At 43.4% G+C, this 57,671-nt stretch carries 55 protein-coding genes, 1 pseudogene, 1 riboswitch and 1 other annotated feature (1 of these 58 running past the window's edge); of the genes and pseudogenes, 37 read left to right on the forward strand and 19 right to left on the reverse strand.

Annotated features, from left to right (window positions below; translation table 11 throughout):
* Positions 1-1,221 (reverse strand): IS1634 family transposase (locus BUA75_RS06820; protein WP_423219871.1); only part of this gene is annotated, 1,221 nt, incomplete at its 3' end.
* A 267-nt stretch (positions 1,222-1,488) separates the two neighbouring features.
* Between BUA75_RS06820 and BUA75_RS06825 the strand changes: the two genes are divergently transcribed.
* The 4 genes from BUA75_RS06825 to BUA75_RS06840 all read left to right on the forward strand — a co-directional run bounded on the left by BUA75_RS06825 (position 1,489) and on the right by BUA75_RS06840 (position 5,464).
* Positions 1,489-1,719, forward strand: a complete 231-nt coding sequence (locus tag BUA75_RS06825) for a hypothetical protein (protein ID WP_072873861.1) — start codon at positions 1,489-1,491, stop codon at positions 1,717-1,719.
* Positions 1,720-1,898: 179 nt separating this feature from the next.
* Positions 1,899-3,044, forward strand: coding sequence for a TasA family protein (locus BUA75_RS06830; RefSeq protein WP_165611966.1), 1,146 nt, complete (start codon positions 1,899-1,901; stop codon positions 3,042-3,044).
* 267 nt (positions 3,045-3,311) lie between these two features.
* The gene (locus BUA75_RS06835; protein WP_072873863.1) at positions 3,312-4,424 is read left to right on the forward strand and encodes a hypothetical protein; all 1,113 of its coding nucleotides are present in this window, start codon (positions 3,312-3,314) and stop codon (positions 4,422-4,424) included.
* A gap of 47 nt (positions 4,425-4,471) precedes the next feature.
* Positions 4,472-5,464, forward strand: coding sequence for a hypothetical protein (locus BUA75_RS06840; RefSeq protein ID WP_072873864.1), 993 nt, complete (start codon positions 4,472-4,474; stop codon positions 5,462-5,464).
* Between the two features lie 111 nt (positions 5,465-5,575).
* On the opposite strand, the gene BUA75_RS06845 is transcribed toward BUA75_RS06840, so the two are convergent.
* From BUA75_RS06845 to BUA75_RS06850, 3 genes are all read right to left on the reverse strand, one after another.
* Positions 5,576-5,980 (reverse strand): helix-turn-helix domain-containing protein, encoded by a 405-nt coding sequence (locus BUA75_RS06845; RefSeq protein ID WP_423219870.1) that lies wholly within the window; start codon positions 5,978-5,980, stop codon positions 5,576-5,578.
* Between the two features lie 23 nt (positions 5,981-6,003).
* A complete protein-coding gene (gene sinI, locus BUA75_RS15605) occupies positions 6,004-6,144 on the reverse strand; it encodes a DNA-binding anti-repressor SinI (RefSeq protein ID WP_207549721.1) in 141 nt (46 codons plus the stop codon).
* A 62-nt stretch (positions 6,145-6,206) separates the two neighbouring features.
* A riboswitch (cyclic di-GMP riboswitch) is annotated at positions 6,207-6,303 on the reverse strand.
* 996 nt (positions 6,304-7,299) lie between these two features.
* Positions 7,300-7,752: a helix-turn-helix domain-containing protein gene (locus BUA75_RS06850; protein WP_072873866.1), complete on the reverse strand. Its 453-nt coding sequence runs from the start codon at positions 7,750-7,752 to the stop codon at positions 7,300-7,302.
* Between the two features lie 231 nt (positions 7,753-7,983).
* Here BUA75_RS06850 and BUA75_RS06855 point away from each other — a divergent pair, with 231 nt between their 5' ends.
* From BUA75_RS06855 to BUA75_RS06890, 8 genes are all read left to right on the forward strand, one after another.
* A complete protein-coding gene (locus BUA75_RS06855; protein WP_072873867.1) occupies positions 7,984-8,718 on the forward strand; it encodes an MBL fold metallo-hydrolase in 735 nt (244 codons plus the stop codon).
* 34 nt (positions 8,719-8,752) lie between these two features.
* Complete coding sequence (locus BUA75_RS06860; RefSeq protein WP_072873944.1) at positions 8,753-9,325, forward strand: cysteine hydrolase family protein; 573 nt, start codon at positions 8,753-8,755, stop codon at positions 9,323-9,325.
* Between the two features lie 102 nt (positions 9,326-9,427).
* Complete coding sequence (locus tag BUA75_RS06865) at positions 9,428-10,216, forward strand: 3-hydroxybutyrate dehydrogenase (RefSeq protein ID WP_072873868.1); 789 nt, start codon at positions 9,428-9,430, stop codon at positions 10,214-10,216.
* A 117-nt stretch (positions 10,217-10,333) separates the two neighbouring features.
* Positions 10,334-11,065: a ThuA domain-containing protein gene (locus BUA75_RS06870; RefSeq protein WP_370541903.1), complete on the forward strand. Its 732-nt coding sequence runs from the start codon at positions 10,334-10,336 to the stop codon at positions 11,063-11,065.
* Between the two features lie 90 nt (positions 11,066-11,155).
* Positions 11,156-12,124, forward strand: a complete 969-nt coding sequence (locus BUA75_RS06875; RefSeq protein WP_072873870.1) for a sugar phosphate isomerase/epimerase family protein — start codon at positions 11,156-11,158, stop codon at positions 12,122-12,124.
* A 71-nt stretch (positions 12,125-12,195) separates the two neighbouring features.
* Positions 12,196-13,203: a Gfo/Idh/MocA family protein gene (locus tag BUA75_RS06880; RefSeq protein ID WP_165611967.1), complete on the forward strand. Its 1,008-nt coding sequence runs from the start codon at positions 12,196-12,198 to the stop codon at positions 13,201-13,203.
* Complete coding sequence (locus BUA75_RS06885; RefSeq protein WP_072873871.1) at positions 13,196-14,239, forward strand: Gfo/Idh/MocA family protein; 1,044 nt, start codon at positions 13,196-13,198, stop codon at positions 14,237-14,239. Before BUA75_RS06880 ends, BUA75_RS06885 begins: the two co-directional genes overlap by 8 nt.
* A 10-nt stretch (positions 14,240-14,249) precedes the next feature.
* The gene (locus BUA75_RS06890; RefSeq protein WP_072873872.1) at positions 14,250-15,422 is read left to right on the forward strand and encodes a Gfo/Idh/MocA family protein; all 1,173 of its coding nucleotides are present in this window, start codon (positions 14,250-14,252) and stop codon (positions 15,420-15,422) included.
* Between the two features lie 83 nt (positions 15,423-15,505).
* Here the strand turns inward: BUA75_RS06890 and BUA75_RS06895 are convergent, their stop codons facing one another.
* Together BUA75_RS06895 and aroF are read right to left on the reverse strand one after the other, a co-directional pair.
* The gene (locus tag BUA75_RS06895) at positions 15,506-15,787 is read right to left on the reverse strand and encodes a chorismate mutase (protein WP_072873873.1); all 282 of its coding nucleotides are present in this window, start codon (positions 15,785-15,787) and stop codon (positions 15,506-15,508) included.
* Positions 15,780-16,643: a 3-deoxy-7-phosphoheptulonate synthase gene (gene aroF, locus BUA75_RS06900; RefSeq protein WP_072873874.1), complete on the reverse strand. Its 864-nt coding sequence runs from the start codon at positions 16,641-16,643 to the stop codon at positions 15,780-15,782. Before aroF ends, BUA75_RS06895 begins: the two co-directional genes overlap by 8 nt.
* A 223-nt stretch (positions 16,644-16,866) precedes the next feature.
* Positions 16,867-17,099 (reverse strand) — a binding site (T-box leader).
* A gap of 203 nt (positions 17,100-17,302) precedes the next feature.
* On the opposite strand from aroF, the gene BUA75_RS06905 reads away from it, so the two are divergent.
* Complete coding sequence (locus tag BUA75_RS06905; RefSeq protein WP_072873875.1) at positions 17,303-18,076, forward strand: LamB/YcsF family protein; 774 nt, start codon at positions 17,303-17,305, stop codon at positions 18,074-18,076.
* 27 nt (positions 18,077-18,103) lie between these two features.
* Positions 18,104-18,406: pseudogene (locus tag BUA75_RS06910) on the forward strand (diguanylate cyclase); the annotation flags it as partial.
* Positions 18,407-18,455: 49 nt separating this feature from the next.
* Here the strand turns inward: BUA75_RS06910 and BUA75_RS06915 are convergent.
* Positions 18,456-18,758 (reverse strand): hypothetical protein, encoded by a 303-nt coding sequence (locus BUA75_RS06915; protein ID WP_165611968.1) that lies wholly within the window; start codon positions 18,756-18,758, stop codon positions 18,456-18,458.
* A gap of 108 nt (positions 18,759-18,866) precedes the next feature.
* A complete protein-coding gene (locus BUA75_RS06920; protein WP_072873878.1) occupies positions 18,867-20,168 on the reverse strand; it encodes an arsenic transporter in 1,302 nt (433 codons plus the stop codon).
* Positions 20,169-20,215: 47 nt separating this feature from the next.
* On the opposite strand from BUA75_RS06920, the gene BUA75_RS16075 reads away from it, so the two are divergent.
* The 9 genes from BUA75_RS16075 to BUA75_RS06960 are packed head-to-tail and all read left to right on the forward strand — an operon-like array spanning position 20,216 to position 28,656.
* Positions 20,216-20,353, forward strand: a complete 138-nt coding sequence (locus tag BUA75_RS16075; RefSeq protein ID WP_207549722.1) for a hypothetical protein — start codon at positions 20,216-20,218, stop codon at positions 20,351-20,353.
* A 59-nt stretch (positions 20,354-20,412) separates the two neighbouring features.
* Positions 20,413-20,748, forward strand: coding sequence for an SCP2 sterol-binding domain-containing protein (locus BUA75_RS06925; RefSeq protein WP_072873879.1), 336 nt, complete (start codon positions 20,413-20,415; stop codon positions 20,746-20,748).
* Positions 20,749-20,788: 40 nt separating this feature from the next.
* Positions 20,789-22,312 (forward strand): class I adenylate-forming enzyme family protein, encoded by a 1,524-nt coding sequence (locus tag BUA75_RS06930; RefSeq protein WP_072873880.1) that lies wholly within the window; start codon positions 20,789-20,791, stop codon positions 22,310-22,312.
* A gap of 37 nt (positions 22,313-22,349) precedes the next feature.
* Positions 22,350-23,504 (forward strand): acyl-CoA dehydrogenase family protein, encoded by a 1,155-nt coding sequence (locus tag BUA75_RS06935; protein WP_072873881.1) that lies wholly within the window; start codon positions 22,350-22,352, stop codon positions 23,502-23,504.
* Between the two features lie 15 nt (positions 23,505-23,519).
* Positions 23,520-24,752, forward strand: a complete 1,233-nt coding sequence (locus BUA75_RS06940) for an acyl-CoA dehydrogenase family protein (RefSeq protein WP_072873882.1) — start codon at positions 23,520-23,522, stop codon at positions 24,750-24,752.
* Between the two features lie 18 nt (positions 24,753-24,770).
* Complete coding sequence (locus tag BUA75_RS06945; protein WP_129583550.1) at positions 24,771-25,589, forward strand: enoyl-CoA hydratase/isomerase family protein; 819 nt, start codon at positions 24,771-24,773, stop codon at positions 25,587-25,589.
* A gap of 18 nt (positions 25,590-25,607) precedes the next feature.
* Positions 25,608-26,453 (forward strand): SDR family NAD(P)-dependent oxidoreductase, encoded by an 846-nt coding sequence (locus BUA75_RS06950; RefSeq protein WP_072873884.1) that lies wholly within the window; start codon positions 25,608-25,610, stop codon positions 26,451-26,453.
* A 55-nt stretch (positions 26,454-26,508) separates the two neighbouring features.
* Positions 26,509-28,206 (forward strand): ABC1 kinase family protein, encoded by a 1,698-nt coding sequence (locus BUA75_RS06955; protein ID WP_072873885.1) that lies wholly within the window; start codon positions 26,509-26,511, stop codon positions 28,204-28,206.
* Between the two features lie 33 nt (positions 28,207-28,239).
* Positions 28,240-28,656, forward strand: coding sequence for a hypothetical protein (locus BUA75_RS06960; RefSeq protein ID WP_072873886.1), 417 nt, complete (start codon positions 28,240-28,242; stop codon positions 28,654-28,656).
* On the opposite strand, the gene BUA75_RS06965 is transcribed toward BUA75_RS06960, so the two are convergent.
* Positions 28,630-29,868 (reverse strand): LuxR C-terminal-related transcriptional regulator, encoded by a 1,239-nt coding sequence (locus tag BUA75_RS06965; protein WP_072873887.1) that lies wholly within the window; start codon positions 29,866-29,868, stop codon positions 28,630-28,632. The two genes, BUA75_RS06960 and BUA75_RS06965, sit on opposite strands and share 27 nt — an antisense overlap.
* A gap of 70 nt (positions 29,869-29,938) precedes the next feature.
* Here BUA75_RS06965 and BUA75_RS06970 point away from each other — a divergent pair, with 70 nt between their 5' ends.
* Complete coding sequence (locus tag BUA75_RS06970; protein ID WP_072873888.1) at positions 29,939-30,856, forward strand: R2-like ligand-binding oxidase; 918 nt, start codon at positions 29,939-29,941, stop codon at positions 30,854-30,856.
* Between the two features lie 85 nt (positions 30,857-30,941).
* Positions 30,942-32,147, forward strand: coding sequence for an alpha/beta hydrolase domain-containing protein (locus tag BUA75_RS06975; protein WP_242650265.1), 1,206 nt, complete (start codon positions 30,942-30,944; stop codon positions 32,145-32,147).
* Positions 32,148-32,199: 52 nt separating this feature from the next.
* On the opposite strand, the gene BUA75_RS06980 is transcribed toward BUA75_RS06975, so the two are convergent.
* On the reverse strand, positions 32,200-33,261 hold the full coding sequence (locus BUA75_RS06980) for a tartrate dehydrogenase (protein ID WP_072873890.1): 1,062 nt from the start codon (positions 33,259-33,261) through the stop codon (positions 32,200-32,202).
* Between the two features lie 34 nt (positions 33,262-33,295).
* Positions 33,296-34,570: a sugar efflux transporter gene (locus BUA75_RS06985; protein ID WP_072873891.1), complete on the reverse strand. Its 1,275-nt coding sequence runs from the start codon at positions 34,568-34,570 to the stop codon at positions 33,296-33,298.
* 303 nt (positions 34,571-34,873) lie between these two features.
* Between BUA75_RS06985 and BUA75_RS06990 the strand changes: the two genes are divergently transcribed.
* The 8 genes from BUA75_RS06990 (at position 34,874) to BUA75_RS07025 (ending at position 45,585) form a co-directional block, all read left to right on the forward strand.
* On the forward strand, positions 34,874-35,890 hold the full coding sequence (locus tag BUA75_RS06990) for a LacI family DNA-binding transcriptional regulator (RefSeq protein ID WP_072873892.1): 1,017 nt from the start codon (positions 34,874-34,876) through the stop codon (positions 35,888-35,890).
* Positions 35,891-36,027: 137 nt separating this feature from the next.
* Positions 36,028-37,692, forward strand: coding sequence for an ABC transporter substrate-binding protein (locus BUA75_RS06995; protein WP_072873893.1), 1,665 nt, complete (start codon positions 36,028-36,030; stop codon positions 37,690-37,692).
* Positions 37,693-37,774: 82 nt separating this feature from the next.
* A complete protein-coding gene (locus tag BUA75_RS07000; RefSeq protein ID WP_072873894.1) occupies positions 37,775-38,764 on the forward strand; it encodes an ABC transporter permease in 990 nt (329 codons plus the stop codon).
* Entirely contained in the window at positions 38,761-39,705 is a 945-nt protein-coding gene (locus BUA75_RS07005) for an ABC transporter permease (protein ID WP_083574157.1), read from the forward strand. The genes BUA75_RS07000 and BUA75_RS07005 overlap by 4 nt, the downstream gene beginning before the upstream one ends.
* Positions 39,674-40,702 (forward strand): ABC transporter ATP-binding protein, encoded by a 1,029-nt coding sequence (locus tag BUA75_RS07010; protein ID WP_072873895.1) that lies wholly within the window; start codon positions 39,674-39,676, stop codon positions 40,700-40,702. Before BUA75_RS07005 ends, BUA75_RS07010 begins: the two co-directional genes overlap by 32 nt.
* Positions 40,663-41,637, forward strand: a complete 975-nt coding sequence (locus BUA75_RS07015; protein ID WP_072873896.1) for an oligopeptide/dipeptide ABC transporter ATP-binding protein — start codon at positions 40,663-40,665, stop codon at positions 41,635-41,637. The genes BUA75_RS07010 and BUA75_RS07015 overlap by 40 nt, the downstream gene beginning before the upstream one ends.
* A gap of 65 nt (positions 41,638-41,702) precedes the next feature.
* Positions 41,703-44,237, forward strand: a complete 2,535-nt coding sequence (locus BUA75_RS07020) for a beta-mannosidase (protein WP_242650266.1) — start codon at positions 41,703-41,705, stop codon at positions 44,235-44,237.
* Entirely contained in the window at positions 44,230-45,585 is a 1,356-nt protein-coding gene (locus BUA75_RS07025; RefSeq protein ID WP_072873897.1) for a GH1 family beta-glucosidase, read from the forward strand. Before BUA75_RS07020 ends, BUA75_RS07025 begins: the two co-directional genes overlap by 8 nt.
* A gap of 473 nt (positions 45,586-46,058) precedes the next feature.
* On the opposite strand, the gene BUA75_RS07030 is transcribed toward BUA75_RS07025, so the two are convergent.
* The 6 genes from BUA75_RS07030 to BUA75_RS07055 form a co-directional block, all read right to left on the reverse strand.
* Complete coding sequence (locus BUA75_RS07030; RefSeq protein WP_072873898.1) at positions 46,059-47,546, reverse strand: class I SAM-dependent methyltransferase; 1,488 nt, start codon at positions 47,544-47,546, stop codon at positions 46,059-46,061.
* A 121-nt stretch (positions 47,547-47,667) separates the two neighbouring features.
* Complete coding sequence (locus BUA75_RS07035; RefSeq protein WP_072873899.1) at positions 47,668-48,894, reverse strand: cytochrome P450; 1,227 nt, start codon at positions 48,892-48,894, stop codon at positions 47,668-47,670.
* A 121-nt stretch (positions 48,895-49,015) separates the two neighbouring features.
* Positions 49,016-49,327: a hypothetical protein gene (locus tag BUA75_RS07040; RefSeq protein ID WP_072873900.1), complete on the reverse strand. Its 312-nt coding sequence runs from the start codon at positions 49,325-49,327 to the stop codon at positions 49,016-49,018.
* Positions 49,324-50,250 carry an alpha/beta hydrolase family protein gene (locus BUA75_RS07045; protein WP_072873901.1) on the reverse strand — a complete coding sequence of 309 codons (927 nt, stop codon included), beginning with the start codon at positions 50,248-50,250 and terminating at the stop codon, positions 49,324-49,326. Before BUA75_RS07045 ends, BUA75_RS07040 begins: the two co-directional genes overlap by 4 nt.
* Before the next feature lie 56 nt (positions 50,251-50,306).
* Positions 50,307-50,954 carry an SdpI family protein gene (locus BUA75_RS07050; protein ID WP_242650267.1) on the reverse strand — a complete coding sequence of 216 codons (648 nt, stop codon included), beginning with the start codon at positions 50,952-50,954 and terminating at the stop codon, positions 50,307-50,309.
* Positions 50,944-51,219 (reverse strand): autorepressor SdpR family transcription factor, encoded by a 276-nt coding sequence (locus tag BUA75_RS07055; protein ID WP_072873902.1) that lies wholly within the window; start codon positions 51,217-51,219, stop codon positions 50,944-50,946. The genes BUA75_RS07050 and BUA75_RS07055 overlap by 11 nt, the downstream gene beginning before the upstream one ends.
* Before the next feature lie 597 nt (positions 51,220-51,816).
* Here BUA75_RS07055 and BUA75_RS07060 point away from each other — a divergent pair.
* The gene (locus BUA75_RS07060; protein WP_072873903.1) at positions 51,817-52,008 is read left to right on the forward strand and encodes a hypothetical protein; all 192 of its coding nucleotides are present in this window, start codon (positions 51,817-51,819) and stop codon (positions 52,006-52,008) included.
* A gap of 524 nt (positions 52,009-52,532) precedes the next feature.
* Here the strand turns inward: BUA75_RS07060 and BUA75_RS07065 are convergent.
* Together BUA75_RS07065 and BUA75_RS07070 are read right to left on the reverse strand one after the other, a co-directional pair.
* Positions 52,533-53,231, reverse strand: coding sequence for a response regulator (locus BUA75_RS07065; protein ID WP_072873904.1), 699 nt, complete (start codon positions 53,229-53,231; stop codon positions 52,533-52,535).
* Positions 53,228-54,862 carry an ATP-binding protein gene (locus BUA75_RS07070; RefSeq protein ID WP_083574158.1) on the reverse strand — a complete coding sequence of 545 codons (1,635 nt, stop codon included), beginning with the start codon at positions 54,860-54,862 and terminating at the stop codon, positions 53,228-53,230. The genes BUA75_RS07065 and BUA75_RS07070 overlap by 4 nt, the downstream gene beginning before the upstream one ends.
* 321 nt (positions 54,863-55,183) lie before the next feature.
* On the opposite strand from BUA75_RS07070, the gene kdpF reads away from it, so the two are divergent.
* The 3 genes in view from kdpF to kdpB are tightly spaced (at most 32 nt apart) and all read left to right on the forward strand, a layout consistent with a single transcriptional unit that may run on beyond the window.
* Complete coding sequence (gene kdpF, locus BUA75_RS16525; protein WP_072873950.1) at positions 55,184-55,261, forward strand: K(+)-transporting ATPase subunit F; 78 nt, start codon at positions 55,184-55,186, stop codon at positions 55,259-55,261.
* A gap of 32 nt (positions 55,262-55,293) precedes the next feature.
* Positions 55,294-57,006, forward strand: coding sequence for a potassium-transporting ATPase subunit KdpA (gene kdpA / locus BUA75_RS07080; protein WP_072873905.1), 1,713 nt, complete (start codon positions 55,294-55,296; stop codon positions 57,004-57,006).
* Positions 57,007-57,031: 25 nt separating this feature from the next.
* Positions 57,032-57,671: the 5' portion of a potassium-transporting ATPase subunit KdpB gene (gene kdpB / locus BUA75_RS07085; protein ID WP_072873906.1), read on the forward strand. It continues 1,421 nt past the right edge of the window; only the first 640 of its 2,061 coding nucleotides appear in the window; its start codon is at positions 57,032-57,034; its stop codon lies beyond the right edge, outside the window.

Genomic DNA, 57,671 nt, shown 5'->3' on the forward strand with positions numbered 1-57,671 from the left:
CGTTTCAACCCCTTTTCTGGTCAACAGGTCCGCCACCTTGAGCATGACGCCTTTGTCGGTCGGTTTTCGGCCGCGCTTCGGTTTCGTCAAGCTCTCCGCCAAGGCTTTCAGGCCCGCTTCAGCCTCCTCCATCGCGCTCTCCCGAAACGCGGCATCCTGACGCGCTTTCTCCGGATTGTAGCAGAGGATGTATCGGACGCCTTCTGCCTTTTCGACGTCGTCCACGCTTGTGGCGGGCACCTCGAGGGAGCGCAGGGTGTCTTTCAGTTCATGGTAGGCGTTGACGTCCGCAAACTGTTCCAGCAACGCGTCGCTCACGATGCGCCCGCGCTTGTGGAACCCGACAATGTACGGGAATCCCGCCTCCGCCATCAGGGCCATGTTCTTTTCCGTGACCATGCCGCGGTCTCCCACGAACACGCACTGCTCGACCGCAAAGTCTTCTTTCAGACGTTTCAAGATGTCTGGCACGGTTTGCTTGTCGGACACGTTGCCCGCGAACACTTCGTGCGTGATGGGAATGCCTTCAGGGGTCACCAGGAGCCCAAGCTCCACCTGCTCGAGGTCGGGGCGATGCGTTCGGGAATACCCATGCTCTCCTAAGGGACAGGCGTGCCCGTGGAGATGGGTGCTGGTCAAGTCGTACAGAACCAACGAGAGCCTGAAGTTCAGCAAGTCTGTCAGTCGCCCGTACAACACACGTTCCAGTTGAGGCTTGATGTCGACGAGATAGTCGAGCGCTCGATAGAAGTGCTGAAGCTGCCACGGCTCCCCGCCCCAGTCCGGAAGATAGAGATCGTCCAGCGTGTGAAAGAGGCGAAGCTTACTCGAGGGATCGACGAGCCGATGAATGACCATGGCTTGGACGTACCGCGCGACATCAAAGGTGACCTCGCGGTCACGCAGGGCGTCACGAATGGCCTCGGTGAGCCCGAGTTGGTTCCACAAAAATTGCACCACATACGGAACGCCGAAATGGAGCACCTGCTGGGCCTCGAAGTCCTCGAGCGAACCGGTGGTGCGATGCTGTAGGAGAGACTCGAGGGTCCGGATAATCTGTTCGATTTCGCGCTCAGAATATTGACCGATGTTGCCCAGGTTTGCGACACGCCGCTTCTTGACCGTTCGACCATCACGATAGGACTCAACGATGTGGAGATACTTGTAGGTCTTACCGTCGGGCTTCTTTGTGGATACAATTTGCGCGAACAAGAGGATCACCGCCACGGGAATTTATATCCACAATCATAGTACATATGTGCTTATGTATCAACGATTACACGAAAAAAGTTTGACCTACATTTTCGCAAACAAAACGCCCCCAAACGACGAAAAAACCGCGCTGTAGCGCGGTTCGGACGTTCCGATGAGGCGTCTTACTGTCAAACTTGAGCTTTAGAAGCGGCACAGTATGAGAATAATCATTCGGATTCTCAACAACCCGTTTTAAATGACGGAAGTACTGTCATTACTACGGGGGGAGGTTCGGTGAGCAGTACAACCAATGTACAACTTACGCTGACTGGTGCAAAAGCTACCAATGCTAACCTGAACAGTGTGGAAAACTATATTAATCAGCTGCTTGGCAGCTCGCAGGCGTATAATATCACGCTTGATAATTCAGGCACTGAGATAGATTTTAACTTTAATTATTCTGGAAGTCTCTCAGTGACTGAACTTCAAAATGACATCCAAAGTTATGTAAATGCATTACAGTAATGTGATGGTTTGCGTTTAACAAAATGAATGATGAATTTGCGATTAGTCGAAACCAATCTGTGTTTGTCCATTCCTGTGAAAAACTAATTCTCGCTTATCATTTGTCAATTGGATAAAACGAGATCGCAGGAAAGGTTCAAATATAAAAAATTATGGAGGGGTAAAGGATGAAATTCAGCATGAAATCAAAAATAGGAGCAGCAGCAGCCACATCATTAGCTGGGTTGGCAATGATGGGAGCGGGATCGTACGCATTATTTACAGCACAAGCACAGTCGAATACGCAAACCTTTGGTGCAGGTGTAGTCGATATTGCCACGACAGGCCAAGGGTTCCAAACCTTCTCGAATAATCACACGATTGATTTTTACAACATGGTACCAGGAGATTATGTGGGTTCTTATGTGGTGGTACAAAACACAGGTAGTGTGAATGAAGTGGTAGACATCAATACTCAGGCTCATGGTCCAATCTTCTGGGATGATGGACTCAACAATGGGAAAGTGACAACGCTCAACGGATATAGCAAGGGTTCATTGCCATCAAGTGATTCACCCGTAGCTTCTACAGCACAGTCGACGTACGCTGATTTCTGGCAACCGCGCTTACTCTCGAATGGTCCTCAGGTGATGGGCGGGGATTGGGAATCGGTAGATTATCCTGGTACCAGTCAAAATTCGCAGTATGAAAACGATAATCATCCTGCCAGTTATACATTAAATTACCAGATATATAATGAGCAACCGACTGTTACCATGAATGCGACAAACAGCAGCACACAGGCACCCACGTTCACTGTGACAGGTAGTAATGGCCAAACATTGACACCTGCAAGTGACATCATTGCAAACACGATTACTTATACGTACAACCAGGCGGGATACAATCCGGCAACAGGACAGGATTATCCACAACAGACGGGGACGTTTATGAACGGGCAGACGCCGTTCAGTGGGTCGTCGGACGTTCAGGGTATAGTCCTTCAACCTGGACAATATATGGTGGTTGAATACACGGGCCAATTGCCGATACATGCAGGAAATGACTATCAAGACGCATGGGGTAGTGCACAGGTAGTATTCAATGCTGCACAGTGGGAAAATAACCATAACGATGACCAAAATCCAATTCTGACTTCGCCTACCAGTCCTACTCAAAACACGTCAAGCGCTGGTACAACTTCTGGAAGTGGTTCTGTTCCGACATCTCCAAGTGGGAATGGACCAACATCCGGAACAGGTACTCCAGGAGTACCATCATCATCCTCAAGTGGTAATGATTCTACCACATTATCACCTAATCCACCTATAAATTTCAGAAGCTAATCACCTGCGATTTATTGTTAGAGCCATTTGTGCACTTCTGTATTTGAAAGTTCCCTGCCGAAAGTGGACCCTTTCGGCAGGGCTCCCTGATATTGCACTGACAAGTCTGCAGTCTTTGGCAATGAATCCATAGAATCATAGTTCATTACGCAAAGAGTGCAGATTTGAAAAAATCTTCCATACGTTTGGCGTACAGATTTTTAGTCAATCCATTTATATTCTGCATTTTATCAAAAGGCTGTTCAGTAGTAGGGGGCGTGTTGTTTCATGAAGAAAAGTTGGCTATATTATCTTGGCTTATCTACAATGTCTGCAATGGTTCCGATAGGCATAAGTGGAACCTATGCATTGTTCACACACCAGACCCAATCATCCCCTGTATCTTTTGGAACGGGGACTGTGCAAGTGGAATTAAAGCAAGACACAAACCATTCATTACTCATCGAACCATACGATAGTACAGATTATTCAGCATTTTTGAATAATCATTTTCAACCTCATCGAGATATTCTTTATATGGTTACAAATACGGGTACGGTGAATGAATGGGTTAGATTAGATTCAGCAGCTACTTTATATTTAGGTGGAAATCCTAACGCGGCACATGAATTGGCGGGTAGTTATAAAATTTTAACTTTGCCATCTACCAACGATGAAAAGGATCTTGTTCAATCCTTAATAGAAGACTTACAAAATCAGCAATGGACGGTTGGTAGCACGGAAACATCCTTAGCTAATCTTGATATATCTTCTTTTGCGCCGCGTTGTCAGCAATGGTTATTGCAATTGCCAACAATGATTCAAAATCAGTCTCATTTAACAGGTTGTTTAGCCTATATGACAAACGGCCAATGGTCCCCTGAACAACAACAAATTCTGCAAAATTATTGTCAACAATTCTTTTCTTCTTTGCAGTCGGAAGGATACCATACAGTAGCGGATATCCCTGAAGTTGCGTGGCAATCTTTTTTCCAATCTCTTTTTTCTCAATTAAATGCTAGCAAGCTGAAACAAGAAGTTGTAGCAGGTGGAAATGATCCGTCATGTACTGTCCTGGCTTCAGGCTCTTTACTTTTTTCTCAAATATTTTCTTTGGGAAACACCAATTGGAATCAGTTACAACAATCCATTCCACTATCACTTCCTAATGCAGTAGATTCCGTTGCAGGAAGTGCAGCATATTCGAATACCACCTGGTTTCCTCTAGCTCCGGGACAAACTGCAGTAGTAGTCTATCAACTTTATGTACAGGATACTTCCCCGCTTGGAGAGGCTGGCTACAAAAATTCCTCGCCATTTGTACCGAATACGTCTAGCAACACATTAATGACTTGGGCTTATGTAGTGCAACATGAGAATGTTTCGCAAATTTCAAATTAGAGAGTTTTCGTAAAGTAGGGTTGTAGTTGAAAGGAAGTGAGTGCAAGATGAGTCGATTGCGTCTTCCTAAACGATTCATAGCCGTGGCAGGAAGTACGTTAGTGGGCATTTTATTGCTGTCGGATGGATTATTTCGCATGACTGCTTTGGCCGATCCGTCTCTTACGTCTTCATTTTCTGGTGGTTTAGCTTTTACACAATATGCTGATGGAAGTCATATTTTTTCTAATGTTCATCACTTAGTGCCCGGGGATACACGCACAGGTTCTGTAGAAATCATGAACGAAACAAATGTTACTGAGCAAGTGGTCTTTACAACAAAACTATGGGGACCTTTGTTTTCAAATAATGGTCATACAGGCACAACTTTGTCCAGCACCTATATCTCCAAAGACTATTCAGGAACAGGATATCAAAAAGCGTTTGAATATGATAATTTTCCACCGCATATGAGTGATACGGCTTATGTCGTTGGGGATGAAGAAGCTACCATTCAAACACAGGGTCCTTTTTCTCAAACAGTACAATCCAAACCTTTTACTTTATTGGAAGGTCAATCCTTGCTCATTCAGTACACGCTTCAATGGCCTTTAAGCGCTCATAATGATTATCAGGGGGCTTTAGGCTATATGCAAGTGCAAGTTCAAGCGATTCCCGTGGGCACACCTTCTAATCCGTCAGGTCCGACAACGCCCAATAGACCACCTCAGCCCAATTTACCCAATGGAGGAAATCCTCCTGTTACTGTAACGCAGCCCAATCCATCAGGAGGGAATGCACCGCCGATTAGAAAACCAGTTTCTGGAAACGGAAGTCAAGGGGGAGTTTCTGGCATTTCTAGTCACCCGTCAGGCGGGCATTCAGAAGGACAAACAGTTCATGTCATTCCCATTTCATCTCCTGGTCAATCTTCTGTCATTGGAGCAACATCTCCCGTGACTGGGGTACCTGTATTGGAAACTTTAGCCGAAGCTTTGAGTTTTATTCTGCTTGGCATAGGAATGCTTTTCTTGGGGAGTCGATTGCGAAAAGAGAGATAGGGATATTGAAAATCATTTCTAAATAGAGAATTTCCAAATAAAAATCCTCATTGCGCAAGAAATGAGGATTAAATATTTGATTTATGCCACTGATACGGATTATATAAAAAATTAAGAATCCTTTTTATCCTGGATTTTTTTCCATCTTTGATATTCAACAAATTGTTTGAATTCTTCAATATCAATCCCAGAAAGTTTTGCTTCTCTAGCAATTTCTAGCCATTCTTCATCAAGCCCGTATGGATTTTCTGAATCCACCGTGGATACCACATCCACAGGTAATAACTCCACCAAGGGAATTTGAAAGACATGAGAAAGTTTTTCCAAAACTTGAATGGACGGGTTTTGTTGTTTATCTCGTTCAATCATACTTAGGTATGACTTGGCTACCCCAGAACGCTCAGACAACTCATTGAGCGACCAACCACGAGATTTTCGTAAGGTTTGTATGCGTTTGCCAATCACAGATGTCTCCCCGCCCACTCCATGTGTAAATTTTAAATAAAAGTGAATCATTTCATACTATTGACATTATTCCTTCAAGACAACGTTTGGATAGTGCGGGAAGAGAGGAAGCGTCTGACTTCTTCTTTCGTTAAACCAAAGTCTCGAGCCATTGCCATTAAACCTTCCCAATCCTGTAAGCTTTCAGTATCCCTTTTGTTCTCTTTGTCTGTCATTGTTTTAGGCTGAATGTTGTGCAATTCCCTTTACCCCATTTCGGTAAGATTTCCTACCGAACCCTTGCAACTCAGCCATCCTGGCTTAATTTTATATTTTTCCATCCAGGACCCGCAGTTTTGCGTCCCTGTCTTTCAACAGGTTTGCCCTCAAGGAACTAGGATACGTTCATTATACGAAACAGATTGTGCTTCGACAATCTAAAAATGTTCCGATTGGACTCATATCTATATTTTGAAACGAAAGAGATTGAATTGAAACATTTGGAACATTATTTCCGTTTACAATACTTTCGAGCACCGTAAGCATATGTCCTGTCGTCATAACGGTGAACGGGGAAATGCAAAGCGACGGGATCGAGAAAGGAAAAGAAACGTTTAAACAGAGATGAGCGTTACAAACAGGCTAACACAGTTGAAATATGAAAATATAGAAAGCCAATATGCTTTGCGGGTAGAGGTAAGGGATACGAACGGAATATTCATGAGAGAGATGAACGAATGAGAACTAACAGAAAATCAATCAAGGAATTAAAAAAATAGGCGCTGCACCGCTCATATATGGACGGACAGCGCTCAACTCTTTAACAATAGCTCCCTTCAAACGGTTGAACTTGGTCCGGAATATACGTCTCATTGAAAGATTGTGCAGGCGGATTAAAAAATTGATCCGTAATGCTAATAAGTGGGCGCAATACTTGTAGATTGAGTATATTTATAATCCCAAGTGGAATGAAGGGTTTTCCATTGCATACCATCCCAAACTTTGTTTCATGCATGTGGTTCCAAGTTTTGATGTTGAATAGGATTGTAAGCTTTTCCGCCAATCACTTGAGAACGTAATCGTTTTATTATCAAGAGAATCGTTAAAAGCTTGTATTTTGGCAGGCGTAAAGAACTGTATTCCTGAAATAGCAGAAAGTGAAAGAACTCCAATGGCGAAGTACCTAGAATAAGTTCCTTTTGTTATCAAAATAAGAGATTTACTAGTTATCTATTGATTTTATATAAAAACACCAATAATTACTATAAATAATTTAATTATAAAAATGGGTTTCATGAGCTAGTATTTAGGGGAAGAAATATAAATTTACTCATGGACCATGAGTCCAATGAGTCTAGTATTTGTGGTATTTATGCAATTGGACGGGGGAATTATTCCTTTGAACAGTCTATTTCTTTTAACAAGTTTTTAGCTCGAACCATTCTTTCTTGATATTGCAATTTCATTGCTTGAACATTTTCTACTTTTCGATTCATTTTTTCAATCAACTCTTCTAGTATTTGAATAAAATTTTGGACGATCCGTTTTTGTTCTTCTATATTTTCATTTTGCTCTTGAAAATTCTTCTTTAATTCTTGCAAGGATTGTTCAGCAGACAATGTTTCTTGAATCTCTTGCAGTGAAATGCCGAGATGCTCTTTTAAACGCAATATTTGCTGCAGCATGTCTATCGTTTTTTCATCGTAAAGTCGATGACCTCCATTTGTGCGTGCTGCTGCAGAAATGAGTCCAACTTCCTCATAGTAACGAAGCGTTCTTGGTGTGATACCAAGCTGTTTGGCAACGTTGTCGATAGTCAAAAAGTATTTATCCTGTTGTGCCAATCATATACCTCCGTGTCTTATCTAAGCTGATTTTGGTTGTATTCTTTCCTTCTACAGGACATGGCTCTAGGTTATCCTACAGAAAAGAAAATATATTCGAGTTGATTGCGATTTACACTTGGTCTAGGATATTATACAAGTTATTCAGTTAACGTCAACGTAAATTAGTTGCGTGTTTTCATTGTTCATAAGGAGGTGAAACCCAAGCTGTGAAAAATCAGCTTGGGATAGATGAAGATAGCCAATGGAGTCGAAATGCTGGAATTGGAAATGAATATAATGGGGCGGAAAAATTTAATTCATCCAACACTCTTTTACGATGATTCACAAGCCATATTAGTAGACGCGGGCATGCCCGGGCAACTCAATGAAATTCGCGAAGCGGTGGAAAAAGCGGGAGTGTCGTTTGAAACGATAACTGCCGTTATTTTAACGCATCAGGATATCGATCACGTTGGAAGCATTGAAAGTTTAATCAAGGAGCTTCCAAAGTCGATTACTGTCTATGCTCACGCGGAGGATAAACCTTACATTGAAGGTGAAAAAGAACCTATCAAAATGAATCGCCAACGTGTTGCTCAGATGTTGGAACAAGTACCAGCAGAGATGCGCAGTCAGGTGGAGAGTATCTTTTTGAATCCTCCCCAAGCTAAAGTCAATCAAACAGTAGAAGATGGAGAGTGGCTTCCGTTTTTTGGAGGTTTGCAAGTGATATACACCCCAGGGCACACACCTGGTCATATCAGTCTCTACCATCGTAATAGTAAGACGCTGGTTACGGGGGACGCGATGGTGAGTGAGAATGGGAAGCTTCTTGGACCCAGCGCACAGGCAACACCAGATATGGAAGAGGCGCTGAAGTCTCTAAAAAAATTTGCTGCCTTAGATATTGAACAAGTCGTTTGCTATCACGGTGGTTTATGTAATTTTCAAGTCAACGAACAAATTGCAAACTTAGTCAAGTGAAGAATTGAGCGTTGGGGGTGTTTAGCAATTGCCTATGAGTCAAACTGCTCTTCTTGTTATGGATATGCAAAATGGCATTGTTTCACGTTTCGCAGAAGATCCTAGCGTGCTTGAACCGTTTAAGCATGCGGTGGCTTTGGCGAGAAAATCAGAAGTTATGGTGATTTTTGTGAGGGTCGCGTTTCGTCCTGGTTATCCTGAAATTAGCAGTCGAAATTTATCATTTTCTAGAATTGCCAAAAATCCAAACGACATGATTCAATCTGAATTTTCAACCCAAATTCACGAGTCCGTAGCACCGCAACCTGAAGAAGCTGTTGTTACGAAACTGCGTGTGAGTGCTTTTACAGGTAGTGATTTAGAAGTACTGTTGCGTGCCCAACACATTGAGCGCTTAGTTCTTTGTGGTATTGCCACTAGTGGCGTCGTACTTTCGACGTTGCGTGAAGCGGCTGACAAAGATTATGAGTTGGTGGTTCTTGCTGACGCCTGTTTAGATGCTGATGAAGAAGTGCATCGAGTATTAATAGAAAAAGTTTTTCCTAGGCAAGCCGAGGTCATGACAGTGGCAGAATGGGCAAAGATGCTCGATGGACGATTGAATTGAATTCATCACCATATCAGTTACAAGATCCCATCTCTATGTTCAGCATAGGCGGTGAGCGGTTCACTTTTGGTCGGTTCATTCCTTCGAAAGAGGAGAGATAGCATGCTATCTTTGTCGTTAGCCAACAGGACGGCTGTAGTAACCGGTTCAGCCAGCGGCATTGGTTTTGCCATTGCTCAACGTTTGGCTGAGGCTGGCGCTAAAGTGGTTGTTTCTGACATTCGCAAAGAAGCTGCAGATGTAGCCGTGTCTCAATTGCAGAAGAGAGGTCTGGAAGCGATTTGTTTTCAGGCTGATGCAGGGGCAGAAAATGATGTCAAGTGTCTCTTGGAATTTGCGGTTCATTCTTATGGATCCTTAGATATTCTTGTCAATAACGCAGGTATGCAGTACGTAGCTAATATTGAAGAATTTCCTGCAGATAAGTTTCAACAGTTGTTGCAACTGATGTTGGTAGGTCCTTTTTTGTCGATAAAGTACGCTTTCCCATATATGAAAGAACGTCAATGGGGGCGGATAATCAATATAGCTTCTATTAACGGACTTATAGGATTTGCGGGCAAAGCTGCTTACAATTCTGCTAAACATGGTGTAATTGGTCTGACCAAAGTTGCCGCACTAGAGGGGGCCGAGCATGGCATAACTGTAAATGCGCTTTGTCCAGGCTATGTGGATACTCCACTGGTGCGAAACCAGTTGAAGGATTTAGCTATTCAGCGAGGTGTTCCCTTGGAGTCAGTTTTGGAAGAGGTTATTTATCCACTTGTACCCCAAAAGCGACTCTTGGAAACGAGCGAAATAGCTGATTACGTGCTTTTTTTGGCTAGCCACACAGGACGTAGCATTACAGGGCAGGCAGTAGTTATCGACGGCGGTTACATTGCGCAGTAGTTGTAATTAGTTTTTCTCAAGATAGACGCAAGAATGAGATGATTGTCATGGTTTTGTAAAAAAAACGTGTTAGAGTCGAGAAAACGTTTTAGATGCTTTATGGTGGAGGTTTTCTTATTGTCTGTTCGCATAACGGTATGGAACGAATTTCGTCATGAGCAAAAAAATCCGAAAGTCAGTACCTTATATCCAAATGGTATTCACGAAGCAATCGCCTCTCCACTTCGTGAAAAGGGGTATGACGTCAAAACGGCTACGCTCGATCAACCTATGCATGGGTTGAATGACAAAGTGTTAGATGAGACAGATGTCCTCATTTGGTGGGGGCATATTGCACATCAAGAAGTTTCAGATGAAATTGTCGAAAAAGTCGTGCAGAGAGTATGGAAAGGTATGGGACTGATTGTTCTGCATTCTGCTCATTTTTCCAAGGTTTTTAAAAGGTTAATGGGTACTTCCTGTGATTTGAAGTGGCGTGAGGCTAACGATAAAGAGAGGCTTTGGGTAGTTCAACCTAATCATCCGATTGTTCAAGGAATCAATGAATTCATTGAACTTCCGCAGGAAGAAATGTATGGTGAATATTTTGATATTCCCCAGCCCGAAGAATTGATTTTCCTCAGTTGGTTCAGCGGGGGAGAAGTCTTTCGAAGCGGGTGCACCTATCACCGTGGATTAGGAAAAATCTTTTATTTTCGACCTGGTCATGAAACTTTCCCCACCTATCATCACCCGGAAATTCAACGAGTCTTGGCTAATGCTGTAGAATGGGCAGCACCTCATGAGATAAAACAGCCAATCTGTGGCAAAGTTCAAGCGTTGGAGACACTACCTTCCTTGCAGAGTTGATACATATTTCATTGCTTCCCTATCTTTTGCAATTCTATCAGAGGCTGGTTAACCAACTCGCCATAGCGTGCTGTTAGGAGGAATAGAGTTGTGAAGATTGGTATTTTTACTGTTCTTTTTGCGAATCTAAGTTTTGAAGAGATGTTAGATAAAGTGGCATCCAGTGGCTTGGAAACGCTTGAAATCGGCACAGGTGGATTTCCTGGGAATGTACATTGCCCGCTTCAGGAGTTGCTAGAGAATCAACAAAGAAGACAAGAATGGTTAGATACCATACGCCAACATGGATTGGAAATTAGCGCTTTTTCTTGTCATGCCAATCCTCTTCATCCTCATCCAGAATCGGCAAAAGAAGCTCGCCAATTAATTCAAGAGACGATTCAATTGGCTGCCCTCATAGGAGTAGAAACCATTAATACTTTTTCAGGATGTCCGGGAGAATCGCAATATTCACAACATCCATCCTGGGTCACCTGTCCCTGGCCTCCAGAGTTTAATGAGGTGCTGAAATGGCAATGGGAAGAAATCGCTATACCTTATTGGAAAGAAGTGAACACTTTTTCCAAGAAGTATGGAGTACGCGTTGCAATTGAACCCCATCCCGGATTTCTTGTCTATAATACGGAAACTGCATTGCGATTGCGCGAACGTTGTGGAGAGTGGATTGGTGTGAATTTCGATCCAAGCCACTTTTTCTGGCAAGGTATTGATCCATCCACAAGTTTGAAAATTCTCGCTGAAGCAGGAGCACTCTTTCATATGCACGCCAAAGATACAGCTTTTGATGAAGATAACGTCCGCCGCAATGGTGTGCTTGATACGAAGCCCTATGAGCAAGAATTGGCGCGGTCTTGGATTTTCCGAACGATTGGTTACGGTCAAAGTGAAGAAACCTGGAAATCCATTTTCAGTACACTGCAAAAAGTGGGTTATACAGGGACTGTCAGTATTGAACATGAAGATAGCTTGATGTCGGTGGAAGAGGGATTTCAAAAAGCAGTGGAATTTCTTAAACGCTTACGGATTCGGGAACGCCAGCATCAACTCTGGTGGGTTTGATTTTGCGTTTTTATGAGAATGAACGGTTGACCAATGTGTATTTCTTCAAGACTTCGAAGGCGAGGATAATGATGCGAGTAGCGCTGTTAAGTGGATGGCATGTGCATGCTGCAGAATATGCGCAGTATGCTGTAAATCATTCAGAAGTAGAGTTGCATTTCATTTGGGATACAGATGAAATACGTGGTCGCGCTTTTGCCGAGCGGTTTGACGCCATGTATGTGCAAAATTTAAATGACATCTGGGAGCAGGTGGACGGAGTCATTATTGCTTCACCTACCAATCAACATTTTGCCCTTATCTCAGAAGCGCTAAAACAGGGCAAACATGTATTTTCGGAAAAAGTCCTTGCCATGAATTTAGATGAATGTAGAAAGATTCGAGAAATTCTAGAAAATAAAAACGTAGTGCTGACGCTTTGTTTACCAAGATTGTCCGACGCATACTTTCTCTATGCTGTAAGCGCACTTGAACAAGGGCTGCTCGGTAGACTTCATTCGATTCGCTGTCGATTGCATCATGACGGTATATTGTCAAGTGCGGAACACCCTCAAGGGTGGTTGCCGGCTGAATTTTTGGATCGCTCACTGACGGGAGGTGGAGCGCTTATTGATTTGGGTGCACATCCCATTTATTTAGCCAATCGATTGGCAGGCACACCAGTATCCGTATCAGCCCTTTTTTCATCATTTTATAGCTCAGATGTAGAAGATCAGGCGACTGTATGCGTGAAATACGAATCAGGATGTGTGGCTGTATTGGAGACAGGCTTTGTTTCCGGACAGCGTTCTTTCCTTTTAGAGTTACATGGTTCAGATGGGAGTCTAATGGTGGATCAACAATCCGTTCGTATTGCCTCTAGACATTTGCCTCATCAAGCTTGGCAAACTCCGTTATTGCCAAAACCATTGCCGCATCCTTTTTCTCAATGGGTAGCGTCTGTTTTACATCATGAACCGCAAAATACATCCTGGCAAGATATTGAACACTTAACGCTCATCAATGATGCAGCGCAGTTATCCCATCAAAAACGCCGAATTGTAGATATATCGGAAATAGGAGGTTTGCAAATTGACTGAGCCTTTACGCGTAGGAATTGTTGGTGCAGGTGGCATTGCCCAAGGCGTACATATACCCAATTATTTAAAATGTGGATCACGTGTTGAAATTGTAGCACTGGCAGATATTCAATTGGATAGAGCTAAAGAAGTGGCAGCTACTCATCATATCCCGTATGTTTTTGCGAGTGTGGAAGAGATGCTGGATAAAGTATCTTTGGATGCGGTAAGCGTTTGCACCCCCAACAAATTCCATGTCTCTGCAACTCTTGCTGCGCTTGAGGCAGGTTGCCATGTATTATGTGAAAAGCCTCCTGCTCTTTGTTGGCAGGAAGCGGAATTAATGGCAGATGCAGCTCAACGGGCAGGTAAAATATTGACTTACGGATTGCATTACAGACATTTCCCCGAAGTTGAAACCTTGAAGAAATTTATTGATGCTGGCGATCTCGGAGAGATTTACGCTAGTCGTGCTATAGCTGTGCGGCGTCGCGGGATACCAGGATGGGGAGTTTTTACGAATAAAGAGTTACAGGGCGGTGGACCACTCATTGATATCGGCGTACATATGCTCGATACCGCTCTTTACTTAATGGGCTATCCATTGCCTGATACAGTTTTCGCGGCCACCTATCAAAAGATTGGTAATCGACAAGGTGTCGGCATGATGGGAGATTGGGACTGGAAGCAATTTTCTGTCGAGGATATGGCGCGGGGTATGATTCGCTTTCAAAACGGATCGACCCTTATTTTAGAAACTGCCTTTGCTGCTAATGTAGAGAAGCGCGAAACCATGCAAGTTTCCTTGATGGGAGATAAAGCTGGGGCTGATGTCTTTCCATTGAAAATCTATGAAGAAAGACATGACACATTGCTGGATACGACACCTGCCTTTTTACCTAAAAAAGGTGGTCATGAATTAGAAATTGAGCGCTTTGTTGATGCCTGCCTAGGCGGAGCAAAACCCATCTCCACGCCCGAACAGGGTGTTGCATTACAGAAACTGTTGGATGCACTTTATCGCTCTGCTGAATTGGGAAAGCCGGTAGAATGTTAGGAGGGTATCCATGAGTGAAGGTAAAGCTTTGCGTGTAGCCATGATTGGCTATCAGTTTATGGGTAAAGCGCATAGCCATGCGTTTCGGGATGTCTCGTTTTATTTTCCGAATCTACGTCCCGTTACCCTCCAGGTACTGGTGGGTCGTCAGGAAGAACGTGTTCGTCAAGCGGCGGCACGATACGGTTTTGCAGAAGTGGCCAGTGATTGGAGAGAGATAGTAGAGCGTGACGATATTGATATTGTAGATATTGTCACGCCCAATCATTTGCATAGGGAGATTGCGATAGCCGCATTGCGTGCTGGCAAACATGTATTATGCGAGAAGCCACTGGCTCTTTCGTTAGAAGAAGCTGTAGAGATGGAGATGGAAGCAAAAAAGGCTTTAGGAATAAATATGATTTGTCATAATTATCGTTTTGCGCCAGCTGTCCAATTGGCTAAGCAATGGTTGCAGGAAGGCCGTTTAGGTAAGATTTACCATATACGTGCACAATATCTGCAGGATTGGATGATAAGTCCAGATCATCCCATGGAATGGCGTTTGCAGAAGCAGTTAGCAGGTTCGGGTGCGCTGGGGGATATTGGTTCACACATCATTGATTTAGCTCGGTTTTTGGTGGGTGAAATCGATGACGTAACAGCTGTGATGAAAACCTTTATTCAGGAGAGGCCATTCATGGTTGAAAATGAACAAGACGTTACAGGTAAAGTGGATGTAGATGATGCCGCAGCATTTTTAGCAAAATTTTTGGATGGGGCTTTGGGTGTATTTGAAGCAACGCGCTTTGCGACAGGCAATCGAAATGGCAACCGTTTTGAAATCAATGGCGAAAAAGGTTCTCTGCGTTGGGATTTGGAAGATATGAATCGACTTTATGCGTATTTTGTGGACGATCCAGCAGATTGCCAGGGTTTTCGGCAAATTCAGTGTACCGAATCTGTTCATCCTTATCTACAAGCGTATTGGCCGCCCGGCCATATTATAGGTTATGAACATACGTTTATTAATTTGTTTGCTACTTTTTTAATGGCAATTGAACGGCGTGAGCAAGGAATCGATTATCGTAATTTACCATCGCCCAATTTTACTGATGGTCTATATAACCAACGGGTAATGGCAGCAGTTGAACGCTCGGCAGAAAATGGTAAATGGGAAAAAGTTATGGGGTCAGCTATCTAAAGATTTACTAAAAAATATGGTTGCCCAGTCCTCCCCAAAAAATGTTTTACCTTTGAGATTGGACTGGGCTCCGCTTTGACAGTTCAAATTTGCCAAAGACGAGCTTGCATACGGCAAGATTCATTGTGGATTTTATGGAAAATATCGGTCATGAACTGGCTGTCTAAACCTAAAGCTTTTCCCATATGAATATAGTGATTTTCCACTTCGATGGCTCGATTCTGCTGAACAATGGGACAGTCGATTTCCAATTTTCGAGCAGCTACCTCTAGGACTAATTGCATTCTTTCTGCAAGACAGGCGATTAATTGGTCATCAATTTCATCAATTTTACCTCTCAAGGTCTGCAATTCTTGATCATCCATGCAAAGCGACCTCCTTATTAGTGTTTTTTTCTATTTTGCAAAATAGATTAATTTTATCTATTAACAATTTTAATTCTGCTGGGGTAATGGTCTGCTGGCCATCAGATGCAGCTTTTTCGGGATGACTGTGGACTTCAATCAGCAATCCGTCGCAACCGGCAGCTAGAGCAGCCATACTCATGGAAGGTACATAGCGTGCAACACCTGTTCCGTGACTAGGATCGACCAAAATAGGCAAGTGGCTTCTTTCTTTCACTACCGGTACAGCGCTTAAATCGAGAGTATTACGTGTGGCTGTTTCGAATGTACGAATGCCTCGTTCACAGAGTATTACCTGTTGGTTCCCCTCACTGAGGATGTATTCAGCAGACATCAGCCATTCTTCAATTGTGCAAGAAAAACCTCGCTTTAAAAGTACAGGTTTATCCGTTCTTCCGACGGCTTTGAGCAGAGAGTAATTTTGCATATTTCTAGCACCAATTTGAATGACGTCGATTGTATCGCAGGCAGTATCTAATTGGCTTGCTTCCATGATTTCAGATACTACAGGGAGTCCTGAAACTTTTCTGGCTTCAGCAAGATAGTATAATCCTCTATCGCCAAGACCTTGAAAAGAGTAAGGGGAACTGCGAGGTTTAAATGCCCCTCCGCGCAACATTTGAGCGCCAGCAGCTTGAATTTCCTTTGCGAGTTCAACTATCTGATCTAAACTTTCTACTGAGCATGGGCCAGCGATGATAGTTGGTGAATGGGTACCGATTTGAATATCGTGAACGGTAATTACGCTGTTAGCTGCTTGATTTTGACGACTGGCTAATGGATAAGGGCAATTAGAACGAACTTCTCGTGTGCTCATAAAAAGACCTCCTCGCTTATTGGGTAGGTGACAATCCTCAGTCGCCAACCTCTTTCTTTTTCATTTCTCAAGCAGGTTAATGAATGTTGAAAATGTCTTTTAAAGAAAAACGAACCTCAGTCCCTATAGGGACGAGATTCGCTCGTGGTACCACCCTAATTCCAGGCTTTGCGTGTTCAGGAGGTCCTTTTGTCATTTTTTGAACGACAAAAAACCCTCGTCCTATAGGGACGAGGGTTACTCGCGGTACCACCCTAATTCCAGGCGCAAAGCCCTTCACTTCATTGTTATAACGGAAATTTGGTTGATTTCCGGTTTAGGCTACTCAAACCTGCTAAGCAGGTGTTCACCCAACAGCTCCGAAGTGAACTTCCGTGCCCCTTTCACACCGGTTTTCACCCACCACCGGCTCTCTGCAGCGAAAGCAACACGTACTCTCTTCATCTCAGCCTTTTATTTATTGAATTGTTAAAATATTATCGCGCATGTGCTCAGTTGTCAATGCTAGGTATCTCATCTTATGCAGATTTTCTTGCATAAGTCACAAAATTTACGGACTTATTTGTGGTATCATTTGGATACTGTTATCAGTTTAGCTTTTCTGAAATTTCTTTTCTCAAGGCCATTGATTTCATACCAGAAAAATGAGGTTATGACCATTGCTTACAATTGATTTGAATTGTGATTTCGCTGAGGGTTTTGGCCCCTATCGAATTGGTGCAGGTCGTGAGATGTTGCAGTATGTCAGTTCAGTCAATTTAGCCTGTGGATTTCATGCTGGGGATCCAGCCATCATGCGCCAAATGGTCTACGAAGCTCGTGATGCTGGTGTTGCTGTGGGAGCACATCCGGGGCTACCAGACAAACTTGGCTTTGGTCGCAGAAGAATGGATATTAGTAAGGATGAAGCGTATGAGATGGTTGTTTATCAAATAGGTGCGCTTCAAGCGTTTTGTACGGTCGCAGGAATTCGTTTGCACCACGTCAAACCGCATGGTGCTCTTTACAATATGGCTGCTGTTCAAGCTGATTTAGCGCAAGCAATCGCTCAAGCTGTAAAAGATGTAAGTCCTGATGCAATTCTTTACGGCTTATCGGGGAGTGAGTTGGTTCGCGCTGGCAGAGAAATAGGTTTGCATACCGCCAGTGAGGTTTTTGCTGATCGGACTTATCAGGCTGATGGGTCATTGACTCCTCGTAATGTCAAAGGAGCCTTGCTTGAAAATGGTGAGCAGGCGGTTCGACAAGTTTTGCAAATGATACGAACAGGTACGGTTTGTACCTTAAACGGAGAAAACATTCCAATTATAGGAGAAACGGTCTGTCTACACGGTGATGGAAATCACGCGCTTCATTTTGCGCAGACCATACATCGACGTCTGCTGGAAGAAGGTATTTCTATTCAAGCAGCTTGTGGCAACGCGAATGAATAGATTCACTAGGCTAGTTTAAGTAACAGGCTCCAACGGGTTGCCTCCTCTGCGCATACGATTGCCCGGCTGGGGGGTGACGAATTTTTAGTGGCTATTTTGGTAAAAAATGAGATGGAAACATTTGAATTGGCAGAAAATATTCTTGAAATAATGAGGCGACCATGGGGAGAGGAAGAAAAGTTTCCGATGATTTCTGTAAGTATGGGGATGGCCACATTTCCAATTGACTCCCTGGAAATTCAAAGAGTGATTCAAATAGCGGATAGAGGTCGGTATCGTGCCAAGGAATTAGGTGGTAATCAATATATGTTGGAGCGGGCCATGTTCTGAAATTTCTCTAAAATTATGCGCTACAGCCCTGTTGCTGATTGCAATAGGGCTATTTTTTTCGGCTGATAAGTCGGGTATTTTTTCTCTTTTTAGACTTCTTCTTGGCAATTACCATTTCAGGTGGTTTAGGCGGCATAATCTTTTCAATTAAGTCATGTACAAATTGTAATTCTGTAAGCAATTCATCTTCAGAGGCAGCCCGAATACGCTGTTCAAGGCGAGGATAGATCATCTGGATAGAGCGATTGATGATGATTTTTTCCATGCCCTGCACATGTTGAAAGACTCGATCGATTACTGACTGGATACCCTGCATTGTTCGATCATGTAAAGAAGGCGATAAATCATCCAAGGACAGCACGCCTTTCAAATTTTTTGCGATATCTCATATTCATATGGAGAATGGTTTGGAAGAGAATCGGCGTTCATCACAGCATGCAGATAGTCGTTTCTTTTTTAATTAATGAATCAAGCTTAACCAAAGATATAAGCCGGACAACGTAATGAAAAGTGTAGGGATCGTGAGAACCATACCTGTTTTGATGTAGGTTTGCCAACTGATCTTGACACCTTTCTGTGCCAATATATGGAGCCATAATAAGGTGGCCAAAGAACCGATGGGAGTCATTTTTGGGCCGAGATCGCAACCGATGATATTGGCATAGACCATGGCGCTTTGCAGGATACCTTTGACATTGGCAGCATGGATAGCCAGTGCGTCAATCATAACTGTAGGTAAATTATTCATGATACTGGAGAGGATAGCGGCGGCAAAACCAGTAAACAATGTGCCGCTGTATAGACCGCCATTTGTCGACCAGCGGAGCAAGTGACCTAAAAAGTAAGTTAGACCTGCGTTTTGTAATCCATAAACAACGACATACATGCCAATGGAAAAAACAACAATAGACCATGGAGCAGAACGAATGGTTTTACGCGGTTCAATTGAATGCGTCTTTGCCCCTGCTATTAAGAAGATCAGCGCAATTGATAAAGCCACAAATGAGACAGGAATATGCAATAAATCGGACAAAACATAACCAATGAATAAGATACTAAGAATAACCCAGGAAGCTTTAAACATTCCTTTGTGGCGTATAGCTACGGCTGCGTCGGGCAAGTCTTCGGGGCGATAGGAAGCTGGGATATCTTTGCGAAAAAATAGATAGAGTACTGTTAGACTGGCTGCAAAGGAGAATAGATCAGGCACGATCATACGCCATGCATAGTGTAGGAAGCCAATTCCAAAATAGTCTGCTGAAACGATATTGACCAAGTTGCTGGTGATAAAAGGCAAAGATGTGGAGTCAGCAATAAAGCCGCTGGCCAAAAGAAAAGGAAGCATTTTTTTTGTATCAAACTTTAGCAGTTTCATTTTTTCTAACACAATAGGAGTTAAAATTAAAGCTGCGCCATCATTGGCAAAAAAAGCTGAAACAATAGCCCCAAGTAAGATAATGAAGAAAAATACCTTGCGTCCATTTCCTCTTGCAGCATGAGCCATTTTCAAGGCAGCCCATTCAAAAAATCCGATTTCGTCAAGAATGACTGAAAAGAGAATAATACCTACGAAGGCAAGAGTAGCATCCCAAACAATTTTTGTGACAGTCCATACATCGCTCAGATGAACGACGTGCAGAAGCAAAGCTAATATCGCTCCGCCAGTTGCACTCCAACCAATTGAAAGTCCCTTTGGTTGCCAAATAACAAAGATTAAAGTGAGAAGAAATACTGAAATGGCTAACCAAGCATAAAGGTTCATTATTAGCACCGCCGTACAATTGAAGTCATGACTACAATTATATCGGGATGGAAACAGGAATAGCAAAGACAATCCACAGCAACTGGCTTTACAATGATTTGGAAAGTTTGACATACCCCCAATTTTCTGGGGGTATTTTAGTGGAAATCAGGGATGGTGGTTATGGTGTTTTGGCGGTTGAATAAATATGAAAAGCGCTATATACAGCGTGACATTTATCAGGGATAGAAAGGATGTATGCAAAATGCCGAGTACCCAGGAGATTTTTGAGAAGATTCATGAGGTTTTGAAAAACGATCCCAGTCGAACTGGCGGGTTAACGGCAATCTATCAGTTCAATCTAACAGGTGAAGATGGCGCGGTTTACCAGATCCATCTCACGCCAACTAGTGCGGAGGTAACTCAAGGAGAAAAGGAACTGGCCAATTGTACACTTGAATTGGCTGCAGACGATTTTAAAGAGATGGTGGAAGGTCGTTTGAATGGGACAGCTGCCTTTATGAGCGGAAAATTGCGAGTAGAGGGTGATCTCGGTTTAGCTATGCGTCTTGAGTCGGTTCTCAGCGCTTACGCTTCCTGATTCAGGTTCATTTCCACAAGTACGGGGAGGCGAAGCGCAGATGCATTTATCCCGGCTGTTGGAACAAAATGTTGAGACTTATGGTGAGTATACGAGCTTGATTTATGAAGGCCAGTCTTTTAGCAATCTCGATCATCTGCGATTGGCGCAAGGTTGGGCACAAGAACTGCACCATCAGGGAGTCGACCGAGGAGATACTGTGCTCGTCAGCATGCCTAACCGCCCCGAAGTTTTCTTTGTATATTCGGCCATTGCAATGCTTGGTGCAATTACAGTTCCTGTAATGCCTCTTTTGCAAGGTGATGAAATCCTTTTCATTGCACGTGACTGCCAACCTAAAGTGATGATTACTTGCGAAATGATGCAGAAGAAATTGGAAAATGTAGCCCAGCAGCTCAATCCACCGCCCAAGGTGCTGGCGGTAGAGCGCCATCAACCAGGAAAACGGGACACGGCGGCTTTTACTTTTCTAGATGAATGTAAGGATGAAGATATTGGGGTCATTTTGTACACTTCTGGAACTACGGGGCAACCGAAAGGCGTGGAATTGACACATAACAATTTAGTAGCCAATGCTCAGGCGGCTGCTGAATTGGCAAAAGACTACGACTTTGGCGGTGCTGAGCATGTAGGTTTACTGATATTGCCGCTTTCCCATGCGTTTGGTTATACAATGATGAATGTTTCCATTCTCCGTGGCGAGCGTAATATCATGTTGCCGCATTTTGATCCGTTACTTGTCCTCCAAGCAATTCAAACCTACCGGGTCACTCATTTTTCTGCTGTTCCAGCCATGTTCCATGCATTACTGCACCACCCTGAACGATCTCGTTTTGATGTAACCTCGCTGGCTCTTTGCATTTCTGGATCTGCACCTTTGCCAGTATCTGAGAGAGAGCAATTTGAGCAAGCTTTTGATTGTGTAATTTTTGAAGGGTATGGCCTTTCGGAAGCGGCGCCCATTGTCACGGCGCCTCGCTTTAACCTTCCTGTTAAACCGGGTTCTGTTGGCTTGCCCTTACCTGGAGTAGAAGTGCGTGTTGTAAATGAACAAGGACAATTTCTTCCCAACGGTGACGTCGGAGAACTTATCGTCAAAGGTCCTAATGTGACTCGTGGTTATCATGGACTTCCGGAAATCACACATGAGACTTTGCGTGACGGTTGGCTTTATACAGGAGACGTTGGATACATGGACAGTGATGGCTATGTGTTTGTGGTTGACCGGAAAAAAGATGTGATTATTCGCGGTGGATTTAATATTTATCCACGCGATTTAGAAGATTTGCTCATTCGTCATCCAGCTGTGCTTGAGGCAGCGGTGATTGGAGTCCCATCAGAGGCTATGGGTGAGGAAGTAATGGCTTTTATTGTGAAAAGGCCCGGAATAGAAATTCATGAAGAAACATTGCTGCAGTATTGCCAGAAACATTTGGCCAAATACAAGACTCCACGTTGGGTGAAATTTATACCGTTTATGCCCAAAAACGTGATCGGCAAAATAGACAGAAAGCGTCTTAAAACGATGTGGTCAAAACAAGATGAGGGTCAAGTCTCCGGTTGAGACATACATTTGACAAGCTAAGCGAGGGGAGTCAACGGTGATATCATTCCGTCCGACTGCAGAAGAGAATCGTTTATTGCAGACTGCTCGTGATTTTGCGCGAGAACAGATTCGGCCACAGGCTCGATTAGCAGAAGAACTGCGTCAGGTTCCACAGCCGCTTCTCCATCAGGCATCAGATCTGGGATTCTTCTTACTGGAGTTGCCGGAGTGGATGGACGGGTTAGAATTCCCTCTAACCACACAAGTACAGGTCTTAGAAGAATTGGCTTATGGAGATTTAGGCATTCTTCAAGGTTTCCCCGGAACAGCAGACGCATCGTCTTTCTTTCGGCTTTTGTCAGAAAACCCGCAAATAAAAAATTCGCAATGTTCTGCGAGTGGATGCGGGTTTGGGTTTTTGGATGCTGTCTCATGGACATCCGAATGGGGACAGTCTTTACGATTAGAGAGAGTAGCACATGGTTATGAATTGAATGGGCACTCTCAACCCATTCGACTGGCTCATCAAGTGGCAGGCATAATAGCCTGTTTTCGTGATGAAGACGGAGAATGGCTGGTGCTTTTGTTGCATCAGTCTGAAACTCCTTGGACAGTCCTAGCTGGAGACATTCGTCTGGGACTTTTAGCTGCAGGCTGTGGGCGTATTTCCTTTGATGCAGTCTGGGTGCCAGAGCATGCTGTTCTTGCTCGTGGTGAAGAGGCTCAGCTTTTAGTGGAACAGGCACTAAGCCGCATTTATATTCGGCAAGCTGCGGCAGAAGTTGGTTTGGCTAAGGCGGCATTAGATTATACGGTGGAATATACGGCACAACGCCAAGCCTTTGGTCAGCCGATTGCTCAGTTTCAGGGTGTTTCTTTTTTGGTTGCAGATATGGAAATGGAACAAAGAGCAGTTCATCACTTGGTTTGGCGGGCAGCTGCAGCAACCGATCTGGGGCAGGAGAATGCTTTTCAGTACGCTCTTGAGGCAATTCTGCGTTCGCATCGCGCAGTGAGTTTTGTCACTAATCATGCTGTACAGTTACTCGGCGGTCATGGATTTGTACAAGAATATCCTGTGGAGAAGTGGATGCGCGACGCCCAAGCACAGGTCATGCTATATGGTTGTGAATCGCAGTTTCTGAATCAACTCGGCGAACGTACTGTCTCAGGACAAAATTATAATCGATCTACTTTGACTGTGAAGTGAAAGTGAGAGGATGACATGATTTCCTTTGAACTGACACCTCAACAAAAACAAGTAAGGGACTTGGTTCATTGGTTTGCGGAATCTGAAATGCGCCCTATTTCTCTTCAAGCAGATGCAGAACATCGCGTGCCTGATGAATGGTTAGTAAAAGTCAATCGCATGGGGATATCACTCAGTACTCCTGGTTCTCAGGCTCACACTCATGAATCCAAAAATGGTGGTTCTAAAACAGAAACACTCGAGCAACGAGAACAGAAGAAACAGTCTAATCGACTAAGTGTCATTGCTGCAGAAGAAGTCGGGTGGGGAGATCCGGCAATAGCGTTGACATTGCCGGGACCGGGTCTTGGAGGACCGCCTATTCTCGCGTCAGGCACGGCAGAACAGAAGCAACGTTTTCTTTCTATCTTTACACCAGATGAGCCTCGTTGGGGAGCGTATGGACTGACTGAACCTGGAGCTGGCTCGGACGTAGCTGGGATACGTACTACTGCACGAAAAGTAGATGGCGGTTATTTGCTCAATGGACAGAAAATTTTTATTACCAATGGGCAAAGAGCATCGTGGGTTGTGGTTTTTGCCACAATTCATCCGGAAATGGGCAGAGCTGGGCATCGTGCGTTTGTGGTCGAAAAAGGTACGCCAGGTTTCAGCAGCCCACGTATTGCCCAAAAGATGGGGATGCGCGCTTCAGAAACAGCAGAACTGTTTTTCGAAGATTGTTTTGTGCCAGATGAGAATCTGCTCGGTGGGGAAGAAGCTTATCAAGCAAGGCAGAATGGCCTGTCTGGGTTTCGGGTTGCCATGGCTACCTTTGACACAACCCGTCCTGTGGTTGCAGCTATGGCTGTAGGTATCGCGCGTGCTGCTTATGAATACACCCTCGATTTTGTACGCCGAGAATATCCTAAAAACGGAAAATCATATACCATGGCATGCGCACAGTTAGCCAATATGCGTCAGGAAATTGATGCAGCTCGTTTATTGACTTGGGAGGCGGCATGGATGGGAGATTTATCTATGCCAAATGCCAAAGAGGCAGCAGTCTGCAAAGCTGTTGCTGGGAAAATGGCCCTCGAAATTTGCGCGGGTTGTCTCAATTTAATGGGACCCATTGGACTGGATGGTCATTTGGTAGAAAAGCTCTATCGTGACGTCAAAGTATACGACATTTTTGAGGGTACGAGTCAAATTCAGCATCTGATTGTAGCTCGTCGTCTTTATGAGCAGGTTGGTCTGCGTATCTAAAAATAAGGGGAGATGAGCGTGGATCAATCAACTATTCAAATTGAACTGAAAGAGAATGGCGTGGCTGTTTGGACACTGAATCATCCTCCTTCCAACACCATCCACGATGAGTTATTGGAAGATTTGCAAAAATGTATAGAAGATGTTTCCAGTCGCCCTGAAGTTCGTGTCATTGTGATTCGCTCTGCGCATCCCAAAATATTTTTGGCTGGAATGGATATCAAAATGATGGTTTCTAAAGGCAGCGAGCAGATAAACCGTCCTGGCAGTATTGCCGTCTCCAGTAGACGCCTACAACAAGTCTTAAAAGAATTAGAACAATTACCCAAACCAGTGATTGCTGCTATTTCCGGACATGCGCTGGGGGGTGGTTGTGAATTGGCTCTTGCTTGTGATTTTCGCATCATGTCTGCTGGCAGTATCGGTCTAACCGAAATCTCTCTCGGTCTTATTCCCGGAGGAGGGGGTACACAGCGATTGGTGCGATTACTCGGGCGCGCTAAAGCGACGGAGCTTATCTTTCTTGGCCGTCGATTGAGTGCCGAAGAGGCAGCAGCATACGGACTTGTGACCAAGACAGTATCACCCGAAACGTTCAATGTAGAGGTGATGACGTTTGCTGATCGACTTGCCAAAGGAGCCATACAGGCAATGGGTTTGGCTAAAGCCTGTTTGCTTGCGGCTGAGGATCGAGAAGGCCATGGGTATACGTTGGAGAGCGAGGCTTTTGAGCAAACCTTTACTACAGGCGAGCCGATGGAAGGACTGGCTGCTTTTTTTAGCAAGCGACCAGCCAATTTTATAGCTTGCTCTGATAGATATCGCCTGCATTCATAAGACAAAGAGGTGGAAGTCATGTCCTCATCTTGGGATCAACTATTAAAAGGAAAAGTTGCCATTGTGACGGGGGCATCGCGCGGATTGGGTCGGCAAGATGCATTAGCGCTTGCAGAAGCTGGGGCTGATGTTGTGGTAACCGATATTCTTGTTGAAGGCGACGCGACTAGTAAAGAGCGAGCCATGCAAATGGGACCGCTGGCACAAGTTATGGAAAGTACCCAAACCGTGTTTACTAAGCAGACGGCTCGTGAGATTGAATCCATGGGCAGAAGAGCGATAGTGGCCAAGATGGATGTCACCAACCGAAATGAGGTCCGTGACGTGATCGACAAAGTATATAGAGAGATGGGGAGGATTGATATTCTTGTAAATAATGCGGGTACGCTCGATCACGTTTCACAAATTGAAAACCAACGCGACGAGTGGTGGGAACGAGATTTACGGGTCAATTTGACGGGGGCGTACAACTGCACAAAAGCGGTCTGGTCCATTATGAAAGAACAGGGCAGCGGTACAATTATCAATATGGCTTCCGTTGCTGGTACGCTCGGGGGATTTGGTCAAGCTAGTTATGCAACGACAAAGGGAGGTTTGCTGAGTTTTACTAAAAGTATGGCTCTGGAAGGTGCACGCCATGGAATTCGCGTCAATGCGATTGTTCCTGGGATTATTGCAACTGAAGCATTTCGAATGGGGAACAGTAAGATGAACGAGCGCATGGTGCAACGCACAGCTTTTAAACGTCCAGGTGATCCGGAAGATGTTTCTAACGCCATTGTCTTTCTTTGCTCGGAAAAAGCAAAATATATTACCGGAATTGGTCTAAACGTTTCGGGGGGGATTGAATTATTCACATTTTAAGTCTGAATCATTATGGTCCACTCAAGAGGTATAGGAGTGAAGGGGGGCAAATCGAATGGCAGGCGCAGCGGTCAAATCATCTCAAGCCAAGAGCAAGGCCAATATCCGTGAGAAGATTGCCAATGAGCGCCAATCCATAACGCCGGCACGACGTTTTCGAGCCGTCAGTAAAACGCTGGTCAAACACGGTATCTTGCATATCTTGAAAGACCGAAGCAGAGACGAAGAAAGCCGATATCGATTGCTTGGCCAGCGATTGCGTTTAGCTTTTCAAGAGTTGGGACCCACGTATATCAAGCTGGGGCAGGTAATGCTGACAAGGCAAGAGCTGTTACCGGATGCTCTGACAAGGGAGTTAGAACCGCTTTTGGCTGAAGTGCCGCCCATTGATTTTGCTTATATGGAAGTCGTTTTGGATGAATCCATGCCAAACTGGCGCGATGAATTTGACTTTATTCATCCCGTGCCCATTGGTTCTGCTTCTCTGGCCCAAGTGTATCAAGCCTATTTGCAAGATGGTCGGAGAGCAGCAGTCAAAATCGTACGTCCTTTAGCCAGAAAGTTATTTTCAGCAGATATAGCGGCTATTCGTAAACTGGTTGGGAGATTGCAACGATTTTTCCCCGTTGAGTTACGTGAAACGCTAGATGTTAAGGGACTTCTTCAGGACTACTACAGCAGCTCGATGAACGAATTGGATATGCGGCTAGAGGCTGAAGCGATGAATCAACAGAGACAATATTGTGACGAATTTGCTACCTTGCACATTCCTCAGGTTTACTGTGTAACACCTCAAGTTCTGGTGATGGAATACATTGACGGTTGGAATCTCAAAGATTTTCCAGTCGATTTTCTGACTTTTGAAGAGCGACTAGAAAGAATGGCCGATCTCGCTCATTACTATGTAAAAATGTTTCTCAAAGGTTTTTACCACGCCGATCCACACGGTTCTAACATCATGATTGAGCGGACAACGAAACGAGCAGTCATTCTCGATTGGGGTATGACGGGACGGATGGACACATTGCATACAGAAGCCATTTTCCGTATGCTCCTGCATATTCGCGTCAATCAAGCAGAAGATGCTGCTGAGTCAGCCCTCGATATTTATGAACCCACCATTTACACACATCCTGTTCAATTGAAAGATCAATTGCGCAGTCTCTTCATTCACTACACAGACAGCCATCAAGGAAGTCATTACAATTGGGGCAATCTTCTCTTTCGTACCATCATGATTGCCCTGAAAAATCACTGTCGTATTCCTACCGGTCTTGCTCTTTGGGCCAAAGGATTTTCTGCGGCTGAAGGGAATGCGCGGTGGCTTTGTCCGGAAATATCATTCCACGATTTAGTGGAAACAGCAGATGTACAAATTGTTCGGGACTGGATGAGTCGACGTCTCAATTATCATACCAATGCAGCACTTTTGACGGAAACTGCTAAATTGGCGACAACGTTTCCACGACGTTTGAACAAAATTCTCGAGCATCTGGAATGGAATAAATTACAATTCACGATAGACGCTCAACTTTCGCAAGTGGCTCAGCGCAATCTTTCACGCCTTACCAACCGTGTCGCATTTGCTTTTCTTGCAGGTATTCTTTTTTTAGGAGGAGCTATTTTAATCACGTCTCGAGGTGGAAATTTTGAGTTTTCTTTGATGGCGCATCGAATTGGCATGATAGCTCTCTCAGCAAGCGCTCTTTTTATACTAGGTGTCATTTGGAACGCACTGCGGGCGCGTCTTTGACTTGGGCGAAAAGTTACGTTGGAGGTGGTGGATATGTCAGTATCTTCACGAGAGCAAGAACAACTTAGTTTAGAATCTCGTATTCAGGCGTTTTATCGTCAAAGCGGAGGACCAGGAAATCCACAGATTCAAAAGATTCTTCAAAATCATTTGCTTTATGGGAAAGACCATGGTCGTTCAGGATATCGTGAAACGTTGGAAGACGCTTTTATCGATGCGGTGAGTAAAGATCATTCCATGTTGTTGCTCTTTCAGCGTCTGATATCTTGGCGGCAAAAACGTTCAGTTCAACGTACGCTGAGCACGGAATGGCAACAATCGCTTTTCCAAGTGCAGCAGGAAGTAAGACAGTTGCGAGAGCAAATCTCCCAATTAGAGCAAACTGTGTTACAAAATTTATCATCCGACGATGCACAAACTCGTTCAGCGGATCAGGCCTTCTCGAAGTGATTTGGCAACAGCGGCAGTACGATTTTTCACTTTGAGTTTGCGGAGTATAGAAGTGATATGTTCTGAAACAGTGTATTCGCTGATGTGTAGTTGCTCAGCGGTATGTTTCGTGTCAAGACCATCTGCCAACAGATAAAGAACGTCCAACTCTCTTTCCGTCAAAGCGAAACTGTGGTTAGGAATTCGTTCTTGATCTTGGTGGAGATGAGATGAGAGTGCAAATGAAACTCTGTCGAGCATCCCTTTTACCAATTCAAGCTGACTGGGTACGTGCGGGAATCTTTGTCCATTGTGATCGAGCAAAAGTACTCCTAAAGTTTCGGATGCAGGCCCTCGTACAGGACAGATAAGCAATGAAGTTAAGTGAAAAGATTGCACATGTTGAACAGGTAGCAGATTTGAGACATCTTCAAGAAAAACAGGTCTGTCCAGTTGCAAAAGCCGGTTAAGCAGAGGTACACGGTAACCGTTTTCACGAATTCGACGGATAACATCTAGTTCGACGTGATGCCCAAATAATCCCTCAACAGATTGATTTAAAGGGTTATAAAGAAAAAGGGCACTGCGTTTAAAACCAGCCAGTTGGCAACTGTCTGTCACTAACGTCTGAAAGACCTCATGAACGTCATGCGTTAGAAATAGATGTTCATCAAAGAGCAAAAGTTTCTGTACTTCTACAGCCAACATGGTTCTATGCATACGGGAAGACTGGTGATGGGTTGGGAATTGTTGCTTCTCATCGAGCGCTTGGTCAGAAGATGCCTCAATAAACATTTGCATCAGGTTGACACAATAAACATGTAACCAGTGATAGACGGTTTCAAAATCTTCAGCTGGTAAATGTGAGCGGGCGATGGATAGTATCATTTCTTCAAAATCCGAGAGTACAAGCAGAATTGCCGCAGTAGAGTTACCCAATGCTGTTTTGCGAAAACAATGCAAAGTCTCATCAATAGCACGGGCTTCGTCAGCAGTGACGAGTTGCAAGTGAGTCAATAAGTATAGAAGCGCAGTGCGCGCGCCTTCGCGAGTTTTGCTGTCCCATTGGCCACCAGCTGCTGTCATGGCCTCCCAAGTAGAGAGAAGCTGTGCGCGGTTTTTCTCAACAGCTTGCAATAGCTGTTTCAGGCATCGGTTTGGCAAGGCGGGAACAGGACGTTGATAGGATAGACGACCAGGTGTGGTGAGTTTGGGGAAGGACTCTATAGACATCTGTGCACCCCCGCGAAATGGTGATCTATCTTTATATCTGTATCCTACAGGATTGAAGGAGGAAAGGAAATTGAGAATTTATCAGACAGTTACAAAAAAAGGGTTAGATCATGCCAGTTTGCCCATGCGTCTTTATCATAAAGCCAAAAAAATCGGGATTTGGGATCCGCGTGACATTGACATGGAAAAGGATCGGGAAGATTGGTTAACTTTTAGTGAATCGGAACAACGAGTCATTCTTCGTCTTTGTACGCTCTTTCAGGCGGGAGAAGAAGCTGTGACACGAGATTTATTGCCGCTCATTCGAGCCATTTCACTCGAAGGACGTTTGGAAGAAGAAATGTATTTGACCACTTTTCTCTGGGAGGAAGCTAAACACACAGAGGTATTTAGACGTTTTTTTGATGATATTGCAAGGGTTCGAGAAGATTTTTCCGAGCAAATTGGCCCGAGCTATGAAGCCATCTTTAGCAAGTACCTTCCCGAATCCATGGAACGCCTTATTCATGATCCATCACCTGCCGCCCAAGCAGAAGCGTCAGTGACCTATAATATGGTGGTAGAAGGTATTCTGGCTGAAACTGGTTATTACGCATTCCATAATATACTAGAAAAAAATAGGAAAATGCCCGGCTTGCTTCGTGCCATTGTTTATTTGCAAAAGGATGAGTCACGTCATATTGGCTATGGTACTTATTTGCTTTCTCGTCTGATTGCTGAAGATGATCGAATATGGGATGTTATACAAACGCGTATTCAATTACTCGTTCCTTTTGCAGTGGGAGTGGTTAACGAATTGTTCAGTGATAGAGAGACTGAATCTGCCCATGCAGGTGTGGAACCGCCTTTTCCGCTGGACAAGAATGATTATATACAATATGCCATGTCACAATTTCAACGACGGATGAATGTACTCCAGCGTGCGCGTGGCCAATCTCCAGATGAAATTTATCAACTTTCAGAGGCTACCGTTGGAATTGAGGAGTAAAATGACTTTATTGCTGTGGATGCTAGATAAACTTCAACAAACACATGGCTAGAGTGGGGGAAATGGAATGGATCCTTCTATCTGCATGGAAACCGTAAAAGATTTAACCACAAATGGACTAGGGGTTGATCCCGATGCAGAGGCACTGGTATATGAGAGACCTAGTATAAACTCCTTGGTACCAGGACTTTTTTGTACAGGGAGATTAAGTGCCGCACGTGTGCTCCTCCGTATGCCAAGTCCCGATCTTTGGAATGGGAAGTTAATGATAGGGGCAACACCGGCGGTTCGAAATGAATATTCACTTGATTTATTGCTCAGCGATATCGTCATTCAAAGAGGATATGCCTATGCAGCTTGCGATAAAGGTACGCCACAACTTACTTTGCGCGATCCCAGCCGTTCTATGGAAGAATGGACAGATATCTATGCCCAGTTAACAGATTGGGCTGCCTCGCATGTGGAAAGTTATTATGGATCAAAAGCTCAATATATCTATATTTCTGGAGTAAGTAATGGTGGATATATTACGCGAAGAATGATGGAATTGTATCCTCATCGTTATCATGGTGGTGTAGAGTGGGAAGGAGTCTTATGGCATACTCGCCAACGGCACTTGCTGACCACTTTACCTGTTATGGTTCAATCTTATCCTATCTATCGTAATTGGCGTGGAGATTATTCGACAGCGGAACGTGCAAGTGCTTTTGAAAATTTAATCGAGATGGGTCTACATCCTGATTCGGAACCCTTTTGGGATGTATATTATCGAGTCTATTGGCTTGTTTCACTTTGGCTCTATGGTAGAAATTTAGATCCAGATTGGAAGCCGTTTGCAGCCGAATGGTCAAAGGATTGGCTAGAAAATCCGCAATTTTTGGCTGACTATCCATGGTTGGAACGACTCCCTTTTTTTAATGAAAGAATTAAGCGTATAGAAAATAACGGTCAAATCACTAAGCCCTTGCTTTCAGTAGCTGGAAACTATGATTGTCTCATCCCTTTTCGAGATCATGCAGAAGCTTATGCCAAATTGGTCGAGTCAGCAGGGGCAAGTACCTATCATCGTTTGTATGAGATTGATCGCGGGAATCATGTGGACGGTCTTTTACGCTCTCATCGCGGAAAACAGCAACCTGTGCTACCTTACTATGAAGCTGCGCTGATGCACATGGAGCGTTGGGTAGAAAAAGGATTTTCTCCCCCGCAATCAGGAAAATATGAAAAAATTGAAGATTTTGCGGGGGATATAGCGCTGTTTTCAAAGTCGAGCAGCGATAGCAGTGACTAACTTTTAAGTAATTTCAATATGTGCAGTGAGGAGTTATAAAAAAGAAGGAAAGTCAGCACGTCTTTTGCAAATATTCTATAATCGCTGTTGTTACTTCTTCGGTTGTTGCTTTTCCATGTAGATCTGGGGTCTTGATTCCAGATTGCAAAGTGAATTCAATGGCTTCTAATAATAGAGTTCCCATTTCTTCGTATCCAAGAAAATCTAGCATGAGTTTGCCCGTCCATATTTGTCCTAAAGGATTGGCTATACCTTGTCCAGCAATGTCAGGTGCAGAACCATGGACGGGTTCAAACATGGATGGGTATTTACGATCCACGTTAAGATTGGCAGCTGGTGCAATACCAATACTCCCCATGATAGCCGCCCCTACATCGGTGAGAATGTCTCCAAATAAATTGGAGGCCACAATCACATCCAAATCATGTGGACGAGTAATCAAGAAAGCGGTCAGGGCATCTATATGCTGACTGGAAGTGGTAACCTGCGGATAATCTGTGCTGACTTCTCGAAAGACCTCGTCCCAAAAGGGCATACTATGCGAAATTCCATTTGATTTTGTAGCACTCGTGACTTGGTTGCGACGTTTTTTGGCTTGTTCGAAAGCGTAACGCATTGCCCGTTCTGTAGCCTTTCTAGTAAAAACTGCGTTTTGAACGACAATTTCATCCTCACCTTTTTTCATACGTCCGCCGATCTCGGTATATTCTCCTTCGCTGTTTTCACGAATGACAACGAGATCGAAATCAGCAGGATGAAGTAATGGTGAGCGGAGTCCCTTTAGTAAGCGAGCTGGCCGTAAATTGATAGATTGTTCCAATTCACGACGTATACGAATCAGTAATCCCCAAAGAGAAATATGGTCGGGTACAAGATTGGGCATACCCACAGCGCCTAGGAATATTTGATCAAATGAGCGCAAAATGTCGATACCTTCAGAAGGCATCATCATGCCGTGTTGTAAGTAATATTGACAACTCCAAGGAAAAGATGTCCATTCCCATTGTATTCCACCATGAATTTCAGCTACGACATCAAGTATACGCATGGCAGCAGGTACGACTTCATTACCAATTCCATCGCCAGGAATGGCAGCTATAGCATATTTTTCCATTTTTAATTCCACCTCGCTGGATTCTTATCTATTTTCATTTATCTTGCCTGAATATGACGCTCTCATGTTGGGATTGACTTGGATGTATGGCCATATTGGTTTCTGAATGTTTGAGCGGCTGACGTTTTTTAGCTAAATAAAGAAGGAAAAAGGCAAACAGTGCTAAACCAATATTACTTTCGTAAACAGCACGAAAACCAAGGGTTTGAGCAATCGTACCACCGAGTAGGCTACCCGCCACACTGCCGATATTGTTGGTGTTGCTAAAAAGAGTCGTGGCCGATCCTGCGGATTCGGGCATGAAATCTTGAAAATAACTCATACCCGTACTGGAAATGATTGCAATAAATATAGCGCAGAATACTTGTAAGATAAGCATTTGCCAGGCGGCATCGGTAAAGATGACACCTGTATAATAGAGAATTCCACAAATGATACCAAACAACAGAATTTTACGTTTTTCTATTTTTTCTGAAACCGCACTGAGACCGATCATAATAGGAATTTCCAATCCTGCACTTAGGCTGAACACCCATCCCACCACATGTTCTTGCGCTCCAATGGTTCGCGTGACAAATAACGGCATATACATTCCATTCACACTAGATGCTGTAGAGGCAAAGACAAAAGCGATGCTGGAATAAAAAATTTCTCGACGTTGTAAATTTTTCCACAGTGTAGACGATTCGATTTTAGGGATTTGTGTGTGCTGGCGCCTTTGCAAAGATAGTAAAGCAACTCCGAAAATCAAAAAGTAAATCAAAGAAGTAGACATAAATAGTCCATTATAACCAAGCAGGCTGAGTCCCCAGGCACCAAACAGTGGGCCAACCACCCAAGCAAATGAGAAAAATGCGCGGAGTGAGGCGATAGTTCGTGCCGGATGGGAAGTGGAGGATGCTATGGCCGATTCTCTTGCGTAAGCGAAAAGTTGAGGAAACGCTGCTGCACCCATACCTAACAGAAAAGTAGTAAAGATGAGTAATTGTATATAATTATGCATAAATAAAAAGCAGGCATAACCGCATCCAGCAGCTAGACAAGACAAAAGAATAATAAATTTCTTCGGCGTACCGGTGTCCGATTTTTTTCCGAGCCAAGTACTGGCTATAATACCGCCTATGCCGTTGGTACACATAAACGCACCCAATTCTACGGGCGAAGTGTGAATTTGATTTGTCAGATACAACGATAGGTAAGGTCGAGTTACAGCTAAACCTACTCCTACTAGAGTAATGGAAAAGACGAGAGCAAAATAGCCGGGCATTTGATTTGTACGAAATGTTCCGTGAAAACTAAAAGATGGCAAGCGAAAAATCCTCCACTGAGGCCGAAAGGCCATTGATAGAATTTGAGTTACTTTCGGAAGCGGTATCGGTACGACGTTGGCAATGGACGTCTTTAATATGCTTATGCAAGCGTTGAATAGGATATTTGCTTCTGATTTTTTCTACTAAGTTTATCATTTTTACTTCAATAAAATGCGAAGTTCTTATTTTTGAAAAAATTTTTTTAATAAGCAGGAATCTGAAAGCAAAAAAAGAATACAATGCATTAACGAAAGCGGTTTTGTAATCATCGTTCCAGACTTGAAGTACAAAGGACGCTGTCTATGACAACTATTTACGACATTGCCAAACGAGCTGGAGTTTCACCGACTACGGTATCTAAAGTTTTGAATGGATACCCAGATGTCAGTCTCAAAACGCGCGGCAAAGTTCAACGCATTATGAGCGAATTAGGCTATCAGCCAAGCGCAGCTGCGCGTAGTTTAGCTACCAATCGTTCTATGACTGTCGGCGTATTTTTTCAAGATCATGTCAATAGTGGATTGCGCCATCCGTTCTTGCATGATGTTCTTGCTAGTTTTAAAGATGTAGTAGGTGGTAAAGGCTATGATCTTTTATTGTTTTCAGATGCTGAGCGGGAAAATTTCCCGAGTGGTTTTGAAGCGCGGGCAAAACATAGAGATGTTGATGGATTGCTCTTGGTTGGTGTGCCGCGGACTGATCCAGGGTTAGTCGCGTTGGCTCGCAGTCGTATACCAGTGGTTTCAATAGATTTAGATCTTATTGGTTCGCGAGCCAGTTATCTCATGTCAGACAATCTGGGTGGTACGCGAGCAGCGATGTCCTTTCTATTAAACAATGGTCATCGAAAAATTGCTTTTATTGGTGATCGGCTGGGCACGAAACCTGGCCATGATCGGATGTTAGGATATCAACAATCGTTGCAAGAATTAGATTTACCCTTCCGGTCGGAATGGATGCTGGACGGGGATTTTACAGAAGTCTCAGGTTATGAGGCTATGAAAAAACTTTTGCAGGTTTCTGAATTGCCTACGGCTGTTTTTTGTGCTTCCGACATGATGGCGATTGGAGCTTTTCGAGCTTTGCAGGAAGTTGGAAAGAAACCTGGACAGGACATATCTGTTATGGGTTTTGATGATATTGAGCTTGCCCGATATGTCACTCCAAGTTTGACAACGGTTCGTCAAAACAAGGAAGAGATGGGACGTTTGGCGGCTTTCGAGTTGTTGGAATTAATGGCTCGTGAGGATAAACCACCTACAGTTATCACTGTAGATACAGAAATTGTAGTTCGAGAAAGTGTTTGCTCTATTTCTTAGTTGTTTTCGATTCTGCATTTCACTTTCCAAACATAATTGTAAGCGGTTTCTTGTTGTGCTTGGAGGAGGTGGTGTGTGGTATATAACATGTTTTTATTTTCGAAAGCGGTTTTGATGAAAAATAAGGGGGTTCATCGTTGAACAGCAAATGGAAAACAGGCGTCGTTGTTGGAACGGTTGCACTTACCGTGGCTGCACTGGCTGGGTGTGGCAATGCAACCAACGGATCGGCTAGTCATAGCACCTCGGTCTCTGCGAGCTCAGGCCAAGGAAAACCGTTAACGGTTGTTCCTGCGCCATACGGAAGTTTTCAAGACAATTTTAATCCCTTCCAATACCAAACTACAGCTAATCCTGGAACTTTTGGCATGATTTATGAACCGTTATTCTATTACAGTTTGGTCAGTTCAAATGTCTATAGTTTGCTTGGTAAAAGCATGTCGTGGAGCAATGGAGATACAACATTGACTGTCCAACTCAATACAGACGCTAAATGGTCAGATGGACAGCCCTTCACCTCTAAAGATGTGGTGTTTACGTTTGATTTGTTGAAAAAATATCCAGCTATTGATACTTCCGGTGTCTGGACTGAGTTGCGCAGCGTCAAAGCAGAAGGGGCTGGAACCGTTGTGTTTCAGTTCAAAAAGCCGGATGTGCCATTTGCCATGTATGTCGTACAAGAGCCTATTGTACCTGAACATATCTGGTCGAAGGTCGGGAATCCATCCAAATATTTGAACAGTAATCCAGTAGGAACTGGGCCCTATGTTTTGGCGAGTTTCTCTCCCCAAGAATACACCTTAAAAGCCAACGACAATTATTACGGAGGAAAACCGCCTGTGCCAGAGGTAATTTTCCCATCATACAGCAGTAACGATAGTGCTAATCTGGCGTTGGCCCAAGGTCAAGTAGACTGGGGAGGACAATTTATTAACAATATTCAACAAGTATACGCCTCCAAGAGTCCATACAACAAGTATTGGTTCCCGCCTAATAACGTAGTCAATTTGGTTCCTAATTTGACAAACTCACTGCTTGGTCAAAAAGTAGTACGTGAGGCTATCAGTATGGCGATTGACCGTAACGCGCTCGCTCAAAAAGGCGAATACGGGTATGTTCAGGTGGCTAGTCCAACAACTATTTTGCCTACCAGTTCAAGTTGGATAGATCCCAATTTGCCGGCTAAGGATTTGAAATTTACGTATAATCCAAGTGCTGCAGAGCAACTGCTGGAGAGTCACGGTTATAAGAAAGTCAATGGTGTGATGGAAGCTCCCAATGGTCAACCTTTATCTTTCAATTTGGCTGTTGTATCTGGTTGGACGGACTGGGATGAAGACGCTCAATTGATTGAACAGGATTTGCAACAGATTGGCATACGGGTCAATGTTCAGCAAATGCAATATGCTGGGTATGAAGCAGCACTCCAGGGACATAGTTTTGATTTGGCTATTGCATCGTCTGGCGGCGGACCCAATCCTTACTATATTGATGAGGATGTCTATCAGTCGCATGGCAGCTTAAATTATGAACAATGGGACAATGCGGCAACTGATCAGGCATTTTCTGATTTTGAATCTACCACAAACTTGGCTCAACAAAAACAGGCTATGTATAAAGTGGAGAAAATTGTCGCTGAAAATTTACCGACTATCCCACTGTTCTATGGTGGTACTTGGTACGAATACAGTACCAAAAATTATACAGGTTGGCCGAGTGCGAGCAATCCATATGTTTCACCAGCTCCATGGTCATGGCCGGCAGCAGAGATTGTCCTTATGCATCTAAAACCAAGAAGTTGAATGGATTGAGCCAAACGGCGGCGATGCAGTCCATCTGCTCGCCGCCCTATAGGATTGCGGCAACATAGTGGGAGGAAGCAGCATGAAATACGTTCTCAGTCGTTTGTCGTTTTTTATCGTATCTGTTTGGGCTGCTGTGACGATTAACTTTGTTTTGCCGCGCATGATGCCTGGCAACCCTGCCGACGCTATGTTTGCCAAATTCCAAAACAATTTGACACCCCAGGCCATGACGGCGTTAAAACTCGAATTTGGGTTCAGCAATCAACCTCTGATAGTCCAATATTTCGACTATCTTAAGGGGCTTATCACCCTCCATTGGGGGTTGTCTTTCACGTACTACCCTACTCCAACCAAAACTGTCATAGCGCATAGTTTGCCTTGGACCATCGGTTTAGTAGGGATAACAACGTTAATCTCTGTCTTTTTGGGAACAGGGCTTGGTATTTTAATTGCTTGGCGGCGTGGTGGTGCTCTGGACAATACACTTCCTATTGTCTCGCTGTTTTTTCAAGCGGCCCCCTATATGTGGACAGGACTTTTGTTGCTTTACTTTTTAAGCTTTAAACTGGGATGGTTTCCATTAGCTCATGGTTATGCGCTCAGTGTACAGCCGTCTTGGAGCATTTCGTTTATTTTGTCAGTTTTAAAACATGCGATTTTGCCAGGTATTACGATTTTCCTGGGTTCATTTAGTGGTTGGTTGATAGGGATGCGCAACAATATGATTTTGACGCTAGGTGAAGATTACGTTGTTTTTGCAGAGGCAAAAGGTGTGCGACCTTCCCGGTTAATGCTCATGTATGCTGCACGAAACGCCATTCTTCCTCAGATCACCAGCTTCGCTATAGCGATAGGCAACGTCGTGAGTGGCTCGATTCTTACAGAAGTTGTTTTCTCATATCCCGGTATTGGAGCGCAGTTGCAAGCTGCAGTGCTGCAACAAGATTATCCGTTGATTCAGGCTGCCTTTTTAATGATCGCGTTGTCAGTACTTCTTGCTAATCTGTTGGTTGACCTGCTCTATAGTCGACTTGATCCGCGAGTTCGTGCAGGAGGTGCCACTGTATGATGACGCATCCTCTTGAAGATATCCATGCGAATGAAGTCAATCTTCCCATCAGACGTAAAAGATTTCGTTTTTTTCGTTTACTTTGTTCCGATCGTCGTTCGTTGGTAGGATTGTGTCTCTTTTCTCTATTTTTATTGGTCGCCGTTTTGGCGCCTGTGATTGCGCCCTACAATCCACTTTCAACGAATTTTGCTATGAATTTGCCTCCAAGTTATGCTCATTGGTTTGGTACGACGGCTACAGGACAGGATATATTTTCGCAATTTATCTACGGAACACGCACCACTTTAACGGTAGGTATGGGTGCTGGGCTCTTGGCAACCTTGATTGGACTGGCATTTGGTGTAACAGCAGGTTATATCGGTGGGTGGGTAGATACAGTACTTAACTTTGTCACGAATATTTTTCTGGTTCTGCCGAGTCTCGCTCTTCTCATTGTCATTGAATCAATGGTGCATAATACCACGCCTTGGATTAACGGATTGATTATAGGTTTCACTGGCTGGGCTTGGGGAGCTCGAGTTTTTCGAGCTCAAACGATGTCGCTGCGCAATCGCGAGTTTGTTACAGCAGCGCGTCTTTCAGGAGCTTCCACTCTGCGAGTTATGGCTGCGGAAATTATTCCTAATATGACGAGCGTCATTGCTTCTAACATTATTTTTGCTTGTCTCGGTGCCATTCTTGCTGAATCTGGGTTAGCCTTTCTTGGACTTGAAAGCGTCAATTCGGTCAGTTGGGGGACCATGCTCTATTGGGCGCAAGCAGGTGGAGCGTTACTGAACGGCGCTTGGTATTGGATTGTTCCGCCAGGGTTGGGAATTGCTTTAGTTGGTCTATCGCTAGTGTTGATGAATTTCAGTATTGATCAATTAACAAATCCGCGCCTGCGCAAGCAAGGAGGGAAGCGTCGTGAGCAAAGTACAGCCCGTTCTAGAAATTGAAGATGTCACAGTTGTTTATGACAGCCCCTCTGGGCCAGTACAGGCAGTTAGTGATGTTAATTTAACTGTATATCCGGGAACCATTGTTGGTTTAATCGGTGAATCGGGATCGGGAAAATCGACATTAGCAAACGCCATTATGCGCTTGTTAAGAGGCAATGCTCGACTAACTAAAGGACAAATTCGTGTGATGGGAACCGATATTTACGCTTTAAGCAAACGAGAGCTTCGCACATTTCGTTGGAGTCGAATGTCAATGGTCTTTCAGAGTGCAATGACAGCACTAAATCCTGTGATGACGGTGGAGAAACAAATTGTAGACACGTTTCGCAGCCATCGTCCACAAATGTCTGTCAAGGAGGCTAAAGAACGAGCGCGTGATTTGCTGCGGCTCGTGCGTATTGACGAAAAACATTTGCGCAGTTTTCCACACGAGTTATCGGGTGGAATGCGCCAGCGCGTAGTCATTGCTATTGCTATTGCATTGGAACCGCAATTGGTCATTATGGATGAACCCACAACAGCTCTCGATGTGGTAGTGCAACGGTCGATACTTAATCAAATTCAGGAACTGCAGGCTGAGCGAGGCTTTGCCATCCTATTTATTAGTCATGATTTCAGTTTAGTAACAGAAATTGCTTCACGTGTTGCCATTATGTATGCGGGACGAATGGTTGAGAACACAGAAGCAAAAGTGCTGTTGCCAGAAGTTGATCATCATCCCTATACAGAAGGGCTCATGCGCGCTATTCCACGTTTGACGTACGAAGATGTTGTGATTGAAGGCATTCAAGGACATCCACCAGATTTAATTGATTTGCCGAGTGGATGTGCGTACTCCCCGCGCTGTCCGTATGCAACAGCTGCATGTATGGAAATCCGTCCGACATTGCATCGATTGTCACACGCCACGATTGAATGCCATCTCTACAGTCCAACCAAGGAGGGAGATTCGGAATGGCCGGCCAAGCAGCTTTTGTACAAGTCGACGACTTGAAAATTCGTTTTTCTATTCGAACACGTAAAGGGCCGGCATTTATCACGCCTGTTGACAATGTGAGCTTTCATATTCAACCTGGCGAAGTTTTGGCTCTTGTCGGTGAGTCAGGAAGTGGAAAAAGTACCATAGGCCGTTCCTTGGTTCGTATTCTTGAACCGACAGCAGGGAAAATTCAAGTAGCAGGTCAAGATGTTACGCACATTCGTGGTCGTTCATTAGTGAACTATCACAAAGTAGCGCAAATGGTTTTTCAAGATCCTTTTGGTTCACTGAATCCTGTAAGAACGCTGGAGAAACATCTGGAATTTCCTTTGCGCAAGTATCGTGCAAAGAACCATGCTGAAGTATCTGCCCATATTGATTATCTTTTGCAACGAGTAGGTCTTACACCAGTGCGTGAATTTCGTATCAAGTATCCGCATGAATTGTCTGGTGGGCAACGCCAGCGACTTGCCATTGCACGTGCACTGGCAGTGAGTCCAGAGTTCATCGTGGCAGACGAACCTATTTCCATGCTCGATGTTTCCATTCGTGCAGGAATTTTAGAGTTAATGAACGAGTTAAAACAAGATTTTCAACTTTCCTATCTTTATATTACGCACGATTTGGCGTCGGCTCGTTACTTTGGAGATCGAATCATGGTCATGTATGGCGGACGAGTCATGGAAAGTGCATCGTCGCGCAGTTTACTCAAGCATCCATTGCATCCTTACACGCGTCTCATGTTTGCTGCAACGCCTGGAAGTGATTGGAGCAAACCGTTACCGGAAACAAGTAATGAGGCACCTAACTTACTGGAAGGTCGTAAAGGATGTCCATTTGCTCATCGTTGTTTATTCGTTCAGGAGCGTTGTAGAGAAGAGACGCCTGCGCTGCGTGAGTTTGAAAAAGAACACCATGTTGCTTGTCATTTTGCAGAAACCTTACAGTAAATTTCAAATTTCATGAGTGTTTCTGGACGATTTGTCTGGTTTTTGGGAAATGGGGGCAGTTTGCCATGCAGAAAATGTTTCGGCAAGCCATGAGTTTAAATGGTTATTGGCAGATGCGAGCGGTCGGTGAGATAGAATGGAATCCAGCAAAGGTGCCAGGTTCCGTCATGCAAGATTTATTGACGGCCGGGAAAATTCCGGATCCTTTTTATCGTGATCACGAAGCGATTGCTTTAGAAATAGCTGCTAAAGACTATGAATATGAACATGAGTTTATAGTAGACGAATCATTTCTAAAGGCTGATTATGTTTGTTTGCTAGCTCATGGTCTAGATACATTAGCGACAGTCTGGATAAACAGTTCTTGTCTAGGCAGAACTGAAAACATGCATCGTACTTATGAATGGAATGTCAAAGATAAACTTTGTAATGGTAAAAATATCATACGAATTCGCTTTGATTCTCCCTTGCAGTACGTGGAAAAGATGCAAGAAAAATTTCCACTTTGGGGCCCCGATCACACGATTGCCGGTTTCCCGCATTTGCGCAAAGCACATTACATGTTTGGTTGGGACTGGGGTCCGAAAATTCCAGATGCAGGAATTTGGCGATCATTAGAATTGGTAGCTTTTTCGGGAGCTCGACTTTTAGACGCATCGATTTTGCAGACTCATGAAGCTGATCAGGTTTGGGTCGATGTGCTGACTCAAATTGAAACGTATGAAAAATCCGAAGCGTTAAACCCTGAGGTGGTTGTGAGGCTGATGCACCCCAACGGGTTTGTTCAAGAGGAACGCACTGTAGTTTGCAATGGCCATGCAGATGTTCGTATACAAGTTAAAGATCCTGAACTTTGGTGGACGCAAGATTTAGGTAATCAGCCGCTGTATCAAGTGGAAATTACGGTTGGTCAGCAAAATAAGGTCTTTGATCAACGAAGCTATAGAATTGGTTTGCGTACGTTGACAGTGGTTCAGCAGCCTGATCGGTGGGGAAAATCTTTCGCTTTTGTCATTAATGGAGTTCCCATATTCGCGCGTGGAGCCAATTACATTCCAGAGGATAATTTGCTGGGAAGAACTGGACGAGAAAAAACGGAACGCTTAATCCATGCCTGCAAAACAGCTCATTTCAATATGATTCGAGTCTGGGGAGGCGGCATTTATCCAGGAGATGATTTTTACGATCTCTGTGATGAATATGGACTCATTGTCTGGCAAGATTTAATGTTTGCCTGTGCGGTATATCGTTTAAGCGAAGAATTCCAAGCTAATATTTGTGCAGAAGTAGAAGATAATCTCCGCCGTATTCGCCACCATGCCTGCCTTGGTCTCATATGCGGCAATAATGAGATGGAACTCGCTTGGCATGATTGGGATCTACCCAAGTCAGTAGAACGGCAAAAAGACTATTTGCGAATGTTTGAGGAAGACTTTCCAGCCATTTGCCAAGAAATCGCCCCCCAAACTTTTTACTGGCCAGCTTCTCCTTCATCAGGTGGAGGATTTCGCTCGCCAAATAGTGAAAGTGAGGGAGATGTCCATTATTGGGAAGTATGGCATGGACTAAAACCTTTTACTGACTATCGCAAGTATTACTTTCGTTTCTGTTCTGAGTTTGGTTTTCAATCATTTCCATCCATGAAAACTATATGTAGTTTTACAGAAGAACAGGATAGGAATATTTTCTCTTATATCATGGAGAAACATCAAAAAAACGGATCTGCAAATGGCAAGATTCTCTACTATTTATCGGAGAATTTCAAATATCCGAAAAATCTTCAAGCTCTATCTTATGTTTCACAAATTTTGCAGGCAGAAGCCATTCGTTATGGTGTAGAACACTGGCGACGAAATCGCGGTCGCTGTATGGGAACCTTGTATTGGCAGTTAAATGATTGTTGGCCTGTAGCCTCGTGGTCGAGCTTAGATTCGTTTGGTCGTTGGAAAGCATTACATTATTTTGCTAAACGTTTTTATTCTCCGATTCTACTCAGTGCATGTGAAGAGGGGAGTACGGTCGAATTACATTTAACCAACGATTCACTCGCTCCCGTTCAAGGAAAAGTTTCCTGGTTTTTGAAAAAATTCGATGGCACGGTCGTCGCACATGGACATGAGGAAGTCCAGATATCGGCAATGGATAGTCGCATCCTATTGCAAGTTGATTTGAATTCTCAACTTCAGTCAGGTCATGCTCGACAAATGTTCTTCCAGTACGAAGGTCAATTTGGTGAAAATCACTCGTCAACAGGAACGGTAATTTTCTGTAAAGCTAAGCATTTGGAGCTTTTGTCTCCCGATATTTCTTTAGATATGGAAGAACTGGACGATCATTTTGAAATCCATTTGACAAGTCAAACTTTTGCAAAGTACGTCATGCTTGAATTATCAGAAGCAGACGGCGTTTTTAGCGACAATTATTTCGATCTTCTGCCTGCAACTCCGTATACCGTTTTGCTTTCTAAAAAATTTCTTTCGGAAGATTTGTCACTGAATGAAGTGTGTGAACAAATTCGAGTTTACAGTCTGATAGACAGCTATGAGAACACTATTGATTCCCACAGGTTGACTGAGAAAGGAAGTTATATCATTGACTAAAAACTGGAATTTTCCTGGAGATTTTTTGTTTGGTGTAGCCACCTCTGCCTATCAAATTGAAGGTGCAAGTCGTGAAGATGGTCGCACACTTTCGCACTGGGATACTTTTTGCTATGACGGTAAAACGTATCAAGGTCATAATGGTGACATTGCCTGTGATCACTACCATCGTTTTCCGGAGGATATTGCTTTAATGGCCGATCTCGGTGTTCAAGCTTATCGCTTTTCGTTTGCTTGGCCGCGAATTTTTCCGGAAAAAGGAAAGTTAAACATGCGCGGTATAGAATTTTATCATCGGCTTCTGGATGAACTGGAAAAACATCATATTGAACCCGTAGGAACTATCTACCACTGGGATCTTCCTGCTTGGTTGGCAGAAGAAGGTGGGTGGCTGGAACGGAATGTAATTGACCATTTCCGTGAATTTAGTGAAACTCTTTTCAAACATTTTGGAAAGCGCATTTCAAAGTGGATTACGCATAACGAACCTTGGTGTGCGTCTTTTCTGAGCTACGGTATTGGTGAGCACGCACCCGGACACCAGAATTGGCAGGAAGCCGTGATGGCAGCTCATCATATCTTGCTGTCTCACGGGGAAGCGGTAAAAGCGTATCGGCAGCTTGGCATGGATGGACAAATTGGAATTACGCTCAATTTGAATGTTTGTTATCCAGCTTCAGAAAGCCCAGAAGATAAGCAGGCTGCAATGCTGGCTGACGGATTTTCAAATCGTTGGTTTCTTGATCCGATTTTTCACGGGTATTATCCAGAAGATATGCTTGAAGCATTTCAAACGCATGTTTCTGATTGGGATTTTCTAAAAGATGGAGATGTAGAGACGATTGCCGTGCCCATCGATTTTCTCGGTGTCAATTTTTATTCGCGCAGTGTTGTTCGGCATTTTTCAGACAATCCGTTTCTTCAGGTTGAACAAGTGCCTGCTCATCCTGACGTTTGTACAGCTATGGGATGGGAAATTCATCCGGAATCTTTGTATCGATTATTGACTCGTTTGGCCAGCGAATATACTTCTATTCCGATTTATATTACGGAGAACGGGGCTGCTTTTGATGATGTGATGGTAGATGGAAAAGTGTCTGATCCTGCGAGAATTGACTATTTGGAAGGGCATCTGCGGGCAGCAGAACGGTTTTGTTCAGAAAACAAGCAACTCAAAGGGTATTTTCTCTGGTCACTATTGGATAATTTTGAATGGGCGCATGGATACAGCAAACGTTTTGGTATCGTACACGTCGATTTTGCAACCCAACGACGTACTCTCAAAGAGAGTGGTGAATGGTATAAAAAGTTAGTCCATATGCATCGACAGCTTACACATGTCGAATAATTGACAACTAGGCATAAGCAAAATAGAGAAAAATGATGCAGTTGAAGCGATAAAACCGCCAAACAGACCATAGAATGGGAGTGTTTTGTTGGTGGTTATCGCTTCTTATTTTATTCCTACCATGAATAGTTTTTACCCTTGGTTAAGTGTTATCTCATAAATACCATTCTTAAATATCTCAAATGTAATTCTATATTCGATATATTTCTAGTATATAACAATCAAATTTAAATCGACATAAAATAGATGGAGATGCGAAACTCATTGTTTCATTTTTCAACGTCAATCAGGGCGTGGAAAGAGTTTCTGTTTCCTTGTCATCTGGAGCATGGTCTTGACAGATTCCCATGGGATAGTCTTGTTGATTGACACGAATAAACCCAGTTTGGAATACACGAGCACTTTGTTTGATTTTGCAAAGATCCTGGCAGTAAATGCAGTAGAATTGTTCCACGTTACACCGTCCTTCAAGGTTAGACTTTGATAACGCGTGCTTGCAAAAACTGTCCGGGATGGTGTTGAATCATACCCTCTTTACCATATTTATTCTGAATTTGGTAACCTCGATTCGTTAGGTTCTCAATTAAGTCTTGTTGAGCTTTCCAAGGTAAGTTGCGCATAAAAGGTTCAAAAATGTGTGCAGCGCGAAACCAAAATTCAATAGTTTTGTCGATATGAAATGTATTTCCAATCATTTCGACTGGATAAATTTGTACTTGATCGTATGTTTCGTCTAGAGTATCGATGATTTCACGAACAGTGTCTTCTGAGGGCAGTTGATCGGTTGTCGAATTTCTTAAAGTTTCGTTATTCTCATAAATAGGTGTCAGCCATTCTGTCATAAAAGGTTCTGTCTGTGGAAATTGAAGTCCATAGACGGTGGTAAACCATGCACCTGGCTTGCAGACTCGGTGTATCTCTTTCAATGTTACTTGAATATTCGTGAAATGTAAAAATAGACACCCTATCGCCGCGTCAAATGTATTGTTTTCAAATGGAAGCTCCTCGGCTGTTGCTTGCACAAACTTGACCGAAGACTCAGGGTAACTTTTCAGTTTTTGCAAGGAACGATTTAACATTCCAACAGAAGGATCGATGGCAGTGACTAGGCCGTGTGAACCAACCTGATTCACCAGTCCTCCTTCTAGTGTCAGTGCACCAGTGCCGCAGCCAAGTTCTAGGACATGCATACCTGGTTTCAACTTAGCGTTTGTAAGCACGAGAGAGCGTAGTTCTTGAGTGTTAGTGAGGGTATTCATAACGTCATCATAATCTTGCATTTGACCAAAACCGGCAAATCGGTTCAGTTGTGCACGTTTTTCTAGAAATCCAGTAGCTTCCAAAAACTGTCGAAATTTATAGAGATGCTTTTCTCCACGTTGCGTCAAACGAATGGACATGTCTGATGTATGGGTCACCCATTCAGCTGCACCATAGTCGAGAATCAACTTAAATTCTTCTTCTAAGCGATAAATTGACCAGGGACGATGAAAGGATCCGCTGACAAAATCAGTGGCTAACATGGGCTGGTAATATTGTATAGCCTGGTAATCATCATAGGCATTTACAATAAACGCCAACCAGAATATATTTTTCGGAGTATAGCGTTGCATACTTGTTTCCAATAACTTTGAGGCAACGAAGATCATGCTTTCATCCAGACCTTCTTGACCTAAGCGCAAATGCGCATAAAATGCTGCGGTGCTGGTAATCGCGTCAATCATAGCATTGGTGGCGACTACCTTTTGAAAATATGGTTGGATGAATGGGTGAGAAAATAATTCTGTCGTCCAATATGTGTGAACCAGTTTTTGCGCCTCTTGGTTAATCAGGTTTTGATATTCTTGGGTAATTTCCATCACGGCTACATTAGTAAGTGTTGGCCCTACTAATACATTTTCTTTCAGTAAGTTTTGCATAATTGGCGCGAGTCTGGGCAATTCATCAGTAATGTCAGGCATATGGTTTCTCCTTCCTCACGTCCTATCCTATTTTAGTAATTTTATCACGTTTGGAAGAGATAGGTATAGATTCGAGAAAATTGAAATAAATCAGTTATTTTGCTGGGTTGCCATTACCCATTCAGCGAATTTTCATTGGATACGAATATAGACCAAAAACAAACCCACTAATAATAGGCTCCCATTCTGCTGGCACAGCTTGAAACGAAGAAAATCGTTGCAGCATGGTATGAATGGCAATTTCTGCTTCTAATCTGGCGAGAGGCGCGCCTAAACAAAAATGAATGCCATGTCCAAACGCTAAGTGATGATTCGGCGAACGGTAAATATCAAACGTATCGGGATTTGTAAAGATACTTGAGTCTCGATTGGCGGCGGCAAGCCAAATCGTAACGTGATCGCCCGATTTCATTTCTACCCCGTAAAATTCGATATCTTCTGTGACGATGCGGCTCGTGGCTTGGACTGGCGAGTAATAGCGGAGCGTTTCTTCGATTGCGGAAGGGACGAGGCTATGATCATGTTGTAAATCTTCCAGTGCTTGCGGATATTGCAACATACACCTCCAAAAATTTGTTATCAAATTTGTGGTTGTTTCGTTGCCAGCGGCTAAAAGTAAAATACAAAAACTAATCAGTTCTTCAGCGGTTAGTTTTTCTCTTTCTAAATTAGCTTCTAAAAGTATGGCAATCAAACTGTGTTCAGGATGTTGAGATTTAGTCAAAACATCATAAAAATAATGTCGCATTTCTTCACGAGCAACCTGTTTTCTCTGCATTAAATCCATGATGATTTCCGGCGTGAGACTAGAAGGTCCTTCCACCAAAACGTCTGACCAACGTTTAAATTTTTCACGGTCTTTTGCAGGAATACCCATCATTTCAGCGATCACGATTACAGGTAAAGGATAGGCGAGCGTGGATACAAGGTCGATTGTCTCTCCTGTTTCGTTGTTGATAGATATGGAGTTGAGCAGTTCGTCGACAATTTCTTGAATACGTGTTGACCAATGACGGATGGCTTTGGGTGTGAATGCAGTATTGACCAGACTACGAAGCTGAGTGTGGCGAGGAGGATCTAGATTTAGAATGCTGGGGCGAGGATTTGTCATATTTCCTGAATTTCGGAATCGTTCAGATGAGAAGTGTGTATGATTTCGAAGCGCTGTTTGCGCTTCGGTATATCCGAATATGTGCCAACCCCCGTATGAATCGTCTGCTAACACTGCGCCCTTCTCAAGTTGTTTGCGATACCAGGGAAAAGGATTGAGACGTTCTTCTTTGGAGCGAGAAGCGGAACGTAAAAAACCACCCACAGCCGGAGTGCTTAAATCTATTTTGGTATCCATCCTTCATTACTCCTTTGCTTTCTTGGCGTACGTCAACGTATATTTTACCGCTATACGCAATCAGTTTCTTTATTAGAAGGGATGAATCTATATTAAATTACGAAAAATTCCATAATTGACGTCAAAATGATGACGTGTAAAAGTTGGTGGGTTTAAAAATAATAGAAAAAGAGTATTGTTGTGAAAAGAAAATTGAATTACGCATAGGCCGCTTCTTCTCTTGCAATTCTTGTAACGATGTGCAGTAGTTTAAGTTGTGAAGAATCTGCTGCTCCTCAAGCATCTCCTGTCCAATCATTAAATAAGCTTGTTCATGATGTCTCGGATGATCTCGCTCTTCATCTGCAATGGCCACTGCGATAAAGTTCTTTGAAACGTCTAAACCAACATAATGACGAGTTTTACGAGTGATGACATTGATGATATGTCTCAAACGGAAAGAATCCAGTTCGCAATGTCCTCAATAACTTGTTGATCTACATGTTGTGCCACCCGATACTCCTTTTTCGCTTTGCGAATCTCTCCATATACAGCAGGCATAAACAGATGATTCAGGTTTGGGTAGAGTTTGAATGTGACATTTGGCTTATCGCCGAGCAGGTCTTGATAACCACCAAAGTCCTTTTCGACGGATAGATGGAAATCCTTATCGCCCTGCAAAATCAAGACGGGTTTGTCTAATGTCTTGAGATAATCAGTGGACGGATGTTCTCCCATTTCTTTGAAGTAGTACGCCCTGGTATATTTGCCTAACAGCTTGGTCGATTTCGCTTCTTCGTCGCTGAGGTTATAGATGTTGCCAAACTTGGCGGACAGTGCGGAGATCTGTCTCTTTGCAATCACTTTCAAAAACCTGTTTAAAGAGTTCAGGACATCGTTGTTTTGATCCATCAAGATTTCTTCCAATTTGCGCGGAGAACCAGCCATGATGATGATTCCCGCGAACTGTCCACCTTCTGCATCGATTCGAGGTGCCAGCATTCCGCCTAAACTGTGACCAATCATAAACACTTTGTTCGGATTGATCCTCGTGTCGTTGCGTAAGAATTCAGCCGCCAGGATGGCATCTTCGATGGTTTCTTCCCTCACGGAGATGCCAACGTCATCTTTCATTTGTTTGCCGTAAACGAAGGTTCTCTTGTCGTAGCGTAAAACCGCAATCCCTTTTGCCGACAGACCTTCTGCGAGGTCTCGAAAAGGGGAATTGTTCCCGACCTTCTCATCCATATTGCTCGGACCAGACCCATGAACCAATACGACTGCTGGACATAACCCATTCGTCTCATCGGGAATGGATAACATGCCATGGAGCGGATGGGTGGTTTTTGCACCGATAACAACGCTTTCATCAGCCATTGCCCTTACCCCCCTGGGAAACAGACTCAGTAGGGCGCCTGCCCTTTAACATATCTTCAGTGCCGCTCTTGTCGGGCGTAAACATACGAAGCCACAACGGTAATCAGCGCCCATAAGAGAACGGGTATGACGACAGCCACTGTTGTGAATCGGTTTATCGGCAAGACCCAAGCAAGAATCACGATGAGAATTCCCATCGGAATGCCCAATTGTCCGCTCAAACGATGCGTACGATTCCAAGTTTCCTCACTGGACAACGTCCAAGGCGTGCGAACACCAATCCACCAATTCGGTCGGAGTCGTGGCAAGACATTTGCAATCAACATGAACATCAGACCGTATGCGGTCAGAGCAAAACGCATGGTGCCAATGTGCAAAAGGTGTCCCAATACCGTGAGATAAATCAAACCTACACATACGACGATCACGCCACCGATATATCGATACGTCCCCCAGAACGATTCGTAGTTCTTTTTCCTCGGATCAATCCGCCACAATACATGCCACAGAAGGATAATGGCGAGTATCATGAACGGTTTGTTCATCACAGCAAGAAGACGGGAAATGTAAAGCGTCGGCTTTCCCGCATGAACATGGCTTGGAACCTGGGAGGGGAGATGAAAGTACGCAAGACCACCGAGCACGATGGCGACAGCCCAGGACAGCCAACCCCACCAAGGCATTGCACTCTTCTTATTCAGCATTATCGCCACCCCCAAAATGTTCAAGAAGCCATGCCAGCCATTCTTGTAAAATAGTTGTGTTGAGCCTGTAAATGATATAGGTTCCCTCGCGCTGATCGACGACCAAATTCGCATTCTTGAGTACATTCAGGTGACGACTAATGGTCGGCTGAGCGTGCGAGAAGTGATTGGCAATTTCACCAGCCGTTTTCGGACCTTCCTTCAATAATTCGATAATTTTCCTGCGTGTGCCGTCCGACATGGCTTTAAACACACGTTCATTCATGGGGTTTCATCTCTTCCCGGACCTTCCATGCTTATCTAGCAGCAACTTTTTTGTTTCAGTATATAGCTATATGGCTAATAAAACAATAGACGTAAACCCTTAGAGTCTTAAGGGCGTGCATGTATCCTGAGGAGTAGTCACGTGTTTCATGGAAATTTGAAAGTGGAAGTCTCCTGACTCTGTCACGAAAATCTATGAAGAGCAGGATAAGTCTCAGCGCAATTAAGGAAATGCTGGTTGACTAAGGATGCGAAACTTGAGTCACTAATATTTGGACAATCGTCCGTTGATTTTTTTATCAATCGATCAAAATACAAATCAAAATAAAGATTTAGAATGATCAATTGTGGTGCTAGGTTGAAAGTGTGGATACAACGAATTGAGAATGTGAAAATAAGTAAATCGATGCGAGGTGTCTATAAAGGCGAAGCATTACGATAACGACTTTAAGCCCAATACCGTCAAATTGCTTTTAGAGGATGGGAATCCAGCTTCCCAGGTGACACGTGAACTTGCCATCACCCTTAAGCCTCTGATCGGTTCATAATTTGACTATTCGGCAGAAAAGCTGAACAAATTTCTTATGGGGGTGTCATCGTGAGTGAAATCGCTCAAACACCAAAACCACCTTATTTCGCAGTGATTTTCACATCTGATGATTCTATTCAAAACTGGAAAGAGAATAAACGGCATTTGATCGCCCAAAGACCGGGGAAGTCTCAATGGTATTTAAGATACAAAACCAGAGTGACTAAAGTTGAGCGGGACTATGGGTTTGAAAAGGATTGACCCTAACAATAATTCGAGTCGTTCTTGGGTGTGGCGACAGGAGCGAATGTCTTCGGAGGACTTGAATCCGCTAATACATTAATATAGAGCGATGGTTTGCGAGCTTTAATGCATTAGCGGTCAGCAGAATACGGCATCCACCCTTTGACAGGCAGAACGATGGAATGACAAGGGATCAGAAGAGACCCTGAGAGACATGAGAGGGTAAGCCGTAAAGGTGTATGTAGACATCCAATGGTAAACCATATTTGGGAATCATGGGCTTACCCCTTGTTTCCGCACACCCACATGGCAAATCCAACGAATCTTCCCGCTCCATCTGTGTCATCTGTCCATCATGTCAAACATGAAAAACTGCGAATGAGCGAGAATGGGTGAGAAAACGAAAGAACATAGAGAGATTCTTAACTTCGTTATAATCTCAAAAGTGGCAAATAACTCATGCTAGTGATGATAAATATGGACTCCAAAAAGTAGAAATTGATTTTCAACGGGAGCTTTGTCTAGAGAAATTAACTTGTACACTAGTCTTGTTCTGCTACAAAACGATAACCAATTCCTGGTTCTGTGACAATGTAGAGAGGCTGAGTAGAATCGGTCTCTATTTTTTTTCGCAAATGACCGATATAAACTCGTAAGTAATGGGTTGAATTATTGTAGTCAACATTTCCCCATATTTGTGTTAAAAGTTGCTTGTGGGTCACTACTTTACCGGCATTTTGCATTAAAATTTTGAGTAAATCGTACTCAATGGGTGTAAGTTTTATAGTTTTTCCATGCAGTTCCACTTTTCTTTGCACAAAGTCAATGCGAATCCCTTTCAACTCAATTACAGGTTCATCGACTGTTTGACTTGCATGGCGCAGAGCAACACGGATTCTAGCAAGTAACTCATTCATGCCGAAAGGTTTAACCATGTAATCATCTGCACCCAGATCGAGGGCAGTTACCTTATCTCTTTCATCTTCCTGAACAGTTAATACAATAATCGGAACCTGCGTCCATTCACGTAGATTTTTTAATACTTCAAGCCCTGACATATCTGGTAACCCTAAATCAAGGATAATAAGATCTAGGCGATTCATGCCTGCATTCATCATGCCCTTTTCACCACTAGAAGCTTCTATAATTTGATAGCCGTGGGCTTTTAACGTGAGTCGCAATAGTTTTTGGATAGCAGGTTCATCATCAATGATTAAAATTTTAGCACCAGTCTGGTTCAATTTTTATCATCCTTGCGAATTTTTTGGGAATGAACAGATTGAATGGGCAGTTGCACTATTATACGCGTTCCACGAGGAAATGCATTTTCAGCACGAATCTTTCCACCGTGGGCTTCAATCACAGAATGACAGATTGCTAATCCAAGGCCTGTTCCCGAAATATGTGTTGTATTACTAGCCCGATAAAATTTATTAAAAATCAAGTGCTTTTCATCATCAGGTATGCCTATACCATAATCGCGCACTTCTATATGTAAATGTTGAACATCCTTTTGAATCGAAATATCAATAGGCGAATCTTGTTCAGAATACTTTGCAGCATTGCTGATAATGTTGACTAATACTTGTTCCAATAACAATTCGTCAAGATACATTTCGGGAATATCGCCATCTGTTGAGATATGGACGGGATGAGTTTGAAGAATTTCTTTCAAATCCGCTAAGGCAACTCCCAATATATCTAAGATATCCGTTTCTCTTCGTTTAAGCTGCATCATACCGCTTTCAATTCTCATCATGCCGATTAAGTTAGAGACCAGACGATTCATGCGCATGGCGCCTTCACGAATAGTAGATATCAGCTCCAAACTATCTTCAATAGACAGCTTGTCAAATGAGTCGATTAAGCCGCCTGATGCACCAATAATGGTGGTCAGAGGAGTTTTTAACTCATGTGAAATAGAGTTGATAAGCGCTGTCCGCAGACGTTCCGACTCTGCAGCTAAATGAGCTAATTGGGCTTGCTCTTCATAGTGAATACGTGCAAGAGAGATGGCGGCCAATCCAGCAATGGCGTGTAAAATCTCAATGTGATCGCGATGAGTTGAAATGGTATAATTTCCCGGTTCACCGATACAGAGTACACCATAATTATTTTCATCCGCTTTAAGGGGGATGTATAAAAGAGCAGCAGATTGGTAAGTTTTTGAGCCGAGACCAGCTGTTTGTCCATGACGAAATACCCATTTTAGAATATACTGGTCGGTTTTGGCCATGACCTGTTGGTCATGTGTCGTAGAAAAATAATATTTGAACTCTTTTTCTTGAGATAAAGCAATCATGGCCTGAGTATCAAAAGCATTTTCTACAAACTGTAGAATGAGGTTGATGATAGCCTCGATTTGACTGTTCGCTGCCAATTGACGACTTAATGAGTATAAAGTATTGGCGATTGCCTCTCGTCTTTTGGCCTCTTCAGCACGTCTGCGCATCTGTGAAGCTAAACTAGCCGTGAGTATGGCAACAGTTAAAAAAACTGCAAAAGATACTAGAAAGCGTAAATCACTTACTGAATAACTGAAAATTGGAGGGATAAAAAAGAAATCAAACAGTAGTAGGCCTAAGCATGCTGACAGAATGCCAGGACCCAGTCCGTAGGTTACCGATGCTATAAGAACGGGTAAAAGGTAAAGCATGGCAATGTTAACGCGATCGTACGTAAATCCGATGATAAACAAAAGTAAAGTGAGTACCCCGTTCATTCCAATCGTAACTGTATAGGCTGTCAAGCGATTTTTATTGCTGATTAGATAACGGATGATCGGGATTTTTTTGATAAATGCTATATAACTTTTTCGATTGCCTTTATGAGTAGAGTCTAAAATCTGCCACTTAGGAGAGAAACTTTTCATTCGTCTTTCCCTCTCGAATTTTTATCGTTCCACAATTTCCTCTCTAGTTATATCTCTAATGAATCTTAAAGAGTCGATTTTTACGTTTTTTTTATGTCTAACAGCTAAATTTATCATCCAAATTGATGAAGAAGCCATGTAAACTCAGGTCTGTAATCGAACGACAGATTGAGTGAAAAAGTGGAATGATGCAAAAACGCTTTAGAAGGGTGGTCGGAAATGGGGGATTTAATTTCCATTTTATTGTTTTGTGCCATTTTTGCGTTTTTTATTTTGGTTTATCGTTGGTTTGACAGGACATAGAGCAAAGGAGTTGCGAATATGTGGTTTCTGCTATCGTTAGCCATTTTGCTTATGGGGTATTTAACATACGTTATTTTTCACCCGGAAAAATTTTGAAAGGTTAAAGAGGGCTTTAGGAGGTGAACGGAATGACTGTAGAAGGAATACTACAAATTTTACTGGTGCTGATTTTGATGTTTTTATTTGGAATACCGTTAGGTCGATATATCTATACTATTTTTTCCTTACAACACAGTCGAATGGATCGTCTTTTTATGCCAGTGGAACGGTTCTTATATCGATTGATTGGCGTTGATTCATCTGTGTCAATGGATTGGAAAGCATATCTCCGTGCCTTAATGTTGGTGAATTTTGTCATGCTGTTGTTTGCCTATCTTATTTTTCGCTTACAAGGTCGATTACCTCTTAATCCAGACAAAATTCCAGGAATGTCTCCTGCTCTCGCTTTTAATACAGCAGCCAGTTTTATCACCAATACAAACTGGCAAAATTATGCTGGTGAGACGTCCATGTCCTACCTAGGACAAATGCTAGGTATTACTTTTTTACAGTTCACTTCAGCAGCTACAGGCTTAGTAGCGGCAATAGCATTTGTTCGGGCAATCGTTCGCAGTAAAACGGATAATTTAGGTAATTTTTGGGTGGATATTATTCGCGCTCATACCCGGTTGCTCCTACCGATGTCTTTTCTACTGGCCTGCGTTTTAGTCGCTCTCGGCGTTCCGGAAACTTTACAAGGGGCCGCTATTGTACACACATTATCGGGAGATGTTCAGGTAATTGCTAGAGGACCCGTGGCGAGTTTGGAAGCCATTAAACAGCTAGGGACCAATGGAGGAGGTTTTTTTAATGCCAATTCCGCTCATCCATTTGAAGATCCAACAGCATTAACGTGTGTTCTGGAAATTTTGGCAATGGGAGTTACTGCAACAGGTTTGATATGGACGCTTGGCCTATTTCTCAAAAACCGTAAGCAGGCTATAGTCCTTTATGTTTTTTTAACAGCCATTCTGATGTTAGGTACTTTTATTATTTATGGGAATGAAGCGGCTGGTAATCCTTTAGTTCATCAAGCGTTTGGCATTCATGGTCCCAATATGGAGGGTAAAGAAGTTCGCTTTGGTATTCCTTTGACCAGTCTATTTACAGCTGCAACCACCGCGTATACTACGGGTGCCGTAAACGCTATGCATGACAGTTTAATGCCCATCAGCGGACTTGTACCCCTATTATTCATGATGTTTAACGTCATTTTTGGCGGTAAAGGAGTAGGTCTTTTAAATATTTTGATGTTTTTAATCATTACAGTATTTCTTTCTGGACTGATGGTGGGTCGAACCCCAGAAATTTTTGGAAAGAAAATTGAAGCTCGGGAAGTCAAATTGGCTACAGTCGCTATGTTGGTTCATCCCTTTGTCATACTTGTTCCAACAGCGATTGCTATAGCTACCCAAGTTGGCAGAGCGTCTATTTTAAATCCAGGATTGCATGGATTTACAGAAGTCTTATACGCATTCACTTCGGCAGCAGCCAATAATGGATCGGCTTTTGCAGGGCTAAACGGAAATACGGAATTCTATAATCTGGTGCTTGGAGTCGTCATGTTGCTTGGACGTTATATATCCATTTTGGCGATGTTTGCTATTGCTGGGTCAATGATTCTTAAACCTATTATCCCTGCTTCGGAAGGTACGTTGAGAACAGACACTTTTTCATTCGGAGGTGTCTTTGTGGCAGTATTTGTAATTGTTGGAGCTTTGACATTTTTCCCCTTCTTAGCCATTGGACCCATTGGCGAACAGTTACAGATGATGCATACGGTTTCTCATATCGTCCACTAAAAATGAGCAGAAGGAGGGTTATAGAATGTCAGTGACAAAGGGTACGCTTTCAGCAGAAATTTTAAAAAGTTCATTTCTGGAGTCCTTCAAAAAATTCCATCCGAAAATATTATTTCGCAATCCTGTCATGTTTGTAGTCGAGATCGGCATGTTGATTACGTTTTGGCTGACTATAGACCCTTGGGCCTTTTCTTCCAAAGTTTCTTTGGGACATGTGGCATCAGCTCGTGGATATAATTTGGCAGTCACAATAATTTTGTTTTTTACAATTCTATTCGGTAATTTTGCGGAAGCAATTGCTGAAGGAAGAGGGAAGGCGCAAGCGGAGACACTGCGTAAAACCAAAACAGAGCTTATAGCCCGCCTGCAGCAGCCAGATGGCACATTTGCTCAAGTCCCTGCCAGTAGTTTAAAAAAGGGTGATATTGTCAAAGTTGTAGCGAATGAGATTATCCCTGCCGATGGCGAAGTTTTGGAAGGTATTGGGAGTGTTGATGAGTCCGCCATTACAGGTGAGTCTGCTCCAGTGATACGTGGCGCTGGTGGAGATTTTAGTTCTGTCACAGGTGGAACTAAATTATTGTCGGATGAGTTTTTGATACGTATAACTGTCAATCCTGGAGAATCGTTTTTGGATAAGATGATTGGACTCGTGGAAGGAGCAA

This window comes from Alicyclobacillus tolerans, assembly GCF_900142255.1.
Classification (GTDB): Bacteria; Bacillota; Bacilli; order Alicyclobacillales; family Alicyclobacillaceae; genus Alicyclobacillus_I; species Alicyclobacillus_I tolerans.

Coding starts and splice junctions, on each gene's coding strand:
- BUA75_RS06830 (WP_165611966.1), top strand. CDS start 1,899: ATGAAATCAAAAATAGGAGCAGCAGCAGCCACATCATTAGCTGGGTTG.
- BUA75_RS06835 (WP_072873863.1), top strand. CDS start 3,312: ATGAAGAAAAGTTGGCTATATTATCTTGGCTTATCTACAATGTCTGCA.
- BUA75_RS06840 (WP_072873864.1), top strand. CDS start 4,472: ATGAGTCGATTGCGTCTTCCTAAACGATTCATAGCCGTGGCAGGAAGT.
- BUA75_RS06845 (WP_423219870.1), bottom strand. CDS start 5,980: ATGATTCACTTTTATTTAAAATTTACACATGGAGTGGGCGGGGAGACA.
- sinI (WP_207549721.1), bottom strand. CDS start 6,144: ATGACAGACAAAGAGAACAAAAGGGATACTGAAAGCTTACAGGATTGG.
- BUA75_RS06855 (WP_072873867.1), top strand. CDS start 7,984: ATGAAGATAGCCAATGGAGTCGAAATGCTGGAATTGGAAATGAATATA.
- BUA75_RS06860 (WP_072873944.1), top strand. CDS start 8,753: ATGAGTCAAACTGCTCTTCTTGTTATGGATATGCAAAATGGCATTGTT.
- BUA75_RS06865 (WP_072873868.1), top strand. CDS start 9,428: ATGCTATCTTTGTCGTTAGCCAACAGGACGGCTGTAGTAACCGGTTCA.
- BUA75_RS06880 (WP_165611967.1), top strand. CDS start 12,196: ATGCGAGTAGCGCTGTTAAGTGGATGGCATGTGCATGCTGCAGAATAT.
- BUA75_RS06890 (WP_072873872.1), top strand. CDS start 14,250: ATGAGTGAAGGTAAAGCTTTGCGTGTAGCCATGATTGGCTATCAGTTT.
- BUA75_RS06895 (WP_072873873.1), bottom strand. CDS start 15,787: ATGGATGATCAAGAATTGCAGACCTTGAGAGGTAAAATTGATGAAATT.
- aroF (WP_072873874.1), bottom strand. CDS start 16,643: ATGAGCACACGAGAAGTTCGTTCTAATTGCCCTTATCCATTAGCCAGT.
- BUA75_RS06920 (WP_072873878.1), bottom strand. CDS start 20,168: ATGAACCTTTATGCTTGGTTAGCCATTTCAGTATTTCTTCTCACTTTA.
- BUA75_RS16075 (WP_207549722.1), top strand. CDS start 20,216: ATGGAAACAGGAATAGCAAAGACAATCCACAGCAACTGGCTTTACAAT.
- BUA75_RS06925 (WP_072873879.1), top strand. CDS start 20,413: ATGCCGAGTACCCAGGAGATTTTTGAGAAGATTCATGAGGTTTTGAAA.
- BUA75_RS06930 (WP_072873880.1), top strand. CDS start 20,789: ATGCATTTATCCCGGCTGTTGGAACAAAATGTTGAGACTTATGGTGAG.
- BUA75_RS06940 (WP_072873882.1), top strand. CDS start 23,520: ATGATTTCCTTTGAACTGACACCTCAACAAAAACAAGTAAGGGACTTG.
- BUA75_RS06950 (WP_072873884.1), top strand. CDS start 25,608: ATGTCCTCATCTTGGGATCAACTATTAAAAGGAAAAGTTGCCATTGTG.
- BUA75_RS06955 (WP_072873885.1), top strand. CDS start 26,509: ATGGCAGGCGCAGCGGTCAAATCATCTCAAGCCAAGAGCAAGGCCAAT.
- BUA75_RS06960 (WP_072873886.1), top strand. CDS start 28,240: ATGTCAGTATCTTCACGAGAGCAAGAACAACTTAGTTTAGAATCTCGT.
- BUA75_RS06965 (WP_072873887.1), bottom strand. CDS start 29,868: ATGTCTATAGAGTCCTTCCCCAAACTCACCACACCTGGTCGTCTATCC.
- BUA75_RS06975 (WP_242650265.1), top strand. CDS start 30,942: ATGGAAACCGTAAAAGATTTAACCACAAATGGACTAGGGGTTGATCCC.
- BUA75_RS06980 (WP_072873890.1), bottom strand. CDS start 33,261: ATGGAAAAATATGCTATAGCTGCCATTCCTGGCGATGGAATTGGTAAT.
- BUA75_RS06990 (WP_072873892.1), top strand. CDS start 34,874: ATGACAACTATTTACGACATTGCCAAACGAGCTGGAGTTTCACCGACT.
- BUA75_RS07000 (WP_072873894.1), top strand. CDS start 37,775: ATGAAATACGTTCTCAGTCGTTTGTCGTTTTTTATCGTATCTGTTTGG.
- BUA75_RS07005 (WP_083574157.1), top strand. CDS start 38,761: ATGATGACGCATCCTCTTGAAGATATCCATGCGAATGAAGTCAATCTT.
- BUA75_RS07015 (WP_072873896.1), top strand. CDS start 40,663: ATGGCCGGCCAAGCAGCTTTTGTACAAGTCGACGACTTGAAAATTCGT.
- BUA75_RS07020 (WP_242650266.1), top strand. CDS start 41,703: ATGCAGAAAATGTTTCGGCAAGCCATGAGTTTAAATGGTTATTGGCAG.
- BUA75_RS07030 (WP_072873898.1), bottom strand. CDS start 47,546: ATGCCTGACATTACTGATGAATTGCCCAGACTCGCGCCAATTATGCAA.
- BUA75_RS07035 (WP_072873899.1), bottom strand. CDS start 48,894: ATGGATACCAAAATAGATTTAAGCACTCCGGCTGTGGGTGGTTTTTTA.
- BUA75_RS07045 (WP_072873901.1), bottom strand. CDS start 50,250: ATGGCTGATGAAAGCGTTGTTATCGGTGCAAAAACCACCCATCCGCTC.
- BUA75_RS07050 (WP_242650267.1), bottom strand. CDS start 50,954: ATGCTGAATAAGAAGAGTGCAATGCCTTGGTGGGGTTGGCTGTCCTGG.
- BUA75_RS07055 (WP_072873902.1), bottom strand. CDS start 51,219: ATGAATGAACGTGTGTTTAAAGCCATGTCGGACGGCACACGCAGGAAA.
- BUA75_RS07070 (WP_083574158.1), bottom strand. CDS start 54,862: ATGAAAAGTTTCTCTCCTAAGTGGCAGATTTTAGACTCTACTCATAAA.
- kdpF (WP_072873950.1), top strand. CDS start 55,184: ATGTGGTTTCTGCTATCGTTAGCCATTTTGCTTATGGGGTATTTAACA.
- kdpA (WP_072873905.1), top strand. CDS start 55,294: ATGACTGTAGAAGGAATACTACAAATTTTACTGGTGCTGATTTTGATG.